Raw genomic sequence first — 54878 nt, 5'->3', positions numbered from 1 at the left:
GACGCCTCGCTCGTCGCCCCGCGCCTCGTGCGGCTGCGCGACGAAGTGGACGGCGAGATCCACGATGTCTTGTTCATCACCCTCGAGCGCGACGGCAAGGACACCGCCGTCTACGCCGTGGGCCAGCTCAAAGGGTCGGTGTTCCGCGTGGACACGCCGTTTACCGTCGTCGACCACGGGCACGACTTCACCCGCCCGCGCAACACGAACTACCGCCCCGAGGAGGCGACCGCCGACAACCTGTACGAGCGTGCCTACCTCTACGGCTTTATGACGAACACCGACCGCGCCGGCGACCCCACCGCCGAGCCGAACTGGGACGCCGAGGGCTGGGCCAACGCGCTCACCCTGCCGCGGCGCGTCACCCTCGCGGGCGGGCGCCTCTACCAGGTGCCGGCGCCGGGGCTGCCGGACGCCGTGGACACGACCGACCGCGCGCGCATGTGGGCGGGCCTGTGCGAGGTGCCGTCCGGCTCCTCCGTCGTGGTCGAGGTGCTCGACGGCGCAGGCGAGCCGGCCGCGGTGATCACCCACGACGGCGACACGCTCACCCTCGACCGGCTCGACGGCACCCCCGCCACCGCGTCGCTCAACGATGACGACGAGGACAACATCACCGTCATCGTCGACGGCTCCACGCTCGAGGTCTACGCGGGCGGCGGCAGCGTTGTCATGTCCTCGCGCATCTGGCCCGACGGCAACTGCTACGGCATCCGCGCGCGGGCGAACGACGGCGCCGCCATCCACAGCGAGTGGCGCCGCGGCTACACGGCCGGGCGCTAGGCGGCTGCGGCTACTGCCCCGCCTTGCGCATCCGGATGAGCTGGGCGCGGGCGGTAACGGTCATCTGGTCCGGGAGGGCGTCGAGACGCTGGCGCAGCACCTCCGGGTCGAGGTGGCGCGCCGAGGGGCTCATCCCCACCTGCGCGGCGATCGCCTCGCGGCCGAGCTGCATCGGGAACTCGATGAGTTCCGGCTCCCCGACCGGCTCGAGGTGTCCGCGCGCCTGCTCGACGAGGCGCTCGACCTTGTGCTCCTCCACGCCGAGGATCCCGAGCGGTTCGCGCAGCTCGTCGAGGTGGCCGTGGTCGGCGACGAGGATCACGGCCTCACCGCCGTCGACGAGCACGCGCGCGAACTCGGCCGGGTTGCGCGGCGCGAACACGACGGTGAGCGCGTGGACGGAGCCGGTGCGGATCGGCAGCTGCTCCCACACGTCGGCGACGACGGCGCCGAGGCGCGGGTGCGCCTTCGCGAGGTGCCTCGCCGCCGGGACCGAGATGTCCAGGCCCACCCCGCGCGCGCCCGCGATCGAATCGAGCGTGTGTGCAAGGTAGTACCCCGTGCCGGCGCCCGCCTCGAGGATCACCGGGTCCGCGTCGCCCGCACTGCGCTCCACAACGTCCGACACCGCGTCCGTCACGGCCTCGACGAACGGGGCGAAGTGCCCGTTGGACAGGAACGTCTCGCGGGAGTTGATCATCTCGAGCGAGTCGCCCTCGTGGATCAGGCCCTGCCCTGCCGCCAGTGTGACGTAGCCCTGCTTGGCCACGTCATAAGAATGCCCCGACCCGGAGACGAGGCGGGTGAAACCGTCCTCGCCCCGGAGCGGGGTGAGATCTGCCGGGTCGGCCAGCACGTCCACAATGTCGTTGAGCATGTGGCGATACTACCGCGTTAGGCCTCGGCGGCCTCCGTGAGCAGGCGGCCCAGCTCGCCGGCCTCCTCCTTGCTCAGCTCGACGACGAGGCGGCCGCCGCCGTCCGAGGGGATGCGCATCACAATCTTGCGGGACTCCTCCACGGCCTCCATCGGGCCAGAACCGGTACGCGGCTTCATCGCTGCCATTCGTCAACGCTCCTTCTACATCGTGCTCGGGGCACTGGGGACAATCGTCTCCTCAGATTCTACCCGCGTTTCGCCGCGGCCGAGCGAACCGCCGGCGAGCTGCTCGAGCAGCGCATCGACCTGGTCCATGCGGTAGCCGCGGTGCACGACCTCGAGCTGGATGTCGCCGAAGTTGCCCTCCTCGACGGCCCGGCGGTTGGCCTCCTTCACCTCGGCGGTCGGAGGCATGGGCGGCAGCGCCTCGCCGCGGCCGAAGATGGAGGCGAAGACCCGCACGCCGACGATGCTCAGCAGCGCGAGGACGAGGATGAGGATGATCCAGGAAAGCATGCCATAAGTTTAACGGCCCACCCACGCGGGGCGCTCGCGGACCTCCACCCCGCCCACCCCGGCGCGGGCGAGGATGGTGCGCGCGACCACGTCGGCCATGGGGCCGAGCTCGGTAAGGGGGCGGTTCCGGTGCGTACGTGGGCTCAGTTCGGCCTCGCGGATGGCGGCGGGGGTGTGGGCGCGGGCGACGTCGATAAGCAGGCCCGCCTCGACGCCGTAGCCGGCGACGAACGGGAGGCGCAGCGCGGTCGAGCGGCGGATCGCGTACTCGCCGGCGAGCGGCTGGCGCACCCACGCGAGCTCGGGGAACAGCGCGCGCAGCAGCGGCTTCGCGGTGAGCTCCGTGACGCGCCCGCCGGTGCCGGCGCGCTCGTAGGCGGCCTTGACGAGGTGCACCGCGCCATCGGCGAACGGCGCGGCGAGCGCGTCGACCCACCACGGCTCGAGCGAGGTGACGTCGGCGTCGACGAAGACCACCACGTCCCCGCGCGCCGCCTTCACACCGCGCCACAGCGCCTCCCCCTTGCCGGGCCAGGGCTCACGCGTATCGACGTCGCGCCAGCGCACCACACGCGCCCCCGCCGCCGCGGCGCGCGCCGCCGTCGCGTCGGCGGAATCCGAGTCGAGGACGATGACCTCGTCGGCGCAGGATTTCAGGCACTGCGTGACGACGTTGCCGACGGTTTCCTCCTCGTTGAGCGCCGGGATGACGACGGAGACCTTCACGCGAGCCCCCGCACCGCGCGAATTGGGGCCGCCTCGCCCTGGATCGCGGCCGTCATGCGGATGACGTCGAGCGTCGCGGCGACCTCGTGGACGCGAAACGCCGCCACGCCGCGCGCGGCGGCCCAGGCGGTGGCGGCGAGGGTGCCGGGGACGCGCTCCGCCACGTCGCGCCCGTCGAGGCCGCGGCCGACGGTCTCGCCGACGAAGTCCTTGTTCGACAGCGCCATGAGCACAGGCCAGCCGGAGGCGACGAGCTCGTCGACGCGACGCAGCAGCTCGAGGCTGTGATAGGTGTTCTTGCCGAAGTCGTGCGTCGGGTCGATGAAGATGCGCTCCTCGGGCACGCCGAGGGCCACCGCGCGCTCGGCGAGCCGGGTCGTCTCGGCGATGACGTCGGCGACCACGTCGTCGTAGTGCACACGGTGCGGGCGGGTGCGTGGGATCGCCCCGCCGGTGTGCGAGCAGACGTAGCCGACGCGGTGGGAGCCGGCGACCTCGACGAGCTCCGGGTCGTAGCCCGCCCACGTGTCGTTGACGAGGTCCGCGCCGGCGGCGATCGCGGCCTCCGCGACGGGGGCGCGCCACGTGTCCACGCTGATGGTCACGTCCGGGTGGCGCTCGCGGGCCCGCGCGATGACGGGCACGACGCGGTCGATCTCCTCCGCCGCGTCGACGGCGTCGCCCGGCCCGGCCTTGACGCCGCCGATGTCGATGATGGAGGCGCCGGCGGCGCAGGCGTCGTCGATACGCGAAAGTGCCTTGTCGACGGCGAACGTCGCGCCCTTGTCGTAGAACGAGTCGGGCGTGCGGTTAACGATCGCCATGACCTGGGGCAGCGGTCTACTCATTCTTCAGGCGCTGGTCCGTGATCACCTTGTGGGCGCGGACGATGTGGTCGACGGCCTCCTCGACGCTGTCGGTGACGAGGAAGAGCCGCTCGTCGCCTGGGGAGATGAGGCCGCGGCCGAGGAGCTGGTCCTCGATCCAGCCGACGAGGCCGGACCAGAACTCGGTGCCGATGAGCACGATCGGGAAGTTGGTCACCTTGCCCGTCTGCACCATGCAGAGCACCTCGAAGACCTCGTCCATGGTGCCGAAGCCGCCCGGCAGCGCGATGAAGGCCTGCGAGTACTTCAAAAACATCGTCTTACGTGCGAAGAAGTAGCGGAAGTTCAGGCCCAGGTCGACCCAGTCGTTGAGGCCCTGCTCGTGCGGCAGCTCGATGCCCAAGCCCACAGAAAGGCCGCCGGCGTTGTGGGCGCCGCGGTTCGGGCCCTCCATGAGCCCCGGGCCGCCGCCGGTGATCACGGCGTAGCCCGCCTCGGCGAGCGCGCGCCCGACCTCGTAGGACTGCTCGTACTCCGGGGTGCCCTCGGCGAGGCGCGCGGAGCCGAAGACGGTGACGGCCTTGGGCATGTCGGACAGCGCGTCGAAGCCGGCGACGAACTCGGACTGGATGCGCATGACGCGCCACGGGTCCTCGTGCTTCCACTCCCCGTCGGAGCTGCCGAGCGACTCGAGCAGGCGCTGGTCGTGCGTCGAGGCCTGCTGGTCCTGCCCGCGCAGGGCGAGCGGGCCCCGCAGCTTGCGGTCCCGCTCGGGGCGGGGGTTCATGATCGGGGCCAAGGGTTTACTCGCTTTCGGGGTCGGCGGCGCTGAGGTAGTCGATGAGCTGCGCGGACACCTGGCTGATCTCGTCGACCGGGCACTGCTCATCCGGTTTGTGGGCGAAGCCTGGGTCGCCGGGGCCGAAGTTGACCGCGGGCACACCAAGGCTAGAGAACCGCGCCACGTCCGTCCATCCGAACTTCGCGCGAAACTTCCCGCCCACCGCCTTGACCAGGTCGGCGGCGACGGGGTCGCCGAGCCCCGGCAGCGCGGCGGGCGCGACGTCGTCGTAGATGAGCTCCAGCCCGTCCTCGAGCGCGAGCGCCTCCTCGAGGTGCGCCTTCGCGTCCTCCACGGAGCGGTCCGGGGCGTAGCGGAAGTTCACCACCAGCCGCGCGTGGTCCGGGATCGTGTTCGTCGCCACGAAGCCCTCAAGCCCCACGACGTTGAGGCCCTCGCGGTACTCGCAGCCGTCGATGACCACGCTGCGCGGCTCGTAGGCCGCGAGCCGGGTGAGCGCCGGCGCGAGGTCGTGCGCCGCGTTGTGGCCGAGCCAGCTGCGCGCGGAGTGGGCGCGGGTGCCGTGCGCGTCGACGAAGACGCGGATGGAGCCCTGGCAGCCGGCCTCGATAATGCCGCCGGACGGCTCGCCGAGCAGCGCGATGTCGCCCGCGAGCAGCTCCGGGTGCTCGCGCTCGAGGCGGGCGAGGCCGTTGTACTTCGAGGCGACCTCCTCCGCCTCGTACGCGATGACGGTGAGGTCGTGCGCCGCCTTGCCCGGCTGCGCGAGCCGCGCGAAGGCGTGGAGGTAGCACGCCATGCCGGACTTCATGTCCACGGAGCCGCAGCCGTGCAGGATGCCGTCGGTAAGCCGGTGCGGGGTGTTGTCCGCGAGCGGCACGGTGTCGATGTGCCCCGCGAGCACCACCCGGCTCGGCAGCCCGAAGTCGGTGCGCGCGACGACGGTGTTGCCGAAGCGCTGCACCTGCGCGTGCTCGAGCCCGCGCAGCGCCTCCTCGATGGCGTCGGCGATCGCCTCCTCGTGGTGCGAAGGCGACTCGATGTCCACGAGCGCTGCGGTGAGGTCGACGGGGTCTGCGAAAAGGTCTAAGGAAGTCACACGCCGATCCTACGTTTACACTCTCAGCCATGTCTTCGGGAGCGCGCGCCGTCGGAATCGCCAACATCGCCATGGACGGCACCGTGCTGGACACCTGGTTCCCCTCCCCGGAGCTTTCGCTTGACGACGCCACCTCCGGCACCCACCGCGTCTCCGCCCACGAACTCTCGCCGAAGCTGCTCAAGCTCGTCGGCGCGGACCACGACCGGCTCGTCGAGCTCGTGCCGGTGCGCACCGTCATCGCCGACCTCGCCGCGCCGCCGGTGGACGCCCACGACGTCTACCTGCGCCTGCACCTGCTCTCGCACCGCATGGTCGAGCCGCTCACGATCAACATGTCCGGCGCGCTCGAGCACCTCGTGCCGGTGGTGTGGACGAACAAGGGCCCGTGCCTCGCCGACAACTTCGAAACCGTGCGCACGAACCTGCGGGCGCGCGGGCTCATCCACGTCTACGGCATCGACCGGCTGCCGCGGATGGTGGACTACGTCGTGCCGTCGGGTGTGACCATCGCGGAGGCCGAGCGCGTGCGGCTCGGCGCCTACCTCGCGCCGGGCACGTCGGTGATGCGGGAGGGCTACGTCTCCTACAACGCGGGCTCGCTCGGCCCGGCGCGGATCGAGGGGCGCGTCTCCTCGTCGGTCGTGCTCGGCGCGGGGACGGACCTCGCGCTGTCGTCGGCGCTCATGGCGTCGCGCGCCGGCGAGTTCGAGCGCGCCCCGATGCGGGTGGGGCGCGACTGCGTGCTGCACCCCTCGTCGGGCATCATCGGCGTCGACCTGGGCGACCGCTGCGAGATCGGCGTGAACGTCATGCTCGAGCCGGAGACCATGGTCTTCGACGTCACGGCCGGCGCCCAGGTGCCCGCCAGCGCCATCGCGGGAGAGAGCGACCTGCGCATCCAGCGCGAGCCGTTCTCCACGTCCCCCGTGGTGCGGCGCGCATAAAAACCCACGGCCAATGCCGTGCGCGGCACGCCGCCGTTTACAGTGTTCGACATGTCGACACCTGTTTCCCCTGTGGCGGACTCCACCGCGCTCGCGCGCGGGTTGAAGACGCGCCACCTCACCATGATGGGCCTCGGCTCCGCGATCGGCGCGGGGCTGTTCCTCGGCACGGGCGTGGGCATCGCCGCCGCCGGGCCCGCCGTGATCCTCGCCTACGTCGTCGCCGGCTTCATCACCGTGTGCTTCATGCAAATGCTCGCGGAGATGGTCGCCGCCCGCCCCTCCTCCGGCACGTTCTCCACCTACGCGGAGCAGGCGTTCGGCCCCTGGGCCGGCTTCGCCATCGGCTGGCTGTACTGGTTCATGATGATCATGATCATGGCCGTCGAGATCACCGGAGCCTCCGCCATCGTCGCCGCGTGGTTCGGCATCTCGCCGTGGATCCCGGCGCTCATCGCCATCGCGGTGTTCACCGTGATCAACTTCGCCGCGGTAAAGAACTTCGGCGAGTTCGAGTTCTGGTTCGCGCTGATCAAGGTCGCGGTCATCGTCGCGTTCCTCGTCATCGGCCTGGCGCTGTGGCTCGGGCTGCTGCCGGCGAGCGGGTTCGTGGGCTTGAGCAACATCCGCGAGGTCGGCTTCATGCCCAACGGCTGGTCCGGCGTCGCCACCGCCCTGCTCGCCGTCGCGTTCGCGTTCGGCGGCATCGAGCTCGTCACCGTCGCCGCCGCCGAATCCGAGAACCCGGAGGCCGGCGTACACTCCGCGATCCGCTCGATCATCTGGCGCATCTCCGTGTTCTACATTGGCTCCGTGTTGCTCATCGTTCTGCTCCTGCCGTTCGACGAGATCGGCGGCGCCGACTCCGCGGCGGACTCCCCCTTCACCGCGGTGCTCGAGATGGCGGACATCCCCGGCGCCGTCGGCATCATGGAGGTGGTCATCGTCATCGCGCTGCTCTCCGCGTGCAACACCCAGATCTACGGCTCGTCCCGGTTCCTCCAGAACCTCGCCGTGCGTGGCGACGCGCCAGCGTCCTTCGCCCCCACCGACCCCCGCGGCGTCCCGGTCCGCGCCGTGATCGTCTCGGTCATCTTCGGCTTCGTCGCCGTCGCGCTGCAGTACTGGAACCCGCCGGGGCTGCTCGCGTTCCTGCTCAACGCGGTCGGCGGCTGCCTCATCGTGCTGTGGATCGTCGTCGCGCTGTCGTTCCTGCGCATCCACCCGAAACTCGTGGCCACGGGCGAGATCACCCAGGTGCGCATGTGGGCGCCGTCCGTGCTGCCGTGGGTCATGGTCGCGCTGGCCGGCGGCGTTATCGTCCTCATGCTCGCGGACCCCGACGGGCGCTTCCAGATGTTCGCCGTCGCCGTCGTCGTCGGCGTCGCCGCGCTCGCAGGCGTGCTATGGACGCGCGGCGGTAAGCGGAAGGTGGCGCAGTGATGGCCGAAGGTGCGTCGATACGCGAGGGCGACCTGGGCACCGGCCTGAAGTCACGCCACCTCACGCTCATGGGGCTGGGCACCGCCGTCGGCGCGGGGCTGTTCCTCGGCGTCGGCGTGGGTATCCGCGCGGCTGGGCCCGCGATCCTCGTCGCGTACGCGGTTGCCGGCGCCGTCGTCATCGCGGTGATGCGCATGCTCGGCGAGATGGCGGCGGCATACCCGTCGTCCGGCAGCTTCGCCACGTACGGGCGCATGGCGTTCGGCCACTGGGCCGGGTTCCTGCTCGGGTGGCTGTACTGGTTCCTGCTCATCATGGCGTGCGGCGCGGAGCTCACCGGCGCCTCCGCGATGATGGCGTCCTGGTTCGGCGTGCCGCAGTGGATCCCGGCGCTCGCCGCGGTGGCGGTGCTCACGGCCGTCAACCTCGCGCAAGTGAAGGGCTTCGGCGAGTTCGAGTACTGGTTCGCGATGATCAAGATCGCGGTGATCGTCGGCTTCCTCATCGTCGGCGTGCTGCTGTGGGCCGGGGCGCTGCCGGCGAGCGGGTTCGTCGGGTTCGGCAACGTGCGCGAGTCCGGCTTCGCGCCGAACGGGATCGCCGGCATCGCGGCGGGTCTGCTCGCGGTGGCGTTCGCGTTCGGCGGCATCGAGGTGGTCACCATCGCCGCCGCCGAGTCCGAAAACCCCGCCGAGAACGTCAAGCGCGCGGTGAACTCGATCATCTGGCGCATCGCGCTGTTCTACGTCGGCTCCGTCACGGTGATCATCCTGCTGCTGCCGTACTCGGCGATCGACGGCGCCGACTCCGCCGCCGACTCCCCTTTCACCGCCGTGCTCGAGATGGCGAACCTCCCCGGCGCCGCAGGCTTCATGGAGGCCGTCATCGTCCTCGCGCTGCTCTCCGCGTGCAACGCGCAGATCTACGGCACCTCGCGGCTCGCATACCAGCAGGCGCTCGAGGGCGACGCGCCGCGCTGGGTGGCCGCGACGAACGCCGCCGGCACCCCGGTGAACTCGGTGCTCGTGTCGGTGTTCTTCGCCTTCGTCGCCGTCGGGCTGCAGTGGTGGAACCCGCCGGGGATGATCGATTTCATCATGTCCGCCACCGGCGGCTGCCTCATCGTCACCTGGATCATGATCACGCTGAGCTACATCCGCCTCCACCCGCGCATCCGTGCCTCCGCCGTGCGCGTGCGCGGCGCGAGCTGGGTGCCGTGGGTGACGCTCGCCGCGCTCATCGGGCTCACGGTGCTCATGCTTTTCGACGACGCAGCGCGCTCCCAGGTCATCTCCGTCGCCGTGCTCTCGCTCGGCCTCGTCGCGCTGTCGTTGCTCACCAAAAATCGGGGTGCCGTAAGGTAACGGGCATGCAGCACCCAACTTCCGCACATGCGCGTGGCGTCGCCACCATCACCCACGACGGCACCGTCCTCGACGTCTGGTACCCGGCCCCCAAGGTCGACGAGGCCGTGGCGGAGACGGGGACGCGTCGATTAGCTGAGCCCGACGCCCGCTTCGCCGAGCTCGTGGGCCCCGACGAGGCGCGCGGCGTGGCGCGCGTGGCGGTGGAGACGGCCATCGCGGACCTCTCCCAGCCGGCCGTCGACGCCTACGACGTGTACCTGCGCCTGCACCTGCTGTCGCACCGCCTCATCCGCCCGCACGGCGCGAACATGGACGGCGTGTTCGGGCTGCTGTCCAACGTCGTGTGGACGAACTACGGCCCGTGCGCCGTCGACGACTTCCAGATGACGCGCGGCCGCCTCGCAGCCAACGGTCCGGTTATCGTCTACTCGGTGGACAAGTTCCCGCGCATGGTGGACTACGTCGTGCCGTCCGGGGTGCGCATCGGCGACGCGGATCGGATCCGCCTCGGCGCGCACCTCGCCGAGGGCACGACCGTCATGCACGAGGGCTTCGTGAACTTCAACGCGGGCACGCTCGGCGCGTCGATGGTTGAGGGGCGCATCTCCGCGGGCGTCGTCGTCGGCGACGGCACCGACATCGGCGGCGGCGCGTCCATCATGGGCACGCTGTCCGGCGGCGGCAAGCAGGTCATTTCGCTCGGCGAGCGCTGCCTGCTCGGCGCGAACGCGGGCGTGGGCATCTCGCTTGGCGACGACTGCGTCGTCGAGGCCGGCCTCTACGTCACCGCGGGCACCAAGGTCGTGCTCTCGGAGCCGGTCGCCGCCGCGCTGGGCCGCGAGGCGGGCTCGGAGGTGAAGGCGCTCGAGCTCTCCGGCGCGAACGGCCTGCAGTTCCGCCGCAACTCGCTCACCGGCGCGGTCGAGGTCGTACCGGCGAAGGGCATCGAGCTCAACGAAGCGTTGCATGCCAACTAAGCCCTGGTGGCCGCTGCCCTGCGCGGAGCTCACGGACGGCGCGCTGACGCTGCTGCCGTGGCCGCGCGTCGCCTCGCTTCCCGGTGTTCGCGAGGACGTCTGGGCCGCGAGCACCGACCCGCGCGCGGTCGAGTTCACGACGATCCCCTCCCCCTACACCGAGGCGATGCTCGACGCCTACCTCGCCGAGCCCGGCCCAGACTGCGTGCGCTGGGCGCTCGTGGTCGGCGGGCGGTACGCGGGCAGCATCGAGCTGCGCCGCGAGACCGACGCCGCCTCGTTCGGGTATAACACCGCGCCGTGGGCGCGCGGGCGCGGCCTCATGACGCGCGCGGTACGCGCCGTGGCCGCCCACGCTTTCGCCCACGGCGCGCCGCGGCTCGTCATTCGGGCCCTGCCCGGCAACGCCGCCTCCCGCCACGTCGCCGAGGCCAACGGCTTCACCTACGCGGGCGAGCGCGGCGACAACGTCGAATACGTGAAAACGGCACGCTAAATCCCCCGCCCTGTTGGGGCGGGTTGTGGGTGTGGCGGGGGTTAGTCGAAGAGCAGCTCCATGGCGCCGGGGGTGGTCATGGGTACTTCGGCCCCGTTGGGGGCGATCCAGCGGATGCGCCCGCCGCGGGTATCAATGTGGCCGCGCCACGCGCGTTCCCGGTCGTCGTCGTTGGCCCCGTTGTGGTGGGGGCACAGTTGCACGAGGTTGTTCATGTTGGTCATGCCGCCGTGTTTCCACGCCCGCATGTGGTGGGTTTGGCACGACTCGGCGGCGTGGCGGCAGTCCGGGAACGCGCACGCGGGGCTGACCAACTTCGACAGGGTGCGCTGCTTCGTGTTCGCGAGTCGGCTCGTGCGGTAGAGGTTCACCGCCCCTGCCTGCGGGTGGAACGCCGCGACCTCGAGTGTGGCCCCGTACTCCTGCTGCAGAAACTCCGCCCCACTCATCGTCGTGCCGTCCGTGAGCGTGAGGGTGATGTCGTCCCCGGTGCCGGAGGTGATGCGCAGGTAGTCCGGGATGGGCACGAGCACGATGGGTCGGGGTGCGGCGTTCGGGACGGCAGCCCCGTCGTGGAGCAACGCGCGCAGGGCGTGGGCGAGATCCGCAGCACCGGGGATGTCGGATTCTGCCATCTTACGTAGGAGGTGTTCGAGGTCGGCGATGTCGCGCTCGTTATACGTCCAGATCATGGTGCGCATCCCGGCGACGGACTGAGTAAAGCGGCAGGCGGGTTGCGGTGCGCGCACCGGGACCTTCACCAACCGCGTGATGCGCTTGGACAGGGCCCGGTAGGACCCGCGGTGGCGCACGAGGTCTAACCGGATGTGCCAGCGTTCAGCAGCATCGGATACCACCCGCAGTTTCTTCTCGATGAGCACTAACTGGTCGAGCGGCATGCCCGCCGCAAACACGAGCGCGTCGGCCTGTTTGCGGGTGAACTTCGTCGGCCCGTAGTAGGCCTCCCATACCCGCCCCAGGTCGCGCACCCGCGTCGTGGACAGGCCGGCGGCCAGGGCGGCGTCGCGGGAGAAACCGGCGAGCACCTCGACACCCGCTTCGCAAAATTCGTTGAACAACATGGCAACGACGCTAAACGCTGCTTATCCGCAACGGCAAGACCTTGGCCGAAATGGGGATAACGTTTCCTGAGAATCCCACAACCCGCAGCTCAGCGGGCCGACTTCGGCTTCCCAAACGTCCAGAGTTTGTTGATGATAAAGTTCACCGGCATCGCGATGAACGTCGAAATCGCCTGCGCCCAGTAGGACTTCGTACGCAGGCCGGTCGAGTCGTCGAACACGGAGTCCGGTAGGCCGACGAACGTCGTCGGGTTCATCAGCAGCGTCATGAAGGTCAGCGACACCACGAACGCCAGCAGCCCGGTGGCCAAAAACGGGAAGAATCCCCGCAGCCACGACCGCGAGTGCACGCCCTTGAACGTCCACGAGCGGTTGAGCTGGTAGTTCCACGTGTTGGCGAGCAGGAACGCGAGCGTGGATAGGACGTGGTACCAGCGCACGTTCCAACGGGTGGAGCCGAGCTGCACGACCACGTCGTTCGCGTGCAGGTCGAGCCCGTGCTCGAGCGCCTTGTTGGCCAGGTAAAACACGACGAAATTGACCAGCACGCCGGAGCCGCCGACGATGCCGAACTTCACAAACTCGCGAAGCCCCCGCGCCAGGCGCACCGCGGTACTTCCGCCCGCGGGGGCCGGGGCGTGGAGCTGTGCGTCGGTGGCGTCGATGGCCGCTTCGACGGAGCTCACCTGCCGCATGGGCCGCCTCCTTGAGAAACCCAAAAGGTACAAACTTGTCACAGTGTAGTACCGCGGGTTACGCGGTCAGGCGGCGGGCCGCCTCTGCGACGTGCTCGTCGGTGGCGGTGAGCGCGATGCGGACGTGCTGGGCGCCCGCCGGGCCGTAGAAGTCGCCGGGGGCGGCGAGGATGCCGCGCTCCGCGAGCCAGGACAGCAGTTCGCGGGAACTCATCGCTTCTCGACGGCACCACAAGTACAGCCCCGCCTCCGAGCCATCCACGCTCAGACCGGCCTCGGTGAGCGTGCGCATGAGCGTGAGGCGGCGCGCGGCGTACGTGGCGCGCTGCAGTTCCTCGTGGGTGTCGTCGGCGAGCGCGACGACCATTGCGGCCTGGATCGGCCCCGGCACGATGAGCCCGGCGTGCTTGCGCACGAGCAGCAGTTCCTGCACGAGCGCCTCGTCGCCCGAGATGGTGCCCGCGCGGTAGGAGGCCATGTTCGAGGTCTTGGACAGCGAGTGCAGCGCGAGCAGGTTCGTGTTGTCGCCTCCGGTGACGTCCGGGTGCAGGATCGAGACCGGCTCGGCGGACCAGCCGAGGTAGAGGTAGCACTCGTCGGAGGCGATGATCGCGCCGGTCTCGCGGGAGAACTCAACCCAGGCGCGCAGCTGCTCGGTGGTGAGCACTCCCCCGGTCGGGTTCGACGGGGAGTTCACGAAGACCAAGGCAGCGTCGCGGGGGGCGGCCGAAGGGTCGTCGCAACGCACGACTGCGCAATCGGCCATGAGCGCGCCGACCTCGTAGGTGGGGTACGCGACCTCCGGGATGACGACGGTCTCGCCGCGCAGGCCGAGCAGCGTCGGCAGCCACGCGACGGCCTCTTTCAACCCGATGACCGGCAGCACCGAGCGCTCCGTGAGGCCGGCGATGCCGAAGCGGCGCGCGAGCGACTCGACGATGGTCGCACGCAGCTCCGGGGTGCCCGCGGTCTGCGGGTAGCCGGGGGCGGCGGCGTGCTCGGACAGCGCGAGCTGGATCGCCGGGGCGACGGGGTCGACTGGGCCGCCGACGGAGAGGTCGATGAGGCCGCCCTCGTGCGACGCCGCGCGCGCCCGCACGTCGGCGATAGTGTCCCAGGGGAAGTCCGGCAGGCGGGAGCCGAGGGGGGTTCGCGTCACCGGCCTAGTCCTGATTCTGTGGCGGCAGCGCGGCCACGAACGGGTGGTCGTAGTCCTGCTTGCCGGTCTTCGTGGCGCCGCCCGGGGAGCCGAGCTCGTCGAAGAAGCCGACGTTCGCGTCGTAGTACTCGCTCCACTCGTCCGGCGTGTCGTCCTCGTAGAAGATGGCCTCGACCGGGCAGGCCGGCTCGCAGGCGCCGCAGTCGACGCACTCGTCGGGGTGGATGTAGAGCATGCGCTTACCCTCGTAGATGCAGTCGACGGGGCACTCTTCGACGCAGCTGCGGTCCATCACATCGACACACGGTTGAGCAATCACGTAAGTCATGCGTTCCAGTATGTCACTTCGCCCGCAGCAGGGGCCAGACGCCTCCGGCGATTCCCGCGAGCGGCAGCGCAACCAGCCCCGCGGTGGGCGGCAGCAGCGCGAGGGCCACGGCGAAGCCGGCAAGCCAGGCCACAAGAGGAATGAGGGCGACGCCGGGGCGCGGCGACCACAGGCGCGCCGTCTTCGTGAGCACCACGTTGAACAGCAGCGCCACGAGAAACGACCACCACCCGAGGTAGACGGTCTCCAGCACGACCGAGACGAGCGCCCCCACCGAAAGCCACGTCAGCCCCGCGACCGCCTCGCCGCGAGAGAAGTTGTCGCGCACGACGGGTTCGCTCATCGGTCGATCCCGGCGAGCAACGTTGCGCCGTCGCCTAGCGGGAGCCCCGCGCCGAGCTTGTAGTACTCGACGCGCTGGATGGGCTGGACGATGAGGTTCGACAACGCGTAGTAGACGACGGGGCCGGCGGCGAGCGCGGCGTGGGGGTTGACGTCGCTCACGCGGCCGTCCGCGATCCAGAGCTGGGTGGCGTGGGCGCGCATCGCCTCCACCTTCGCGCTGTACGCGGCCTCGGACAGGGGCACGGCGACGTCGGCGCGCTCCACCCCGTCGAGCTCGCCGGGCTCGGGCAGGCGCCAGCCCGTGGGCGCCTCGGCGGGCAACAGGGCGCTCGTTTCCGCGGCGAGGCGCACCGCCCAGAGGATCCGGGGCACGGCGACGCGCTCGGCCGCGAGGTGCGCGATCTCGTGCGCGCGGACGTGGTCGGGGTGGCCGTAGCCGCCGTCGGGCCCGTACGTGAGCACGAGGTGCGGTCGCTCCGCCTCGTAGATCGCCGCAAGCGTCTCGACGGCGGCGTCGCCCGAGTTCACGAACGCCCTCGGGTGCCGGCTCGCCGGGGAGCCCGCCATACCGGAGTCGCGGAACCGGCCCGCCCCGCCGAGGAACTGCCCCCGCGCGCCCATCGCGGCGAGGGAGCGTTCAAGCTCCTGGATGCGGAACCCGCCGAGCTGGTCGGCTTCGTCGGCGACGAGGTGTTGGTACGGCTCGCCGATGACCTCGCCCTCCTCGCCGAGGGTGCAGGTGACCACGAGCACGTCCGCCCCGCGCTCGGTGAGGTCCGCGATGGCGCCGCCGGTGGTGATCGCCTCGTCGTCGGGGTGGGCGTGCACGGCCACCACCCGGTAGCCGGCCAAGTCTCGTGCCGTCATAGGTCCTCCTCGGAGATCAGGGTACGCCGACCCACTGTATCCCCCATCCGCCAGGTGGCAGCCGAGGACAGCCCGCCCGGCCACGCACCCGGCGGGGCGCCCGCCGCCGTGACCACGCCGGTGGACGCGGCCACGCGCGTCTCGTGCAGCACGGGTACCCACAGCGCCTGCTGCTGCTCCACGTCGTCGACGAGCGCCTGCGCCTGCGCCTGCGGGATGTCGCCGGCGAGGATGCTCGACGCGAGGGCGTCGTTGGCGGCGGTGCAGTACCCCGACAGGTTGCCGGCGCGTGCGGCATCCGGCGGGCACGCGATGCGCCCCGCAAGCGACGCCGCCGTGCCGGATTCCAGGCGCCACCCGACGAGGACATCCACGTCGCCGTCGGGCAGGCCGCGCCCGGCGATGGCGGGGACGTCGTTGGACAGCACCCGCGCCGCCACGCCGCTGCGGTTGAGCATGTCGACGAGCGACTTCGCGGCCGCGGACGCCGCCGGGTCTGCGGCGTCGGCCGCGACGCGCAACGTCTTGCCCTTCACCGCGAGCGCGCGCAGGGTGGCTAGCTCGGGCGCGCCCGTTGCCGCCGTCGTCGCTGGGGTGGAGGTGGGCGCGGGCGTCGCGACGTCGAGGTCCGCGGAGCGGCGGGCGGCGATGTGGGCGAGCGCGGGGACGTCGATAAGCGAACGCACCTCGCTGCGCGCCTCGGCGTCGAGGCCGCTCGTCGCGGAGATCGTCGCACCGAGCGTGCGCGGGCCGGTGTACGTGCGGGTTTCCAGGCCGGGGACGAGGCCGAGCACGTCGGTGGTGGAATCCTGCGGTGCGAGGTCGGCGAAGGCGAGCTGGCGCGAGCGGAGCTGGTCGGCGATCTGCGTCGTCTCGCGCGCGGTGACGAGGGTGATCACGTCGATCGTCGCCGGGTCGTCGCCCCAGTACCGGTCGTTGCGGTGCAGCGTCACCGTGCCGTGCGGGCGGTCGACGCTGCGTACCTGGTAGCGCCCGGCGGAGGCGGGCACGGTGTTGCGCAGCGCGTACGCGAAATCCCCGGCGTCGGGGGCGAGGAGGTGCGACGGGAGCAGGTGGCGGAACAGGAGGCGCCACTGCGGAAACGGCTGGGCGAAGTCGACGTCGACGACCTTACCGCCCTGCCCGCTCACCCGGATGTCCGCGATGGCGCGGTAGCCGGCGGGCTCGATCGCCCCGGCGGTGGTGGTCATCCCGCGCCAGAGGTACGTGAAGTCCGCGCCGGTGATCGGTGTGCCGTCAGACCACTGCGCCTCCGGCTTGATCACGTAGCGCACCGTGAACGCCGCCGGGGAGAGGGCCAGCTGCGAGACGCCCTCGAAGAGCGTCGGGTCCGTGGTGCCGTCGGCGCGCACGGCACTGGGCAGGACGAGGTCGGCGATGCCCTGCACCACCGCGGACTCGTCGCCGGCGAGGTGCGGGTTGAAGCCGGCGCGCACCGGATCGAGCGCGACCTGCACCTGCCGGCGCCCGGACGGCTGCTCCTCCGCGCTCGTCGTGGTCTCCTCGTTCGAGGTCGACTCGGGCGCGGCGGTGCGCTCCTCCGGCTCGATGAGCGGCGGCGGGCCGGGGTCGGCGGCGCACGCGCTGGCGAGAGCGAGCCCGAACGCGGAAAGCACCGCGGCGGTGCAGCGTCGGCTGCGCGCTCGCGGTGCTCGTCTCTGGGCCATAGCGGCTCAGACTACCCCGTGTTAGTTGTTCTTCTGCTTCGCGCGGGAGCGGGCGCGGCCGCGCTCGGTAGCGTCGAGGATGATCTTGCGCACGCGCATTGCCTCGGGGGCGACCTCGACGCACTCGTCCTCGTCGCAGAACTCGATCGCCTCATCGAGGGAGAGGGTGCGCGCCTTCTGCAGCGTCACCGTCGCGTCCGCGGTGGCGGAGCGCATGTTGGTGAGCTTCTTTTCCTTCGTGATGTTCACGTCCATGTCCTCGTCGCGCGAGTTCGCGCCGACGACCATGCCCTCGTAGGTCTCCGCGCCAGGCTCGACGAAGAACTCGCCGCGGTCCGCGAGCTGCTGCAGCGCGTACGCGGTGACCTGGCCGGAGCGGTCCGCCACGAGCGAGCCGGTCGGGCGGCCCTTGATCTCGCCGGCCCACGGGCGGTGCTCGATGGAGTACGAGTTGGCGATGCCGGCGCCGCGGGTCTCGGTGAGGAAGGTGGTGCGGAAACCGATGAGGCCGCGCGACGGCACGTCGAACTCCATGCGCACCCAGTCGCCGGAGCCGGCGTTGGACATGGAGGTCATCTGGCCCTTGCGGTTGGCCATGAGCTGGGTCACGGCGCCCTGGTGCTCGGACGGCACGTCGATGATCATGTGGTCGTACGGCTCGTAGGTCTTGCCGTCGATCTCCTTCGTCACCACCTGCGGCTTGCCCACGGTGAGCTCGAAGCCCTCGCGGCGCATCGTCTCGATGAGGACGGTGAGCGCCATCTCGCCGCGGCCCTGCACCTCCCACGCGTCCGGGCGGTCGGTGGGCAGCACCTTGATGGAGACGTTACCGATGAGCTCCTGCTCGAGGCGCGCCTTGACCATGCGGGCGGTGAGCTTGTCGCCGCCGTTGCGGCCCGCCATCGGCGAGGTGTTCACGCCGATGGTCATGGAGATGGCCGGATCGTCGACCTTGATGCGCGGCAGCGGCTCGACGTGCTCCGGGTCGCACAGCGTGTCGCCAATCATGATGTCCTCGACGCCCGAGATCGCGGCGATATCGCCGGCGACAACCTCGCCGGTCGCGGGCACGCGGTCGAGGCCCTCGGTGACGAGCAGCTCGGCGATCTTGACGTTCTTCACCTGCTGGTTGCCCTCGGCGTCGTAGTGCACCCACGCGACGTTCTGGCCCTTCTTCACGGTGCCCTTGTACACGCGGATGAGCGCGATGCGGCCGAGGAAGGACGACGAGTCGAGGTTGGTCACCTGCGCCTGGAACGGCGCGTCGATGTCCGCGGACGGCTCCGGCAGGACGTCGTAGATGACGTCGAAGAGCGGCTGGAGGTCCTCGTTGTCCGGCAGGTTGCCGTTGCCCGGGTTGTTGAAGGACGCGCGGCCGGCGCGGCCGGACGCGTAGAGCACCGGCAGCTCGAGGAGGTTCTCGGCGGCCTCGGCGGCCTCCGGGTCCTCCAGGCCGGCGCCGAGCTCGAGGAGGAGGTCCTGTGCTTCCTCGACGACCTCGTCGATGCGGGCGTCCGGGCGGTCCGTCTTGTTCACGCAGATGATGACCGGCTTCTTCGCCTCGAGCGCCTTGCCCAGGACGAAGCGGGTCTGCGGCAGCGGGCCCTCGGAGGCGTCGATAAGCAAGACGACGCCGTCGACCATGGAGAGACCGCGCTCGACCTCGCCGCCGAAGTCGGCGTGGCCCGGGGTGTCGATGACGTTGATGACCAGGTCGGCGCCGTCCTTGCCCTTGCCGGCGCGGCGGATCGCGGTGTTCTTAGCCAGAATCGTGATGCCGCGCTCGGATTCGAGCTCGCCGGAATCCATGACTCGGTCGCCGTGCTCGCCGTGGTCGCCGAACACGCCGGACTGCTCCAGCATGCCGTTGACCAGGGTGGTCTTACCGTGGTCGACGTGGGCGACGATGGCTACGTTGCGAAATTCGGGGTGCGACACGCGAGAAAATCCTTCGGATAGGCAGAAATAACGGTTAAACGATACCCCTGCCCCCGCCTCATCGCATGTTCGCGGGGCGTGGCGCTAGCCGCCGAGCGCGGTCCGGAGCTCAGCGAGGCCGTCCTCGAAGAACCGGTCCGCCTTGCCGGTTGTAAACAGCGTGCCCTCGTTGCCCCGCTCTGCGAGCTCGACCGTGGAGGTGCCGTCGCCGTTGTCGCGCGCGTCGATGGCGAGCGGCGCCTGGTAGTCCTGCGTGACGTAGACGCCGAGGAAGCGGTACTTGAACGCGCTGCCGACGGTGGCCTTGAGTTCGCCCTCGGACTTTTCCTTGAGGTCGAAGTTTTCCAGGCCGGCGAGGCGCTGCTCGATCTCGTCGAGCGAGAGGTTGGTCGTGAACGTCTGGGGTTCCATTGCGATCAGTCCTTTCGGTCGGTGTCGTCTCCGACACACCCAACCGTAGCGACGGTTCGCGCCACAATTTGGCAATTCCCGCAACGTTTCCGCACATCAATTCCCAGTTTCCGCTTGACCATGTTACTTATGTGACTAATGTTGTTGTGGTTACTGTAGTTGCTGTAGTTATTGCCGACGTACATCCCCGTACCTAAGGACCGCCGTGCCCACCACCCGATCGTGTATCCGCTCCGCAGCCGCGGCGCTTTGCGCTGCCGGAATGCTGGTGGCCGGAGGCGTCGATACGCAGCTGGCCCACGCCCAATCTTCTACCCTCGACCCGCTGGGGCGGCCGACCCCGCAAACCGTCGCGCGCGTCAACGCGTTTGCGGACCAGCCGTTCGTACCGCCGCAGGTGGCAAACGCGCTGCGCACCGGCGTGCAGTTCTACGCCGGGACCGGCGAGCTCGGCGGTCCGCCCCTGCCGGACAACGCTCCCCCGTTCACGCAGTTCTACTGGCCGACCGTCTCCAGCAACTGCATCGGCCCCGGCCTGCACTCCACCGCGTCCGCGATCGCGGTGCCCGGCCCCGCCGCCTCCCCCGCCCCCGGAGCGAAGGCCGGGCAGGCCACGTTCGTGTTCACCGCACTGGGCACGCCGGCCGCCGCGCCGGAGCAGGGCCTCATGCGCGTGTACTGGGTCAACCTGAAGAATTTCCGAACAGGTGTAACGTCGCTAGATAACAATCGTATAAACCCAACAGGACCGGCCACCCTGTCTGCGACCGCGGATACGGGCTCCGGGCGGGTCCTGGCAGTGGTTGACGGGAGTGTGCGCACCGTCGACAACACCTGCGCCTTTGCCCCGACCGCAGCTGCATTCGATGTGAGGTAACCATGACCGCTGATCTCCACCCGGTGAAGCAGGAGACCTTCGACACCACCGCGAACATCAACACGGACCCGAAGGGGTTCCTGCGCGAAGTGGACACTTTCAAGGTGACCGACTTCGGGCTGTATATGGCCCGCGGCGCGAACCACCCGCAGTTCGGCTACCTCGAAAGCTGGCTCTTGCCCGAGCTCGGGCTGCGCGCGAACATCTTCCACTACCGCGAGGGTGAGGAGCGCGAGCAGGACTTCTACTTCGACGTGGCGGACATCGACGTCGAGGACGGCGTGTGGCACACCCGCGACCTGTACGTGGACCTCGTGTCACAGACGGGCAACCCGATCGACATACTGGACATCGACGAGCTCGCCGCCGCCACCTCCGCCGGCCTCATCTCCGCGGAGGAGGCGGAGAAGGCTATCGACGTCACCCTCGCGGCCGTCGAGGGCATCACCCGCCACGGCGACGATGCGATGGAGTGGCTCCGCGCGCTCGGTATCGAGCTCACGTGGGCCGACGAGGTGGAGCTGACGCCGGCAGCGTAAACCCGTCCGTTCACTTTCCGTTCACCCACCCGCCGGAATCGACGGGTGGGTTTTTAGCTTTCCCGAAAATCATTCAAATTTTTCTGTCGTTCGACAGCTATTTGTCATGTCATTTATGAACCGCCGTGTACTGGGGATACTCAACATGGCGGAAAAATTTTGGGAAGCTTTCTCGCATAAACCGCAAAATACTTTTGAAAATTAATGTGAACTGCATGACACCTGGTGTACGTTGTGCACAACCTGATTCACGTCCTGTTCACCGAGCGCCGGGACCCATCCCGATGCTCGGCGGACCCAGTCGGTGATGCAGGAGCCGCCGGAGGCTCCCTCCGGACCCACAGCCCGCGAGAGTGTCCGATTCTTTGTGTGCGGGGGTTTGGTTTACAAGTAGTCCGCGAATCGGTCGGGGTAAGCCACGGCTAGTTGGTTGATGGCTTGTTTCCACCCGGTGGCTTTCGCTCCTTCAATATAGCCGTTGCATTCAATCTCGCGCTTCGCTTTCCTCGCTCGCTGGGCGGCGCGCTTGTCTTCGATGTTGCAGATCATCAGCCACAGCGTTTTCAGCGCCGCAGTATCGTTCGGGAATTGGCCCCGGTTACGGGTAGCTTTACGCAATTCAGCATTGAGCGACTCGATCGAATTCGTGGTGTAGAGCACCCGTCGTGCCGCCGGCGGGAACTGCAGAAACGGCACGAACCGCTCCCACGCATCACGCCAAACTTTGACCGACTGCGGGTATTTCCGGCCGAGTTCACTGGTCTCGAACGCATCCAGGCTGGCACGTGCGGTGTCTTCGTTGGCGGCCGTGTAGACCTCACGCAGCGCACGGGAAACTCCCTTGCGGTCCTGATACGACACCCACCGGTTCGCAGCCCGAATCAGGTGCACAATGCAGGTCTGCACCATCGAATTCGGCCAGGTTGCCTCGACAGCTTCCGGCAAGCCTTTGAGTCCGTCGCAGCACACGATGAACACGTCCTGGACACCGCGGTTGGCCAGATCCGCGCACACCGATGCCCAGAATGCAGCGCCTTCATTGTCCGCGATCCACAATCCCAGGATGTGCTTGATGCCGTCCATGTCGACACCAACCGCCATGTAGCAAGCCTTGTTGACCACGCGGTGGCCATCACGGATCTTCACGCGCAGCGCGTCGAGGAAGATCACCGGGTAAAACTCATCGAGCTGACGGTTCTGCCAGATCATGACCTCTTCCAAGACCGCATCGGTAATGGTGCTGATCGTATCCGGGCTCATATCCACCCCAAGGGTGGTCGCTAAATGGTGCTGAATATCGCGCACGGTCATCCCGCCGGCGTACAGCGAGACGATCATGTCGTCGAGCTCTGTGAGTCGGCGTGCACCTTTCGGCACCATCCGGGGAGTAAACGTGCCGGCACGATCCCTGGGCACAGTCACTTCCACCGGGCCGTAGCCAGAATCGACGGTCTTGGTGTACGACCCGTTGCGGTGATTGCTGCCCCGCCCGGTTTCCACCTGGGCTTTCGCCTTGCGGTCGGAATGGCCGTAACCCAAATGCGCATCCATCTCCGCCTGCAAACCAGCGTTGATCGATGCCTGCAGCAAGCCTTTGACCAGCTCGCTTGCATCATCAGCCGAGGTCGACAGTTCACTGATCAAACTGGCGAGCTCAGGATTTTCCATCAGCTTCTCGCTGATCTCGTTGACCCTCGCCGGGTCATGGTTCTTCTTCGGTGACACCGTAGTCATTATCGGTGAAACTCCTTCTCAATCAGAGCCTCACACACAAACTTCCTGACACCCTCCAGCCCGCCCTTGGGCAACCGTCGCAATGCTTTCTGCGAACGGACGACCATCGAAAGGAACCAGACCATGAGCAAGCGCCTCCGCGTTGCGGCTCTCGCCGGCCTCTCCTCACTGTCCCTCGTCCTCGCCTCCTGCTCCTCGGACGGAGACTCCGAGAACACGACCGCAGGCAACTCCGCCCAGGAGACCGCGAACTCCAAGTCGGACAACAAGTCCGGTGACCAGCTCGACATCAAGCCCGCGGGCGACTACAACCCCATGGAGCGCGACCAGATCAAGGACGGCGGCGAGCTGACACTGGCCATCACCGAGATCGCGGAGCAGCAGAACGTCTTCCACGCGAACATGAACCTGTACACGCGCACGCTGTGGACGAAATACAACCCGCAGCTCTCGCTTTACGACGGCGACGGCACCTACCACCCGAACCCCGACTACCTCACCGACGTCAAGGACGAGACCAAGGACGGCAAGACGGTGGTCACCTACACCATCAACCCGCAGGCCGTGTACAACGACGGGACCCCGATCGACTGGACCGCGTACGAGAACACCTGGAAGTTCAACAACGGCACCAACCCGGATGTGCAGGTTAACTCCACCGACGGCTACGAGCTCATCGAATCTGTCACCCGCGGCGCGGACGACAAGCAGGCTGTGGTCACGTTCAAGCAGGCTTACCCGTGGTGGGAAGGCCTGTTTGACAGCCTTGTGCCGCCGCAGGTCAAGAACGCCGACACGTTCATGAACGGTTACCTGAAGAAGGTGCACCCGGAGTGGGGCGCGGGCCCGTTCAAGGTGGAGAACGTGGACTTTGAAACCGGTACCGCCACCTTCGTGCGCAACGAGAAGTGGTGGGGCGAGCCGGCGAAGCTGGACAAGATCACCTACCGCCAGATGGAGGATCAGGCCTCCCTCAACGCCTTCCGCGCCGGCGAGATCGACGCGACCGGCGTGGGCTCGCGCGACCGCCTGGCCACCGCGAAGGAGATGGGTGACGCGATTGACATCCGCACAGCACTCAACCCGGCGACCTACCTGCTCACGATCAACTCGACCGCCCCGGGCCTGGGCGACCCGAAGGTGCGCGAGGCGATCATGACCGGCATCGACCGCGAGCAGCTCGCGGCGATCCGCTTCCAGGGCCTCGGCTACACGGAGGATCTCCCGGGCTCGTTCAACTTGTACCAGACGCAGGAAGGCTACGAGGACAACTTTGGCGAGCTCGTGAAGTACGACCCGGAGAAGGCGAAGCAGCTGCTCAAGGAGGCCGGCTACGACGAGTCGAAGCCGCTGTCTGTGCGCTTTGTCACCCTGGGCGACTCGCCGATGGTCCAGGCCACCACGACGGCGCTGCAGGCGATGCTGCGCAACATCGGCGTGGACGTGCAGGTGGAGGAACGCCCGAGCTCCGACTTCTCCAAGGTGACGTCTGAGCGCGACTTCGACCTGTTTATGTCCGGCTTCAGCTCCTCCGACCCGTTCGGCGTCGCGTACTTCGGCCAGATCTACGCCTCCGACTCCGAGCTGAACAAGTCCGGCACCGGCTCGCCGGAGATGGACAAGAAGATCGAGGAACTGCAGAAGCTGCCGACGGCGGACGAGCAGATCAAGCGCGCCAACGAGCTGGAGAAGGAGGCGCTGAAGGAGTACGGCATCATGCCTTACGCCAACGGCCCCGCCATCGTGGCCACGAAGAAGGGCTTGGCCAACTTCGGTGCGAACTCCTTCGCCGTGCTGCCGGTGGAGAACATCGGCTGGGCGAAGTAACCGCCGGAGCCGTTGACCGCGTGGAAACGCCGCAGTAGGCGCAAGCCCGCCCCGCATGAGCGCTGGGCGGGCTTGCGCAGTTCGTTTTCCCGCCCCCCTCGCTCCGCCTTCCCGCGTCACGCACCCGCCCGCGAACCCCACACCCGCTCACCCCGGAACTGAGAGACCAGATGTTTCGCTATCTGTTTAGGAAAACGCTGAGTTGGGGCCTGATCGTCTTTCTGGCCACAAACCTCACCTACTTCCTCGCCAGCTTTTTCCTCGACCCCCGCGCCAACTACTTCGGACGCCGCCCTCCACTTGCCGACGACCAAATCGACGCCCTGCTTGAACCCCTCAACCTGAGCCCGAACACCCCGATCATGGAGCGCTGGTGGAACTGGCTCACCGGCATCCTCCTCCACTGGGACTGGGGCAAATCCCCGCTCGGGGACTCCGTCAACGAGCAGGTTTCCTACCGCATCTGGGTCTCGGCACAGCTGACCCTGCTCGCCACCCTGCTCTCCATCGTCGTGGGCGTGGCGCTCGGCGTCTACACCGCGTCGCGCCAGTACAAGCGGGCGGACCGCGTGTGGCAGGGTATCTCGATCATCACCATGAACATCCACGTCGTCGTGGCCTCGATCGCGGTGGTCTGGCTCGGCCTGAAGGTTAACGAGTGGACTGGGAAGCGCATCTTCTACGTCACCGGCGCCTCGACCCCTGGCGTGCAGGGCCTTGGCAACAAGATGGTCGATTACGCTCAGCACCTCGTGCTGCCGACGCTGTCGCTGCTGATCATCTCCTACGCCGGCTACCACTTCATGCAGCGCACCCTCTTGCTGGACAACCTCAACGCGGACTACGTGCGCACGGCTCGCGCGAAGGGCCTGACCAAGTCGCAAGCGGTGCGCCGCCACGCGCTGCGCACCTCGCTCATCCCCGTGGCCACCTCCGTCGCCTTCTCCGTGCCCGGCGTCTTCACCGGCGCGGTGATGACCGAGCGCATCTTCGCATGGCAGGGCATGGGCCAGTACTTCATCCAGACGATCACGCGCAACGACGTCAACGGCGTCGTCGTCGTTGCGGCCTTCGGCGCGGCCATGACCGCGGTCTCCGCGATCCTCGCCGACCTGATCGTCGTCGCCCTCGACCCGCGCGTGCGCGTGAGCTAAGGAGCATCGACCATGGCACCGAATACCCCACGCAACGAAGCGCGCCGGCTCAAGGATCCGCGGGCGCACAGCTCCACCGAGCTTGGCATGCACGCCAACATGCCGGTCAACGATCTCACCTCGATCTCCGAAACCGGCCGCCAGGCTGACGGTGTGATGAGCAAGGAGGCGGACAAGACCGCCGCCGCGCGCCCCAAGCGTGGCGACGGCGGTTCCGCCACCCACGACACGATGCGCGCCACCCGGAAGTCGAAGATCTACCTGCGTCGCTTTATGCGCAACAAGGCAGCCGTGATCGGCCTGGTCATCTTCTTCCTGCTCGTGCTGCTCGCACTGTTTGGCAAGTTCATGACCCCCTGGAACTACCAGGAGCCCGACTTCCTCAACCTCTCCGTCGGTCCGTCCTCCGACCACTGGTTCGGCACCACCGACTCCGGCAACGACCTGTTCGCCCAAGTCGTGCACGGCCTCGGTCGCTCGCTGACCATCGCGATCCCGGCGGCCGTGGCCACCACCGCGATCTCCGCCGTGGTGGGCGCGGGCGCCGCGCTCTACGGCGGCAGTGTGGAGAAAGTCGTTCTGGCAGTGATCCACTTCCTCCTGGCCGTCCCCACGTTCCTCATCATCGCCCTGTTGGTCTCCGGCTCCGGTGGCGACTGGAAGGTGCTCACCGTCGTCCTCATCGCGTTCGGCTGGATGTACTCCGCCCGCGTGATCTGGTCGTTGTCGCTGTCCATCCGGGAGAACGACTACGTGCGTGCGGCGAAGTTTATGGGTGTCTCCCGGCCGCAAACCATCGTCCGCCACGTCATTCCGAACGTCGCATCGCTGCTGATCATCCAGCTCATGCTGGGTATCGTCTCCACCATTATGTCGGAGACGGCCCTGTCCTTCCTCGGCTTGGGCGTGAAGCTTCCGGACGTCTCGCTGGGCACGCTCCTGCAGACCGGCACGGCAACCCTCATCACCGCTCCGTGGCAGTTCTACTTCCCCGCCCTGATCCTGACCCTGCTCACCGTGTCCATGGCGTTCATCGCCGACGGGCTGCGTGACGCGCTCGACCCGAACTCGAACTCCGGAGGCTCCGCAGTATGACAACCAGCATCAATAATTCCGACACCGGCCGGTTCGACGCCGCGTCCGCTGGCGACCCGGTGCTTTCCGTCCGCGACCTGCACGTCTCCTTCCCCTCAGAGGCGGGCGCCGTGCGCGCGGTTCGGGGCGTCGACTTCGACCTCTATCCCGGCCGCACCCTCGGTATCGTCGGCGAGTCCGGCTCCGGCAAGTCCGTCACGTCGCTGGCAGTCATGGGCCTACTCCCCGAATACGCAAAGGTCACGGGCTCGGTGCGGTTTGAGGGAACGGAGCTGCTGGGCAAGACCGACGCGGAGATGTCAAAGATCCGCGGCAACGGCATCGGCATGATCTTCCAAGACCCCCTGTCGGCGCTCACCCCCGTTTACGACATCGGCACGCAGCTGGTGGAGGCCATCCAGGCCCACAACAACATCTCCAAGTCCAAGGCCATGGAGCGCGCAGCGGAGCTGCTCGACCTCGTCGGCATCCCGGAGCCGAAGAAGCGTCTGCGCTCCTTCCCCCACGAGTTCTCCGGCGGCATGCGCCAGCGCGTGGTCATCGCTATCGCCATCGCGAATAACCCCAACGTCCTCATCGCCGACGAGCCGACGACCGCACTCGACGTCACCATCCAAGCTCAGATCCTCGAGGTGATTAAGAAGGCGCAGCGCGAAACGGGCGCGGCCTGCATCATGATCACCCATGACATGGGCGTTGTCGCCGGCACCGCGGACGACGTGCTGGTCATGTACGGTGGCCGCCCGGTGGAGCGGGCGGAGGTACACCAGCTTTTCGGCAACCCGAAGATGCCGTACTCCGTTGGCCTGCTGGGGTCGACACCGCGGGTGGATCAGCCGTCGAACGAGCCGCTGACCTTCATCGACGGCAACCCGCCGATGCTGATCGACGTCGCCGACCGCTGCCAATTCGCACCCCGCTGCCCCATCGCCGTGGACGCGTGCCTGGTCCAGGAGCCGCCGCTCGTGCCTAACGACGGCGACGAGGACCACCTAGTCGCGTGCGTCCGCCACGACGAAATCGAGCACGGCGCCATCGATGGCAAGCCCCTCTTCCCCGCCCCGGTGCTGCCGGAGGACACTTTCGCAGGCATCCCCCGCGAGGAGCGCGAGGTCACCCTCGAAGTGGAGAACCTGCACCGCGAGTTCCCGCTGACCAAGGGCGCGCTGGTGAAGCGGCGCATCGGCACGGTGCAGGCGGTCAACCACATCTCCTTCGACGTGCGCGCGGGCGAGTGCATGGCTATCGTCGGCGAGTCTGGCTCCGGCAAGACGACGACCCTGCTGGAGATCATGAACCTCGAGCCGGCGGAGGACACCCGTATCGTCATCTGCGGCCAGGATGCATCGACGATGACAGCCTCGCAGCGCCGGCAGGCGCGTCGCAACATTCAGATGGTGTTCCAGGACCCGATGAGCTCGCTCAACCCTCGCATGACGGTGAAAGAAATCATCCAGGAGCCGCTCGACGCCCTCGGCTATGAGGGGGACAAGGACGCGCGCATCTCGGAGCTGATGCGCACCGTGGGCCTGGACGAGAAGCAGCTGGACCGCTTCCCCGGCCACTTCTCCGGCGGCCAGCGCCAACGCATCGGCCTCGCCCGCGCGCTCGCCACCAACCCCGCGGTGATTGTGCTGGACGAGCCCGTCTCGGCGCTGGACGTCTCCATCCAGGCCGGCGTGATCAACCTGCTGGATTCGCTCAAGCGCGAGCTGGGCTTGTCCTACCTCTTCGTCGCCCACGACCTGTCGGTGGTGCGCCACCTCTCGGACCGGGTGGCCGTGATGTACAAGGGCGACTTCGTGGAATTCGGCGACACGGACGATGTCTTCGACCGCCCGCAGCACCCGTACACCAAGGCGCTGCTGTCGGCCATTCCGGTGCCCGATCCGGACGCGGAGCGCTCCCGCAAGCGCACCGTCTACGCGCCGGAGGAGGTCACACCCGCCTGACCTCGACGTCGACGGGCAGGGCCGGCAGGAGCGCCTCCTGCGCGGCCCACATCTCCCACCACGGCGCGTAGCCCGGGTCCCGGTTGAGGGCCCGGGCTTTCCGCGTGCCGGCGTCCGCGGTCACCCGCACGGTGTCCACCTCGCCGCGTCGTCGCGCGGCACGTATCGACGCCTCCGTGACCGCCCCCACGCCCTCCACGACGAGGTCCGCGGCCGGGTCGAGCGGCACCCATTCGCTCGGCCGATCCCGCTCCCAGTCCCAACGCCAGAACCCAGGGCGCTCCGGGTGGAGCACGTCCTCGGCGACCATGCGCGCGCCCTCGGCGAGCCCGCCCCAGCCGGGGTAGAAGTCGTCGAGGTGCACCACCTGGATGCCGAGCGCCTCGCCAATCTGCGCGGCGAGGGACGTCTTGCCGGCGCCGGAGGGGCCGTCGATGAGCAGGGTGTACGTCATCGCGCCGCCCACACCGGGCGCAGGTCGCCCGTTGCCCAGGCCAGCCCGAGCGCCGCGAGCGCCACGGCGAGGCACACCGCCATGACCGCCCAGTCGGGCGCGTCGAGCTTGGATTCGCGGGCCCACGTGCGCTTGCCGGGCCCGCCAAAGCCGCGCGCCTCCATCGCGGTGGCGAGCTTGCCGGCGCGGCGCAGCGACATGACGAGCAGCCCGAACGCGAGCGAGAACCAGTACTTGACCTTGCCCTGGTCGGCGATGCCGCGCGCGCGGCGGGAGCGGCGCATCGCGTCGAGGTCGTCGCGTAGCAGGGTGAGCATGCGCAGCGCCGCGACGGTACCGATGACAAAGCGCTCCGGCAGGTGCAGCACCTGCGCGAGGCCGTCGCCTAAATCAGTCGGGTCCACGTCGGCGGAGAGCACGACCACCGGCAGCGCGATGGCGAGGACGCGCAGGATGATCGCGCCCGCGAGCGAGACGGAGAGCTCGGTGACGTTGATGAGGCCCCAGTGCAGGTACGTCTCCCCGCCGGATTGGCCGTAGAGCGCCATCGGGATGCCGGCGAGCGGGGCGACGATAAGCACCGGCAGGGACCGCTTGAAAAAGCGACCGTAGCCCATCCCGCACATGGGCACCATGAGCAGCGTAAACGCGATGACGAAGGCGGCGGAGACCCAGTCCACCGTGAACATCAGCGGGGTGGTCAGAAGCGCCAGCCCGAGGATGCGGGTGACGGGGTTGATGTTGCGCAGCAGGTTCACCTACCCCTCCCCTCCCGCGGCGATGTGCTCGACGTGGTCGCCGAGGGAGGAGATGAACGCCTCGTCGTGCGTGATGGAGACGACCGTGACGCCCTCGTCCGTGAGCTCGCGGATGAGGCCGACGAGCTCGACAAAGGTCCGGTCGTCCTGGCCGAACGTCGGCTCGTCGAGGATAAGCAGCTGCGGGGCGTTCACCAGCGCAGTCGCCACCGAGAGGCGGCGCTTCTCCCCGCCGGAGAGCGTGAACGGGTTCGCGTCGAGGAGGTGGTCGAGGCGGAGGCGGGCCGTGAGGTCGTCGATACGCTGCTGCGGCGCGCCGGACAGCGCCATCTCCTCGCGCACGGTGGCGGTGACGAACTGGTGCTCGGGCTCCTGGAACACGTAGCCGATGCGGCTGGCCAGGTGCGCGGACGACCACTCGATGGACGGTTTTGTCAGCCCCTGCGCGATGCGCTCGGAATACTCGACGCGGCCCCGCTCGGGCGGGGTGAGGCCCGCGAGCACCTGCACGAGCGTGGTCTTGCCGGAGCCGTTCTCGCCGGTGATCACGGTGGAGTACCCCTCGGGCGCGCGCACCGTGCGCGGCGGCCCGAAGCGGGTGAGCAGGTCCTGCGTAGCGACGGCCGAAGGTGCCCCCGCCGGCACCTGCCTCGCCGGCGGCAGCGCCGGGGCGTCCGGGAGTTCCTCGGCGCCGATCCGTGCGAGGCCGCCGGGGCCGAGGCGGTAGAACGTGTCCACGACGCCGGCCCAGTGCTTCGGCCGGTGCTCGACGACGATGAGCGTGGCGCCGGTGCGCCGGCACACCCGGTCCACGGCGGCGATGACCTCGTCGCGCCCGCGCGGATCCAGGTTCGCCGTGGGCTCGTCGAGGATGAGGATGTCCGCGCCCATCGCGATGACGCCGGCGAGGGCGAGGCGCTGCTTCTGCCCGCCGGACAGGTGGGCGGTGCGGTGGTCGAGCGGGATGTCGAGGCCGACGGCGTCCAGGGCTGCCTCGACGCGCGGCCAGATCTCCCCCGGCGCGACGCCGAGGTTTTCCGCGCCGAACGCGACGTCGTCGCCCACGCGGGAGAGGATCGTCTGGGCCTCGGGGTCCTGCAGCACCATGCCGACGGTGCCGTCGACGTCGAGGGTGCCGGTGCGGCTGCCGTCCTCGGAGTCGTCGACAAGACCCGCGATCACGGCGAGCAGGGTGGACTTGCCGGAGCCCGAGTCGCCGGTGACGAGGACCCGCTCGCCCGGGGCGACGTCGAGGTCAACGCCCGTGAATGCGGGCTCGCGGCGCGTCGCGTGCTGGTAGCCCAGCCCCCGCGCCCGGATGGCGGGGGCCATCTACTTCGCCCGGCCGAACCGCTCCCGGCCGGCGCCGAAGCGGTCGAGCGCGCCGGTCTGCGCCAGGGCCTTGACCAGGTAGTGGCTGAGCACGCCGGCGAGCACGGCGCCGGAGATCACGGTGCAGGTGAGGTAGATGAGGTTGAACGTGAGGCTCATCGCGAAGTTCGCGGACGTGAACAGCTCGAGCACGAACGCGCCGACGCCGGCGCCGACGCCGGCGAGCACGGCCACCGGCAGGTCGAAGCGGCGGTAGGCGAAGAGCAGGAAAATCAGCTCCGCGCCGAGGCCCTGGGCAAGGCCGGAGTAGAGCGTCTCAATGCCCCACTGGCTGCCGATGAGCGCGGACACGGACGCCGCGATGACCTCGACGAAGATGGCCGCACCCGGCTTGCGGATGATCAGCCCGCCGAGCACGCCGCCGGTGAACCAGATGCCGGAGACGAGGCCGCCGAGGCCCGGGGTGAGGGTGTCCAGCGCCTTGAAGCCCGCGTAGCCGACGCTGTTCCATACCCAGAACAGCAGGCCGCACGCCACGCCGAGGACGGCGGCGGTGACGATGTCGATGACACGCCAGGAGTTGTTTTTCGGGGTTGTCGAGGGCAAGGTCAGTCCTTCCTATCGCCGGCATTATCCGGATCAGGTGCAACGGTTCGCCGTCCGCCGGCGTCTCAGCCCCCGCCCGTGTCTTCAATGCAGTTACGCACGAGATGCTACAGCATCGGTCGCGCGGTGCCGTATCCTGAGCGGGTTCCCATCTGCGAAAGGATCCCGTATGGCCGGTGGCCTCTTTGCCCTGCTCGACGACGTTGCGCTCATCGCGCGCCAGGCCGCCGCGAGCACGGACGACGTCGCGTCGATGGCGGCCAAGACCTCGGCGAAGGCGGCGGGCGTGGTCATCGACGACACGGCCGTGACCCCGCAGTACGTCTCCGGCGTCACCCCGGCCCGCGAGCTGCCGATGATCTGGAAGATCACGAAGGGCTCGCTGCGCAACAAGCTGCTCATCATCCTGCCGGTCGCGCTGCTGCTCAACGCGTTCGCCCCGTGGGCGCTCACCCCGATCCTCATGGTCGGCGGCGCCTACCTCTCGTTTGAGGGCGCGGAGAGGATCGCCGGCAAGTTCTTCCCCTCCGAGGAGCAGCCCGCCGAGAATTCGGCGCAGGATGAGGACGCGCTGGTCAGCAGCGCGATCCGCACGGACCTCATCCTTTCCGCGGAGATCATGATCATCTCGCTCGACGAGGTGAAGGACCAGTCGGTGTGGATCGAGGCGGCGGTGCTCGTCGCGGTGGGCATCCTCATGACGCTCGGCGTCTACGGCGTCGTGGGCCTGCTGGTGAAGATCGACGACATCGGCCGCGGCATGATCGAGCGTGGCCACGCCCCGCGCCTCGGCCGCGCGCTGGTCAAGGGCATGCCGGCCGTCCTCGACGTCATCGGCGTCGTGGGCACGGTGGCGATGCTGTGGGTCGGCGGCCACCTCGTCCTGCGCGGGCTGGACGAGGTGCTCGGCTGGCACTGGCCGCACCACGTCATCGAGCGGGGCCAGGACGCCATCGGCGGCGGCGCGCTCGGCTGGCTCGTGGAGACCGGGGTGTCGCTCGTCGCGGGCCTCATCGTCGGCTTCCTCGTGTACGGCGCCGTGCAACTCGTAAGGAAGGGGCGGTAGCTATGGCAGCTAAGCAGTACCTCCTCGCCCCCTCGACGTGGGGCGCGGGCGTTGAGGTTCCCGTCGAGCACATCTCCCAGGCCGCGTTGTTCTCGGATTTCGCGGGCCGCCGGGGCACGACGTACGTAGATGTGGTGCTCGAGGCGAACCCGCTGAACACATCGTGGCGAGTGCGCCGTCGCTCCGGCGGCGACCTGCCCGGCCCGGTGCTCGGCGAAATCGCCCCCGAGTGGCGCGCGTACTTCCCCGACATCGAACGGGTGCACGCCTCCTTCTTCCAGCCCGCCACCGTCGCAGAGGTCAAGCTCGACGCGGACACCGGCCGGTTCGCGGTGTACGTCGTGCTGCCCGAGCCGCAGCTCGCGGTGCCGCGCAACAACGCGCCGGAGGACGCCGCGGTGCTACGCCCCGGCGACATGCTCGTCGTGGACACCTCCGTCGGCGAGTTCAGCGCCGCCGAGCTCGCGGAGCGCTCCCCCGGCCAGTGGTTCGTGGGGCTGCAGCGTATCGACGACACCACGGTGGCCACCCTCGACGGCAGGGTCCTCGGCTCGCTGGAGGGCGAGGACGGGGTATGGACTGACGAGTTCGAGCGCGGCGCGCTGTGGTCCCGCGCCGTCGTGCTCAACGGCATGGCGGCGCTCGACGCGGCACCGCCGGACGAGGGCGTCGACTCCCTGCCCATGCTCACCGCCGCCCCCGTGCGCCCGCAGACCCCCTGGCAGCTCATCGAGTTCCCCGACGGCGGCTGGGCGGTAACGGTCGAGCGCTCCTTCGCCACCGAGGCGAAGCCCCGCCACACGGCGCGCTACGTCTCGCTCGGCGGCGAGGCCAGGCCCGCGGAGCTCAGCGCGCCGACCGAGATGTTCGGGCGCGTCGACGAGGCGGAGGAACCGCGGGAGGAGCCGACCGCGGTCGCCGTGCCGCAGGAGCCGGAGAGATATCTCACCGAGGTGGAGAAAGTCCAGCTCAGGCGCAAAAAGAGCGGGCGGAAGCGGGGTGGGCGCCACCGCCGCTAAGCTACGCTGGATGGTGCAACGATCCGCGAACGAAGGAGTTGACATGGCAGACAAGGGACCGAACCCGTACGTGCTGGACATCGAGCAGGCGACGCTGGACAACGAGGCGTTCCGCGACACCCTGTGGACCGGGCCGAACATGCAGCTGACCGTGATGACCATCCCAGCCGGCGGCGAGATCGGCGCCGAGATCCACGGCGACCACGACCAGTTCCTCCGCCTCGAAGAAGGCGAGCTGCGCGCGAAGATCGGCCCGTCCGAGGACGACCTGGAGATCGACCAGGTGATCTCCGCAGACTGGGCGGCGTTCGTGCCGGCTGGGAAGTGGCACAACTTCGTCAACGAGTCCGACGCCCCGGCGAAGCTGTACTCCATCTACGCGCCGGCGGAGCACAAGCCGGGCACGCGCCACGAGACGAAGGAAGACGCGGACAACGACCCGAACGAGACTGACGCCGCATAACCCCCGCGTGTACCACGGCCCACGAAACATTACGGTTTCGCGGGCCGTTTTCTCATACCTTTGCTAGAGTCTTCTGCGGTTTAAGAAGTATTACCAACACCTGTCTTAGAAGGTAGACGCATGCGTTCCCGTTCTCTCCCCAAGTCCCTTCTCAGCGCCAGCGTCGTCGCCGCGCTCACCTGCACCGTTGCGGCGCCCGTGGCGCACGCAGCGAGTGGGTCGTCCGACTTTGCTGGCTTGTCGTCGCGCGGGACGTCGTCGTCAAGCGGGAGCTCCTCGTCGAAGTCGAAGTCGAAAAGCTCCACCACTCAAAAGCGGAAGTGGGTCGAGGTGAAACCGCCGAAGAAGACCGCCTCGGCCCCGGTGCGGATGCCCAACGGCACCACCGTGCAGATCATGGGCGACGTGCTCGGCCCCTACTCGGCGCACACGGGCTTCCGCAGCGGCGACCTCGGCGTCATGGCGCCGGTGGGCACGAACGGCGAGTTCGCGATGATCTTCGGCGACTCGTTCCGCGGCAACTTCGGCGACGACTGGATGAGCCCGGTGGGCGTCATCGCGAAGATGGACGAGAACGGCTACATCGAGATCGTCCGCCCGATCGACAACTCGTACCGGGTGGACGACATGATCAGCTACCACCACGTGAACAACCTCACGCTCATCCCGTCCGACGTGATCAACATCGACGGCACCCTGTACATGCAGGGCATGTGGAACCAGGGCATCGGCAACGTCTCCGGCGTGCAGATCTGGAAGTCCACGGACAACGGCGCGACCTGGACGTCCATCGCCTCCACCGGTTCCGACTTCCTCGGCGGCATGGGCCAGCTCATCAGCTGGGAAAAGGGGCCGGACGGCTACATCTACACCGTCGCCACCTCCTTCAAGCGCGCGGACCCGGTGTACCTCATGCGCTTCAAGCCGCAGGACATCGGCAACATGGGCAAGTGGCAGGTCTACAGCCCGAAGAAGGACAAGTGGGGCTCGAGCGCGGAGCCGATTCTCGACGGCGTGCGCGCCGGCGAGATGAACCTGCGCTACATCGACGGCCACTGGGTCCTCGTCATGTTCAACCAGAAAACCCTCTCCATCGAGGTTCGCATTTCCGACACCCTCGACCAGGACTGGTCCACGGTGCCGGTGGCGGTGATCGCCCAGAACGGCCCGTGGTCCGCGCGCCAGACGCCAGAGAACTGGTCCCAACCGTACGGCGGCTACATCGTCCCCGGCTCCACCATCGACAACATGGACATCGTCGTCTCCCAGTGGAAGACGGACGATAACAGCCGCTACATGTCGACGCAGTTCAACGTCAAGGGCCTGGACAAGTTCTTCGGCATCAACACGAAGAAGGAAGAGAAGCAGGAGGTGCTCAAGGTCGTCGAGCACGCCGCGACCGACACCCCCGACATGCAGGCCGAAGACGCAGCCGTCGAGGCCCGCCCCGAGGTGTTCGCTCCGGACGACAATGACGGCACCGCCCCGCTGCGCGTCGCCGCGATCGTGCTCGGCCTCGTCGCGGGCGCGGTCGCGCTCCCGCTCATCCAGCAGCAGCTGCGCGACCTGCTCCAGCTGTAGCCCGCTGATGCTCCGGGCCGCCTGCCCAGTATCATCTCCCCGGTGACGCAGACTACTCCCCGCTCGCCGTGGCCAGCCCTCTGGTCGATGATGCTGGGCTTTTTCATGATCCTGGTGGATTCCACCATCGTTTCGGTGTCCATCCCCGCCATCGCCGAGGGCCTCAACGCCTCCTACAACGAGGTGCTCTGGGTCAACAGCGCGTACCTCCTCGCGTACGCAGTGCCGCTGCTCATCACCGGCCGCCTCGGCGACCGCTTCGGCCCCCGCTCGATCTACCTCATCGGCCTCGCGCTGTTCACGTTCTCTTCGCTCGCGTGCGGCCTCGCCACCACCTCGGGCGCGCTCATCGCCGCGCGCGTGTTCCAGGGCCTCGGCGGCGCGCTGGTCACCCCGCAGACGATGTCGGTGATGATCCGGACGTTCTCCCCGAAGGAGCGCGGCAGCGCCATGGGCGTGTGGGGCGCGACCGCCGGCCTCGCCACCGTCACCGGGCCACTGTTGGGCGGGTTGCTTGTCGACGCCGCCGGTTGGCCCTGGATCTTCTACGTCAACGTCCCCCTCGGCATCGTCGGCCTGATCCTCGCGTGGATCAACATCCCCCGCCTCGAGCAGACCAACCGCCACTTCGACTGGCCCGGCGTGGTGCTCAGCGCGGCCGGCATGTTCTTCCTCGTCTTCGGTATCCAGGAGGGCCAGCACTTCGGCTGGGACTGGCACGTCTGGGCGTTCATCGCCGCCGGCCTCGTCGCGATGGCCGCGTTCTTCCGCTGGCAGGCCCGCCAGGGTGACAACGCGCTCGTCCCGCTCGGCCTGTTCGGCGACCGCAACTTCTCGCTCGCCGGGCTGACCATCTCCACCGTCGGCTTCGCCGTCTCCACCTTCGCCATCCCGTGGATGATCTACGTGCAGACCGCGGAGGAGTACTCCCCGACCCGCGCCGCGCTGCTCATCCTCCCGTCCGGCATCGTCTCCGGTGTGCTCTCGCCGTACGTGGGCAAGCTCACCAACTCCCACGACCCGAAGCCGTTCGCCATCGCCGGTCTCGCGCTCGCCTCGGCGTCGATAGGCGCCTCCGCCCTGATCACCGACCCCGGGATCGACCCGCGCTGGATGTACCTCGTCTCAGTGTTCTACGGCGTGGCCAACGCGATGATGTGGGGTCCGCTATCCATGATCGCCACCCGCAACCTGGACCGCTCGCTCGCGGGCGCGGGTTCGAGCGTGTACAACACCACGCGTCAGATCGGCGCCGTGATCGGCTCCGCGGCGATGGCCGCGATGATGTCGTCCCAGCTGGAGAGGCACCTCGGCGCGGGCCAGATGACGGGGCCGCTCCCGGCACCACTGCAGGAGCCGTTCGCCCAGGCGATGAGCAACTCGATCCTGCTGCCGTGCGTCGTGCTCGCGCTCGGCGCGCTCGCCGCCTGCTTCTTCGCGAAGACGAAGTCCTGGAACGACTAGGGGGCTACGAGATGCGGATTCGCTCCCACTCCCCGAGCTCGTCGCGCTCGTAGGCGATCCGGTCGAAGTGCATGCGGTCGTCCCAGAGGTGGAAGAACTCGTAGTGCTCGGGTTCGACCCGCCACACGTTGAACCGCTCCCCGTCCACCGCGCGTGAGGCGGTGCCTCGGACGCGGACCGCGCGGCGCATCGGCTGCCACCAGAAGTTCAGCGCCGCCGCCCAGCTCGTCTCCATCTGGCGCACCTTCGCGGTATCCGTGGCGGTGCCGAAGTGAAACCCGTCCGAATCCAGGTACAGCAGGTCGACGATGCGCGCGTCCGGCAGGCCGTCGTCGTCCACCGTCGCCACCGTCACGGCGCTCACGTCGCCGACGTTATTCTCGACCGCCTCCACGAACCAGTCCGCGAAGAGTTGGTTGGGGTCGGCGGGAAGCTTGCTCATGTCGTGCTTGCCCGGGGACGCGTGCGGCCGTTTCAGCCCGTCGAGATAGTCCTGGGACAGGTAAATCATGGACTCATCGTAACCACAGCGTTCGCCGCCGAACTGCGCTTTCGGTTGCGATATCGGCCACACAGCAGGTATCACGGTCGCATGTCCAGCCAGCGTCGACGCAAACCGCGCGCGCCGAAGCGCCGGATCGAGGGCACCTACGCCATCGACACCGGGCACGCCGCGATCGTCGCCGATCCGCTGCGCGACGGCGGCTATGTCCTCGAGGTCAACAACGTCCCCTCCTCCTACGTCGTCCCCGGTGCCCCGGAGGTGCTCGAGTACGACTACATGCGCTGGATCGCCGCCTTCATGGAGTCCGCCGAGCTGCCCCGCCCGTTCACGGCCGTGCACCTCGGCGCCGCCGGCTGCTCGCTGCCCAGCTACGTCGCGCACCGCTGGGACAGCCACAACATCGCCGTCGAACTCGACGCTGGCCTCGCAGCGCTCGTGCGCGACGCCTTCGACCCACCGGTAGAGATCGCCGTCGCGGAGGCGCGCGCCTTCACGCACGCGCTCGCCCCCGGCTCCGTCGACGTGATCGTGCGCGACGTATTCGCCGGCCCGGACACGCCGCGGGCGCTCGCCACGGTCGAGTTCTTCCACGCCGCGCACCGGGCGCTCACCCCCGGCGGCGTGTTCGTGGCCAACGTCGGCGACCGCCCCGGCCTGGCGAATGCACGCGCCCAGCTCGCCGGGCTCGCGGAGGTGTTCGCGCACACGGCGGCCGCCGCGCCGACGGGCATACTCGGCGGGCGCGAGTACGGCAACGTCGTGCTCGCCGCGAGCGACGCGCCGCTCGCGTTTTCCGGCGAGGTGCCGTGGAAACCCGGCGCCGATCTCTCCGGGGCTACGCCGGCTCTGCGCGACTGAGCGTGTCGGGGTGGTTTTGTATGGTGTGTTTAGCCGGGCGTGTAGGTAATCGCACAGATGTTGGGTGAGTGGTTTATTTTTCCCGCATATTGAGTTGCGTACCGTTTGTATGTTCGTTATAATGGAACGCAACAACAAAAAGGGGGCGGCAATGACAACGGCAACCACGGCACCAAAAACGTTCCGTAACCAGCGAGAACACGACCCAGATAGCGAAGCAGCACAACTCATCCGCGACACCTACTGGGCAATGTTCGGGCACTACTCCTACCCAGGGTTCGACATCGAAGACTTCGACGTCACGGTCACAAAACTGCAAGCCGCCACCGGGTGGTCAAAAACCCTCGTCAAACACGCCATCCTCGGACACGCCGCACTACAGGAACTCCCGAACCTGCGGGCACTCCAACGCGACACCCGCGTCATGGACATCGCCCACCTCACCGCGGTCTACACCACACTCGAAGAACTCGGACCCGACGCGGACGACGAGTTCTACGCAGTCATCGACGACATCCTCGTCGACACCTTCACCCCGAAACGCCACAACCAACTCCTCCCCCAACGCAAAACAGTCACCGACCGGATCCGCGCCGCCATCAAACGCCTCGACCCCACCCGCGCCTACGACAAACGCAAACGCACCAAGCGGGAACAAAACACCGACGACACCCTCCGCTTCGACACCTACAGCATCGACGGCACCCAGCGCTGCCGCATCGAACTGCTCACCAACGCCACGACCAGCAAACGCATCCACGTCCACGTCACCGCCATCGCACGCGAACACGGCATCAGCACGGTAGAAGCCGCCGAACAACTTCTCTCCGGCGAACTCGCAGGCGCGCAAGCACGACCCGTCATCAACGTCTACAGTCCAAAGGGCCGCGCGGAGGGCGACCCGGTGTACATCCCCGGCAGCGGGTGGACCGACCCGGAGGCGACCGCCGCCTTCGACGATTGGCTGGCCGAGTCGGAGCCCGTCGAGCGCAACCTCGACGCCGCCGCCGAGCAGGTGCTCCGGGGCTACGCCCCGAGCGAGGCGATGCGCCAGGCGGTGGGCGCCCGAAACAGGACGTGCGTCTACCCGGGCTGCAACCGCCCCGCGGAACAGTGCCAGCTCGACCACCGCATCCCCTACGAAGAAGGCGGCGAAACCGCGGTGGGCAACCTGTTCCCCCTCTGCCAACACCACCACAACATGAAGACAGACCGCCGGGCCTTCTACGTCCCCGACCCCACCACCGGCGACATCATCTGGCTCTTCGCCGACGGCACCTTCGAGATCGAATCGCCCGACAGCCTCCTGCACAGCCGATTCACACCGACGACACCCCGGTGGCGCTCCAGCCTGGCCAACGTACGCGCAAACCGGGCCCGCCTGGCGGAGTTCTACGCCAAAGGCCACACCATCCTCGACCAATTCGACACAGACCTCGACCTCACACGCGCCACCACAGCAATCCAACACCTCGAAGAGGAATACGGCAGAACATTCCCCTTCACCCCACACATGCCCTACCAAGAACCACTACCCGAAGAACCCTACGAACCACCCATCCCCGACCCCGAATACACCTACCCCGCCGAAGAACTACACCACATAGACCTCACCCAATACCTCCTCAACTACGACTTCGCACTCCAACACGGATGCGTCTACTTCCCATACGGCTTCATCGAAATCCCCGGCGAAACCACCGCCTAGCGCACCCGCGCTACTATCGGGCGAGCACAAGAAAACCTCGACGAAAGGAAGCTCCGCATGCAGAACGATCCCGCGAAGCCCGGCTACACCACCGACGGCAGCACAAACAAGCCGGTGGACCACGACGAGGACCAGCTCGCCCAGGACACGGGCTCGGCGCTCGGCACCGGCGAGACCGCTGAGGAGACGGTGGACGACACCACCAACGACGCCGAGTAGCCGTCACGCCTCCCAGCGGATCTCCGCCGGGTCTTTGTCGTCGCGCCAGCCCCGCCAGGAGGCCTGGCGCACTTTTTTGTCCGCGGTGGCGCCGGCGAGCTGTACCTCCGCGACGTACTTCGGTGTCACCCACCAGGCGTCTTTCGCGTCGGAGTCCGGCACCTCGATAGGCGGGGTCTTGCGCTCAACCCGCCGCAGCTTCGCGCCGATCTCGGCGAGCTGCGCGTTGGAGAACCCGGTGCCCACGCGCCCGGCGTACCGCAGCTCCCCGTTTTCGTCCGGCACCGCCACGAGCAGCGAGGAGATCCCGCGCTTGCCCGTGCGCACCCCGACGACGACCACCTCTTGGTGCAGCGCGCGCTTGACCTTCAACCACGCACGAGAGCGTTCCCCCGGCTCGTACGGTGAGCTCACGTCCTTGGCCACCACGCCCTCGAGTCCCAGCTCGTCCGCTGCGCGCCATGCGTGGTCGAAGGAGCCGGTGGTCGCGGGCGGGACAGCGACGTGCTCGGTTGGCGTCAGCCCCTCGAGCAGCGCCCGGCGCGCTTCCCACGGCTCGCCGGTGAGGTCACGCCCGCCGAGACGCAGCACGTCGAAGACCATGTAGCGCAGTTCCGGGTCCTCGTGACGCAGCGCCGAGAAGTTGGGCCTACCGTCGGGCCCGAGGGCGATGAGCTCGCCGTCGACGGTGCCGCCGTCGCTAAGCATGTGCTTCAGCTCGCTGGCCTGCGGGAACAGCGCGGTGTAGTCCTTGCCCCCGCGGCTGCGCAGGTGCACGGTCTCGCCGACGTCGGCGATGATGCGGTAGCCGTCCCACTTCATCTCGAACGCGAAGGTGGTGCCGTCGCGCTCCGCGAGCGCGATGTCGGCGCGCGTTGCCATGGTCGGCAGCATGGGCCCCATCTCCGGCTGCTCCCGCATCAACTTGAGCAGCCAGTTGCGCTCCTCGGTCCGGATGAGCGCGTAGCGCCGCGGCACCCCGCCGAGGCCGCCGCCGTCCCTGCCGCGCAGCACGGCGATGATCTCCCGGTCGCGCCACTTCTCAATCTCGCAGGTGCCGATGTCCCAGATCTTCACCGTCCCCGCCCCGTACTGCCCCTTCGGGATGGTGCCCTCGAACTGCGCGTATTCGATCGGGTGGTCCTCAGTCTGCACGGCGAGGCGGTTGACGCCGGTCTCCAGCGGCGGGCCCTTCGGCACCGCCCAGGAGACGAGCACGCCGTCGTGTTCGAGGCGGAAGTCCCAGTGCAGGTGGGAGGCGTCGTGCTCGCCGATGACGAAGATCGGCTCGCCGCTGCGGGGCGCGGGCGCGCTGTCGGGCACGGGCTCGCCGGTCTTCGACTTGTTGCGCATGGAGCGGTAGGTGGCCAGCTTGTCTTCGGCCAGCTCCGCGATCGGGTCGAGGCCGTCCTCGACGCGCGCGATGACCTCCTCGAACTCGAGGTGTTTCAGGTGCGGGTCCGCGATCTCGTCCCACGTCCGGGGTGCCGCGACGGTCGGGCGCTCCCGCCCGCGCAGCGAGTACGGGCAGATGGTGGTCTTTTTGCCGTTGTTCTGGCTCCAGTCCAAGAACACCTTGCCGGCGCGCTCGGCCTTCGCCATCGTCGCGGTGACCCGGTCCGGGTGCTCCTTCTCCAGCGCCAGCGCGAGCGTCTTGGCCACCTTGGTCACGGCGTCGGCGTCGCTCGCTCCGTCGAGGCCCGCGTAGAGGTGGATGCCCTTCGACCCGCTGGTTACGGGCACGCAGCGCAGGCCCATGTCCTCGAGGATCTCGCGGCATTCGAGCGCCACCTCGGCCGTCTGCGCGAGCCCGACGCCGGGGCCGGGGTCGAGGTCGAGCACGAGCCGGTCCGGGTGTTGCGGTGTGCCGTCCGCGCCGAAGCGCCACTGCGGCGTGTGCAGCTCGAGGGCGGCGACTTGGGCGAACCACGCGAGGGTGGCGGAGCCGTCGAGAAGCGGATATGCGTTGACGCTCGTGGCGTGCTGAATGGTGGCGGTGGGGATCCACTCGGGTGCGGAGTCCTCGAGGTCCTTGCGAAAGAAGCTTTGCTTATCGACGCCCTCCGGCCACCGCTTCCTGGTCACCGGCCGCCTGCGCGCCTGCGGGACGAGCACGTCGGCGACGGCGAGATAATAGCGCATGACGTCGGCTTTCGTGGTGCCCGTCGCTGGGTAAAGCACCTTGTCCAGGCTGCTCACCGTGAGCTGGCGGCCGTCGACGCGGACCTTCGTGCCGGACGCCATTTACCAGTAGCCGATCAGGTTCATCCACGCGCCGCCGACGACCATCCAGATGGCCAGCGAGACGGTGCCGGTGACCGCGGAGGTGCGCCACCACTCCGAGGTGGTGACGTAGCCGAGGCCGTAGATGGTCGGCGCCGGTCCGCCGGCGTACTGCGTGAGGTTCTGGAAGATGTTGGAGACGTAGCCCAGGATGAGCGCCGCGAACACCGGCGGAGCGCCGACGGCGATGGCGGCAGCGAGGAAGGCCGCGTACATCGCGGAGATGTGCGCCGTGGCGGAGGCGAACATGTAGTGGACGAAGAAGTAGATGATCACGAGCAGGGCGAGGGCGAGCACCCAGTTCATGCCGCCGAGACCGTTGGCGATGGAATCCGAGACCCACTTGATGAAGCCGTAGGACGACAGTGCGGACGCCATCATGTAGAGCACCGCGAACCACACCATCGTGTCCCGCCGATGAAGGCGGTCGTGGTGGCGCTGATGTCCAGCGCGAGGTCGCCGACCGTCCACAGGAGCAGCAGGGTGACAAAGGTGCCGGCGAGGACCTTCTCGCCGTAGGACATCGGGCCGAGCTCCTCGAGCTCCTCGGCGGCCATCGCCTTCGCGCGCGGGGTGTCGGTGAGCTCCGGCGGGTAGATCTTGTACAGCACCCACGGCACGACGGCGAGGGCGACGAGGCCCGGGACGATGGCGCCGACCGCCCACTTCGTCCAGGAGATGTCCACGCCCTGGTCGCTGGCCAGCGAGGCGATAAGCGGGTTGCCCGCCATGGCGGTGAGGAACATCGCGCAGGTGATGGCGTTGACGTTGACCACGCTCATGGAGAGGAAGGCGCCGGCCTTGCGGCGGGTCTCACCGGGCTCGGAGCCGTACTCGGAGGCCACCGACTTCATGATCGGGGCCATGATGCCGCCGCCGCGCGCCGTCGCCGAGGGGATCGCAGGAGACAGGACGAGGTCGCCGGCGGCGAGGCCGTAGGCGACGCCGAGCATCGTGCCGCCCACCTTGGACACGAAGAACAGGGCGATGCGGCGGCCGAAGCCGGTTTTGATGAAGCCGCGGGAGATGAGGAACGCCATGACGATGAGCCAGATCGTCGAGTTGGAAAAGCCCATGAGGGCGTACGGCGCGCCCGGGTCGCTCTTCGGCGCGGTGAGCGGCACGAGTCCGGTGAGCACGCCGGCCACCATGCCGATGATGGTTACCGCGCCCATCGGCATGGGTTTGAGGATGATACCGACGATCGTGGCGGCAAACAGGCCGAACATGCGCCACGCCTGGTCTGTCAGCGCGTCGGGGTGCGGTCCGAACCAGAACGCCAGGGTGATCAGGACGGGAATGCCGAAGCCGACCGCCATCTTCTTCCAGTGCTCACCGCCCGGCGCGTCCACGTGGGTGGGGGCCTTTGGTTCGTCGATACGCTGCTGCGCGGAGCTTGGGGCGCTCATGCTGCGAATTCCTTCCTGAGAACCGGTTATGCCGTTCACAGTAATTCGCGGCGGTACATACGTACGCACCGAACCTGGCGCCGTGTGCGCGGATTCACACCCACGTACACTCGGGTGCCATGCGCGCGATCTGGTCCGGCTCCGTCACGTTCGGCCTCGTCAACGTCCCCGTCAAGGCGTATGGGGCGACCGAGGATCACGACCTCTCCTTCCACCAAGTCCACGACAAGGACGGCGGCCGCATCCGCTACGAGCGGCGCTGCGAGGTGTGCGGGGAGAAGGTGGACTACAAGCACATCGAGAAGGCCTTCGAGGAGGACGGTGACACGGTCGTGCTCACCGACGAGGACTTCGCCTCCCTGCCCGAGGCGGACAACGACGAGATCGAGGTCGTGCAGTTCGTGCCTGCGGATCAGATCGACCCGCTCATGCTGGAGAAGTCTTACTACCTCGCCCCGGAGGGCAAGACGCCGAAGTCCTACCTGCTGCTGCGGCAGACGCTCGAGGACTCCGAGCTCATCGCCGTGGTGCGCTTCGCGCTGCGCCAGAAGACGCGCCTCGGCGTGCTGCGGGTGGTGGGCAACGTGATCGTGCTGCAGGGCATGATGTGGGCCGACGAGGTGCGCGAGCTGGACTTCGACGGCGAGTTTAAGGGCACGAAGTCCCGCGCGAAGATCTCGGACAAGGAGATGGAGCTGTCGAAGCAGCTTGTGCAGTCCTACGCCTCCGACTTCACGCCGAAGGCGTTCGAGGACGACTACCAGGCAGAACTGCGTAAGCTCATCGATGCGAAATTTGAGCAGGGCGACACCATCGACACCGAAGCCACCTTCGGGGAGAAACCCTCCGACGAGGACGGCGACGACAACGTGGTCGACCTCATGGAGGCGCTCAAGGCTTCGCTGGATAAGAGGAAGTCGGGCAAAAAGTCCGGCAAGAGCGCCTAGCAATCGTCTCCCCAGCGCATCTTGACATCAGCTTAGCCTTACCTTATTGTTCTCCTTGTTCTTGAAAATTAGCTTAGGCTAACTTGACCGAAAAGGGGAAAGTCTTGAGGCTTCCACACAGAATTGGAGTGGCCGCGGTGACGCTCGCCACCGCTTTTGGGCTCGTCGCGTGCGCGGAAGAATCCGGCACCACGGCGCAGTCGGCATCCACGGAGGTCACTGAAGCGTCGTCAAGCGCAGTGAGCTCTCAGGCTCGTACCGCAGAAGGTGCGATTACCGTGACCGACGCCGCTGGCCGTTCGCTGAAGTTCGACGAGCTGCCGGATCGCATCGTCCTCGCCGAGGGGCGCGCTGCCTACGCCACGGCCCTGCTCCAGGACAATCCCCTCGACAACATCGTTGCCTACGGCCAAGACTTGGAGAAGAACGCGGGCGCATTCCGCGACAAACTTTTCGAACTGCAGCCGGAGGCGAAGGACATGCCGATCATCGGGATGATCCAAAAGGGCGATGTCACGGTGGAGAATCTCCTCGCCCAGGACCCGGACGTGGTGATCATGACGCTGGACCAGAAGAAGGCAGTGGAGGAATCCGGTTTCATCGCCGATATGGATGCCGCAGGCATCACCTACGCGTTCATCGACTTCCGCCAGAAGCCGTTGGAGAACACCACCGTATCCATGCAGCTCCTCGGCGACCTGCTGGGGGAAAGCAAACGCGCGGAGGATTACAACGAGTTCTACACCTCCAAGGTGAAGGACATCACTGACCGTGTTGCAGCCATCGATGAACGTCCGGGCACGCTGGTGTGGACCGCCGCCGGCTACAACGAGTGCTGCGCTGTGGCGGGCGACGTCCACCTGGGAACCCTGGTCACGGCGGCCGGCGGCCACAACCTCGGCCCCGAGGTCCTCGGTCCGGAGACGAAGCAGATCACCCCGGAAAAGCTCATCGAGCTTAATCCGGAGAAGCTGATTGTCACCGGCGGCGAGTGGGCCCGCGACCCGAACAAGACGGACATGTTCCGCCACGTTGAATTGGGCTACCAGTCCTCCCCTGAGCTGGCGGAGGAGACGTGCGACGGCCCACTGCAGTTCCCCGGCCTCGACCTGCTGGACGCCCCGAAGAACGGCAATTACTTCGCGGTGTACCACCAGTTCTACGACAACCCGTTCAACGTCTTTGCCCTTGCAGCGTTTGCGAAGTGGATCCACCCGCAGGAGTTCGCAGACATCAAACCGAACCAGGATTTCGTGGACTTCCACAAGAAGTGGATGCCGTTCGACTACAGCGGCGTATTCTTCTACGACCCAGCGAATCCAGAGGAAAGCTAACGCATGAGCACCCAGGTATCCGTGGCGGTCGAACCCACCGTGGATGCTCGCCAGGCCGCGATCGAAAGCTACCGGAAACGCGGGCGCAACAAGACGCTCGCCATTATGGGGCTTGTGATTGCGGCTTTTGCGAGCTTCGTCTTCAGCGTTATCGTCGGCCCACTCAACATCGCGCCTTCCGATGTGTTCAACGCCGTGTTCCGCCCGGAACTGGTGGATGAAAAGACTCGCGTGGTCATCCAAACCCTGCGCCTGCCCTCCGCTGTAATGGCAGTGCTGTGCGGGGCCGCGCTAGGGCTTGCCGGCGGGCAGATGCAAACGATTTTGGATAACCCCCTCGCCGAGCCATTTACGCTGGGCATTTCCGCCGCCGCGGCGTTCGGTGCCGCACTATCGATCGTGATGGGTTGGACCCTCATTCCTAACCCGCAGTTCAACCTGGCGCTCACCGCGGCTATTGCGGCGCTTCTTGCCGTGGCCATCGTCGCTGGAGCTTCCGTGTGGCGCGGAGCGACCGCCGAATCCATGATCCTGCTCGGAATCGCGCTGTCGTTCTTCTTCCAGGCACTGCTGTCTCTTCTGCAGTACGGCGCCAACATCGAGGCGCTCCAGCAAATCGTGTTCTGGACCATGGGCTCAATGCAGCGAGCAAACTGGACCGCCAACATCATTCTTGCGGTGGTGCTTATCGCCGCGGTGCCGTTTTGCGTCGTTAACGCGTGGCGCCTCACCGCGCTTCGGCTTGGCGACGACCGCGCAGCCGCACTCGGAATCGACGTGAAACGCCTCCGCCTTACGACTCTGCTGGTGGCATCCTTCCTTGCCGCCGCGTCTGTGGCCTTCACCGGCATCATCGGCTTCATCGGCTTGGTCGGCCCCCACGTTGCCCGCATGCTCGTGGGCGAGGACCAAAAGTTCTTCCTCCCCGGCGCGGCTGCAGCCGGTGCGATGCTGTTGAGCTTGGCGTACGCGGTGTCGATCTCGATCATTCCGGGGCTGGCAATTCCGATCGGCATCATCACCGCGCTCGTCGGCGTGCCATTCTTCGTGTTCCTCATCTTCACTAGGTCTCGCCGAAGGGGTGCATGATGACCATCAGCGCGCAAAACCTCACCGTGAACTACGGGAGCACCACTATCCTTCACTCGTTATCCTTCGGCCCACTCGGCAGCGGGAAGGTAGTCGGGTTGATCGGCCCTAACGCGGCCGGCAAATCGACGCTAGTGAAAACGATCGCGGGTATTAAAAAGCCTTCCGACGGCACGGTGTCAGTCACTGCGGGTGGGTGTGAACTCCTTGGTAAGCAGCGCGTGGAGGCGCTGGGTTACGTGCCGCAAGATCTCCTCAGCAGTGCCACACTCACGGCATTCGAGTCGGTTATGGTCTCCGCCCGCCGCCGCGGCGATGCGTCATGGGACCCGATCGAGCACACCGCCGCGATCTTGGACCGGCTCGGCATCACGCATCTCGCGGACCGACTCGTGTCCGACATGTCCGGTGGCCAGCGCCAGCTCGTCGCCGTCGCGCAGATGCTGGTGCGTGAGCCGAGCGTCATGCTTCTCGACGAACCCACGTCCGCTCTCGACCTCCGCCACCAAATCGAGCTCCTCCAGATCATCCGCCAGGAAGTCGCCGGGACGGACCGTCTCGCGTTGGTGGCCATCCACGACCTCAACCTCGCCGCCCGATTCTGCGACGAGTTGCTGGTAATGAAAAATGGCCGCGTCCTCGCCCAGGACGAGCCGGTTGCCGTGCTCACCCCGGACCTGCTAGAGGAGGTCTACGAGGTGCGCGCGCGTGTGCTTGACGATGCCGGCGTTCCCGTCGTATGCCCGGTGTGATAGCTACATCCCGGTGATCTTCTTCAGCCGGTCGATCTGCTCCGAGGCCTGCGCTTTGGTCAAATTGGCTGGGATCTGCTCCCCCGCCTGCTTCGCCATCGCGTCGATGTAGGACTTCTGAGATTCGGTGGCCGGCTGATCGCCCGTCGCCCACTCAGAAGGATCCTTTTCCAGATTGCCGTCCTGGGTGTCGCCGGTTGCGCCAAGCATCTCCTGGTTCTGCTGGGCCGGCTGACCTGCTGCCTGCTGTTGCCCATCAACCGCGGGCTGCTCAACCGGGCCGTCAAGCTCCGGGTCGTACGGCGGGACCTGCGGCGTCGCTGCGGGATCAGTGGTGGGATCGAAGTTCTGGTTCATCGTTCGGCCTTTCTCTTCGGAAGTGACGCCATGCTACCCGAGTCAGGCCTGCGCTTACGGCCCATTCAGTCGGCTCCACATCACCACCGATCCACGCGAGCAATGAGATGGCGAGCGGGCGTTGAAACCTCACTAATGTGGCAGCCATGAGACGTCGATTAGCTCTTGCCCTTATGTTGCCCCTTGCGCTCCAGGGATGCTCTGGGGTGGGTGGCCGCGAGACAGTGCATGTCACCTCAACGCAGTGGGTGGACCCGGACACGGGCGAAGTTGTAGAGCACGCCGAGCCTGAGGCCGCAGATGACAGCAGTTGGCAATCGGAGTTTGAGTGGGTGCTGAACCACCCGGGCGACTACCCGGTGAACTCGGCCGCACAGTACACCCCGGACGGGACGTATGAGTATGCGCTGGTCGAGGCGAACGGCGGTGGCACGCCTGAGCTGCTGCTTGCAGTGAGTAGCGGCCATACGCAGCCGGTGATCGTGTTCACCATCGGCGATGACGGCAAGGCCCATGCGTCGCCCGAGGTGCTCATCATGGGCACGCCTGGCAATGGTGCCGCACGCGAGGGGGTGGCCGCGTCTGCAAGTGGGAACGGGATCTACCAGATCAGCGGATCCGCGGGCTCGCGAGAGCACCTTTCGCGGCACTTCGTGTTGGACGGCGCCTCCCTGTCGAAGGCCTCGGAGGAGACCTTCAATATCACGCAAGGATTGCCTGACCACCAGAACATTGAATGGACGCCCACAGGCGACAAGTCGGCGCTAACGGCGGGAGTTCCAGTTGGTTCTGGCTCGGGCTCTGCTTCCGGTTCAGACGGGGCATCCGGAGAGCTGCAGGCAGGCCAGGTGGAGTTCACCGGCACTGTGCGTGGATACACGGGCGAAGAGTTGATGGCGCCGCTCGGCTACGGAATGCCGAACGGCGAGGACCCGAACAGCGTGTATTACGTTCTTGACCTCGATAGCCCCCTCATGGTGCGCGGCCGCACAGCGCCGGGGTACAAGACGGAGGAGGTAAAGCGGTTCCGGCTCGGCCACGATGAAATTGGGGCGCGTGGGCACTCGTACCAGGACGGGTTGGAGTGGGCACAGTACGTCGATAAGCGAGTGCGCATTGTTGTTGATGAAGGGGACGTAAACTTCCCCACCGATACCTCAATGCCACTTGGCACGCCTGGGTTCGGGGAATCGATGACGTACACGGTGCTGGAATAACGGGAGGTTGAGTCCTAGAGGGAGGGTTCGCTGCCCGTGTCCCCTTTGGGAATCCAGATCCCCCCTTCCTCGGCAACGAGCTCCGCGCTGCCCGCCGGCGGCGGCACGCACCGCCCCGCCGCAACCTCGCGGGCCACCAGCGCGGCCACCACTGCATCAAGGCAGTCTGCGTTGCCCAGTACCGCCGCCTCGAATCCGTTCCAGTCGAGGGCGAACCGCCGCTGCAGGCCATCCATGATGGCGGCGCGCGCCTCCCGGCCGGCGCCCGCACCCCTACCCGCCGATCCCTTGTACCCGCGGTGCAGCAACCCCCACCGCTTCAGCGCCGCCGCCGGATACACCTCCGCGATCCGCCCCCCGCCCGGTCAAGCTCCGCCGCGTCCATGCCGTCGGCGCGCAACCGCGCTTCGATCGCAGCCCACCGCAACGCCGGGTACGCGATCCGCTCGGCCGCGACCGGCAGCGGCACCACGCCCGCGATCCGACGCGCTTCCAGGTCCGTGAATCGGTTCACCAGGCCGCGGCGCCATTCGGCCCCGCCCTCCTGCGGCTCCAAGGTGCGCACCGCGTGCAGGGCGATGACCTCGCGAAACGCCCGCGGCCACCCGAGCGGCACGTCGATTCCAGTGCGCTCCGAGGCGCGGATTCGGGAGGCGGTGGTGGGGTCGGAGGCGTTGAGGGAGACGTCGAGAAGCAAGAGCTCCTCCCCCGCCGCCTCAAGGGTCGCGATGCCTGTGCGGGCGGGGTCAGCGGCGAGATCGATGCCAGCGAAGATCATGTGGCCTATCTTGGCAGCCACGAACGCTAACCGGTCGCGCGCGCCGTCGCCCAGGCGTCCGGCTACGGTAATGCGCATGCGTATCTTCACCGTCGGCCACTCCAACCTCGAATTCGACGAGTTTGCTCGCATGCTTGAGGCAGCCGGCGTCAAGACGATTGTCGACGTACGCAAGTTGACGGGATCGAGGAAGTACCCCTGGTTCAACGACGATTACCTCACCCAGCACCTCCCAGAGCGCGGCATCGCCTACGGGAAGAACGAGGGGCTGGCGGGGCGGCGCAACGTGTCTAAGACCGTACCGTTCGAGGTCAATGCCAACTGGCAAAACCGCAGCTTCCACAACTACGCCGACCACGCGCTCGGTGAGGAGTTCGCAGCCGCGCTGACCGAGCTGCGCGAGCACGCAGCCGAAACACCGACCGCGATCATGTGTTCCGAGGCGGTGTGGTGGCGCTGCCACCGTCGCATCATCTCCGACCACCTCCTCGCACACGGGGACGACGTGGAGCACATTATGGGGTTGGGGGCCGGAGGAGCGTCGATAAGCAAGGCAAAGCTCAACGACGGCGCGGTAGTCGGCGAGGACCTCCTCGTGCGCTACCCGGCGCGATAGGGGTCACACGAGCGGCCAAGGGTACGGGAACTCGGATTGCGGCTCCGGCAGCCACGGCAGGCGCACGATCCGGGACGCGCGGGACTTGAGCGCCGCCACCTCTTCCGGTGAAAGCAGCTCGGCCACCCCGGCGGGCACCTCGGCCACGAGCGGCTCCACCGCTTCGACCAATTCTTCTGGGATCGGCTCGTGCGCGAAGTCCCAGATCACGGTGCGCAGCTTCGGGTCCTGGTGGAAGCATAAGCCCTGGTCGATGCCCCACACGTGGTCGCCACGGCTGGCAGACCGCTCGAGCAGCACGTGGCCCGACTTGCGGTCGGTGTTGTTCACCAGCAGGTCGAACACGGCCAGGCGGAGGAATTCGGGGTGCAGGTCGGGGCGGGTCTCGTAGAGCGGGAAGTAGTGGGAGCCATCGTTGTCCACGTAGTACTGCAGCGACCCGATGCCGAGCGGCTCGATCTCGCGCACCACCGTGGGCGGCACAACGGACCAGCCCAGCCACTCGCTGAGCAGGTACGCGGCCCGCTCCCGCTTCCACAGCCCGGGCTCGAAATCGTCGAGGTAGCGCTCCCCCAGCTCGGGCTTGAAGATGCCCCAGCAGTAGTCCTCTTGGCCGCCGTGGAGCGCCAGCGTGATGTCCACGAGCACGGTGAGGTTCGACGACTCCGCGATCTGGCCTACGAACCCCACCTCGCCGTGCTGCAGTAGGTCGATCGTGTTCATAGCTCGAGCTCCGAAATCGAGCACGGCTCCGCCGGGATCTGCTGGAACGCGCCCCAGCCCCGGCCCGTGAAGTGCGCGAGCGCTGCCTTGATCGGGTCGGCGTGGGTGAAGCAGGCCACCACCTCGCCCGGGTGCCGCGCCGCGATCCCGCGGACGCACCCCACCACGCGCTCCTGCATCTCCACGAAAGGCTCCCCGCCGGGGAACCGGAACTCTTCGGGGCGCTTCTGCACCACCTGCCACTCGGGCAACTTCGCCAGCTCGACCAAGGACTTACCGGTCCACGTGCCGAAATCGGCTTCAAGGAGGCCGTCGTCAAGCAAAAGCTCTTTTCGGAAGCGCTCGCACGTGGGCGCAGCGGTCTCCCGCGCCCGCTCGAGCGGCGATGCGTACACCGCGTCGACGCGGGCGAGTTGCTTGGCGACGCCCTCGGCTTGCCCGCGCCCCCGCTCCGAAAGGTGCAACCCCGGCGTGCGTCCGGGGAGGATTTTGCCCGTCGTCGGGGTCTCGCCGTGGCGGATGAGGTAGATGGTGGTCACGCCCGCGATAGTATGCCTTCGGGGGGCTCGCGAGCACCCCATGGATCCCGCGAGACGAAGAAGGATGCCCATGGACCAACCGAACCCGTTCGCGCGCGCACTCACGCACGCGCCCGACTACGTGCCGTCGTATTTGTCGGCGATCACGCCCGAGAGCTTTTCGCTTATCGACGACTCCTGGCGCACCATCGCCCGCACCTACGCCGGCGCCGAGGTCGAGTACACGCTGAAGATCGAAAGCGACCCGCAGAAAGACACGGTGAAGGAGGTCCGCATCGACGGCACCCCGGTGCGCGACCTGCCGATGCTGGCCGCGCGCCCCGAGACGGTGCTCGAGTGGTTCGACGCCATCGTCTACCTCGATGCGTGCGGGCGCGAGATGGACCGGCAAGATCCCCGCTGGCGCGGCGATGACCTGGAGACGGAGTTCGAGCGCATGGAGCACGGCGTGGTGATGCGCGCCGAGGAACCGGTGCGCCTCGAGGCGTTCTGCGGCCCGGGTGCGCCCCAGAAGGTGCAGGAGCACCTAGACCCCATCCTCGCAGCGAGCCCGCTCGAGGTGGAGGTGCGGCCGGTGCTCGCATGGCCCGCGGCCGCCTCCTCCGGCGGCTACGGCGAGATCCCGCTCGTGGTCGCCCCGGGCGAGCCCGACCTGTACTGCGCCCTGCCGTTCGCCGCCGACGCCAAGCCGCGCACCTGGTACACCGAGCTGGAACGCATGCAGTACGACTGCTACGCGTACGCGCACTTCGCTGACGCAAGCATGAATTTCAGTGGCGGCGCCGTCGCCAGCGGAGGCTCCACCGTCTTCCGCCTCTCCGAGCTGCCGAGCTACGTCCGCCTCGGCGAGCCCGGCCAGGCCGCGACCGCCCCGTGGTGGGCCGTTTGCTTTTCACAGCTCGACCTCGTGCTGCCCGCCTCGCCCGAGGAGGGGCTCCTCTACGTTGTGGTCGACGACAACGGCGCGAGCGTGACCATCCAGAACATGCCTCGCGGCACCTGGGCCAAGCGCCACCAGCTGCAGGAACGCTTCCAGCGCCGCTGCGGCGGGCTGGCTGACGACTCCATCCCCCACACCGACGACGAAATCGCCCGCGCAATCACCTCCGCCCTTACCGCGATCGGAGGCTCCAATGCCCAATAAGACCACCATTGACCGCGTCGATGTCCTCCCGCCCATCGACGACAACGGCGGCTGGTCCCACAAGGGATGCGCCTGGGACAACGCTCCATGCGGGGAAGCTGCGACCTACTACGTCAGCTACACCTGCCCCGAACACGGCCGCGCGCACGCCGGCGAGACGCGGCTGTTCTGTCCGCGCCACTACGCGATTTCCCTTCTGCACGCCGTCGAGGTGGCGGCGCCGCTTGCCGGGTGCGGCTTCGATGACGTGGTCTTAGGGCACGGGGCGCTCTAGGCGTACTGACCGGACACGTTGGTCAATCGTGAGGACGGCGGCTGGTTCCCGCAGGCCGTGTGGGGTCGGTGGTGGTTGTAGTAGTGCAGCCAGCCGTCCAACTCACCCCGCCGCTCAGCCTCGGAGGTGTAACAGCGGGCGTAGGCCCAGCCGTCAGCCAGGGTCCGGTGGAACCTCTCGAACTTGCCGTTGGTCTGCGGCCGATACGGACGGGTCCGCTTGTGCGTGATGCGGAGCTCGGCGCAGGTGTCGCGCCACAGATGTGAGCGGTAGGCGCCGCCGTTGTCGGACAGGACTCGTTCGACGGTGACGCCCCGCTGGTTGAACCACTCGTCGGCCCGGACCAAGATAGCGGTGGCTGTTTGGGCGGTTTCGTCGTCGTGGATCTCGGCGTAGGCGACGCAGGAGTGGTCGTCGATGACGGTGTGGACGTAGGCCTTGCCCATCAACGGGTCGCTGTACTTGTTGCGGGGCTTGTCTGGTGTGGCTGCTCGGTTCTTCTCGCCTTGCTGGCGGCCGACGTACCGCCAGCCGCAACCGTCGGGGATGTTGCCGAGCTTCTTCACGTCGACGTGCAGCATCGCCCCGGGGTGGTCGTGCTCGTAGCGGCGCACCGGCTCCCCGGTGGCCCGGTCAACGTGCGACAGCCTGTTGAGTCGGGCGTCGACCAGAATCCGGTGGACAGTCGACGGGGCGATCCCGAGCCGGCAGACCAACTGGACCGGTCCTTCCCGTAGGCGCAGCCGCAGGTCGATACAACGCCGGGCGGGCTGCGGGCTGGTTCGGTTCGGCGAGTGGCGTGGCCTGGACGATCGGTCCTGCATGGACTG

At 67.8% G+C, this 54878-nt stretch carries 57 protein-coding genes and 1 pseudogene (2 of these 58 only partly in view); 28 read left to right on the top strand and 30 right to left on the bottom strand.

What is annotated here, in order from left to right; translation table 11 throughout:
• Window positions 1–783, top strand: the 3' portion of a protein-coding gene (locus CJEDD_RS05045) for a GH32 C-terminal domain-containing protein (protein WP_273657648.1). It extends 615 nt beyond the left edge of the window; only the last 783 of its 1398 coding nucleotides appear in the window; its start codon lies off the left edge, out of view; the stop codon is at window positions 781–783.
• A 10-nt stretch (window positions 784–793) separates the two neighbouring features.
• Here CJEDD_RS05045 and CJEDD_RS05040 read toward each other — a convergent pair whose 3' ends face one another.
• The 7 genes from CJEDD_RS05040 to dapE are packed head-to-tail and all read right to left on the bottom strand — an operon-like array spanning window position 794 to window position 5632.
• Window positions 794–1660 (bottom strand): class I SAM-dependent methyltransferase, encoded by an 867-nt coding sequence (locus CJEDD_RS05040; protein WP_042406174.1) that lies wholly within the window; start codon window positions 1658–1660, stop codon window positions 794–796.
• A 17-nt stretch (window positions 1661–1677) separates the two neighbouring features.
• Window positions 1678–1848 (bottom strand): DUF3117 domain-containing protein, encoded by a 171-nt coding sequence (locus CJEDD_RS05035; RefSeq protein ID WP_070475087.1) that lies wholly within the window; start codon window positions 1846–1848, stop codon window positions 1678–1680.
• Between the two features lie 15 nt (window positions 1849–1863).
• The gene (locus tag CJEDD_RS05030) at window positions 1864–2178 is read right to left on the bottom strand and encodes a hypothetical protein (RefSeq protein ID WP_042406173.1); all 315 of its coding nucleotides are present in this window, start codon (window positions 2176–2178) and stop codon (window positions 1864–1866) included.
• A 9-nt stretch (window positions 2179–2187) separates the two neighbouring features.
• Entirely contained in the window at window positions 2188–2904 is a 717-nt protein-coding gene (locus CJEDD_RS05025; protein WP_042406171.1) for a glucosyl-3-phosphoglycerate synthase, read from the bottom strand.
• The gene (gene folP / locus CJEDD_RS05020; RefSeq protein ID WP_232297688.1) at window positions 2901–3752 is read right to left on the bottom strand and encodes a dihydropteroate synthase; all 852 of its coding nucleotides are present in this window, start codon (window positions 3750–3752) and stop codon (window positions 2901–2903) included. Before folP ends, CJEDD_RS05025 begins: the two co-directional genes overlap by 4 nt.
• Window positions 3745–4518 (bottom strand): LOG family protein, encoded by a 774-nt coding sequence (locus CJEDD_RS05015; RefSeq protein WP_042406179.1) that lies wholly within the window; start codon window positions 4516–4518, stop codon window positions 3745–3747. Before CJEDD_RS05015 ends, folP begins: the two co-directional genes overlap by 8 nt.
• 16 nt (window positions 4519–4534) lie before the next feature.
• Window positions 4535–5632, bottom strand: coding sequence for a succinyl-diaminopimelate desuccinylase (gene dapE, locus CJEDD_RS05010; protein ID WP_042406166.1), 1098 nt, complete (start codon window positions 5630–5632; stop codon window positions 4535–4537).
• Window positions 5633–5661: 29 nt separating this feature from the next.
• On the opposite strand from dapE, the gene CJEDD_RS05005 reads away from it, so the two are divergent.
• The 5 genes from CJEDD_RS05005 to CJEDD_RS04985 are packed head-to-tail and all read left to right on the top strand — an operon-like array spanning window position 5662 to window position 10862.
• Complete coding sequence (locus CJEDD_RS05005; RefSeq protein WP_042406164.1) at window positions 5662–6579, top strand: 2,3,4,5-tetrahydropyridine-2,6-dicarboxylate N-succinyltransferase; 918 nt, start codon at window positions 5662–5664, stop codon at window positions 6577–6579.
• Between the two features lie 51 nt (window positions 6580–6630).
• Entirely contained in the window at window positions 6631–8022 is a 1392-nt protein-coding gene (locus CJEDD_RS05000) for an amino acid permease (protein WP_042406162.1), read from the top strand.
• Window positions 8022–9386 carry an amino acid permease gene (locus CJEDD_RS04995; RefSeq protein WP_042406160.1) on the top strand — a complete coding sequence of 455 codons (1365 nt, stop codon included), beginning with the start codon at window positions 8022–8024 and terminating at the stop codon, window positions 9384–9386. Before CJEDD_RS05000 ends, CJEDD_RS04995 begins: the two co-directional genes overlap by 1 nt.
• 5 nt (window positions 9387–9391) lie before the next feature.
• Window positions 9392–10366 (top strand): 2,3,4,5-tetrahydropyridine-2,6-dicarboxylate N-succinyltransferase, encoded by a 975-nt coding sequence (dapD, locus tag CJEDD_RS04990; RefSeq protein ID WP_042406157.1) that lies wholly within the window; start codon window positions 9392–9394, stop codon window positions 10364–10366.
• A complete protein-coding gene (locus CJEDD_RS04985; RefSeq protein ID WP_052333750.1) occupies window positions 10356–10862 on the top strand; it encodes a GNAT family N-acetyltransferase in 507 nt (168 codons plus the stop codon). Before dapD ends, CJEDD_RS04985 begins: the two co-directional genes overlap by 11 nt.
• A gap of 41 nt (window positions 10863–10903) precedes the next feature.
• On the opposite strand, the gene CJEDD_RS04980 is transcribed toward CJEDD_RS04985, so the two are convergent.
• The 9 genes from CJEDD_RS04980 to CJEDD_RS04940 form a co-directional block, all read right to left on the bottom strand.
• Window positions 10904–11944 (bottom strand): HNH endonuclease signature motif containing protein, encoded by a 1041-nt coding sequence (locus tag CJEDD_RS04980; protein ID WP_042406154.1) that lies wholly within the window; start codon window positions 11942–11944, stop codon window positions 10904–10906.
• Between the two features lie 89 nt (window positions 11945–12033).
• On the bottom strand, window positions 12034–12639 hold the full coding sequence (locus CJEDD_RS04975; RefSeq protein WP_081764500.1) for a GtrA family protein: 606 nt from the start codon (window positions 12637–12639) through the stop codon (window positions 12034–12036).
• A 58-nt stretch (window positions 12640–12697) separates the two neighbouring features.
• Window positions 12698–13798: a succinyldiaminopimelate transaminase gene (gene dapC, locus CJEDD_RS04970; protein ID WP_042406153.1), complete on the bottom strand. Its 1101-nt coding sequence runs from the start codon at window positions 13796–13798 to the stop codon at window positions 12698–12700.
• 4 nt (window positions 13799–13802) lie between these two features.
• Window positions 13803–14126, bottom strand: a complete 324-nt coding sequence (gene fdxA, locus CJEDD_RS04965) for a ferredoxin (RefSeq protein WP_042406151.1) — start codon at window positions 14124–14126, stop codon at window positions 13803–13805.
• A gap of 13 nt (window positions 14127–14139) precedes the next feature.
• Complete coding sequence (locus CJEDD_RS04960) at window positions 14140–14469, bottom strand: hypothetical protein (RefSeq protein ID WP_042406149.1); 330 nt, start codon at window positions 14467–14469, stop codon at window positions 14140–14142.
• Complete coding sequence (gene mshB, locus CJEDD_RS04955; RefSeq protein WP_042406147.1) at window positions 14466–15338, bottom strand: N-acetyl-1-D-myo-inositol-2-amino-2-deoxy-alpha-D-glucopyranoside deacetylase; 873 nt, start codon at window positions 15336–15338, stop codon at window positions 14466–14468. Before mshB ends, CJEDD_RS04960 begins: the two co-directional genes overlap by 4 nt.
• The gene (locus CJEDD_RS04950) at window positions 15335–17026 is read right to left on the bottom strand and encodes an ABC transporter family substrate-binding protein (RefSeq protein WP_042406145.1); all 1692 of its coding nucleotides are present in this window, start codon (window positions 17024–17026) and stop codon (window positions 15335–15337) included. The genes mshB and CJEDD_RS04950 overlap by 4 nt, the downstream gene beginning before the upstream one ends.
• Window positions 17027–17047: 21 nt before the next feature.
• Window positions 17048–18964: a translational GTPase TypA gene (gene typA, locus CJEDD_RS04945; protein WP_042406143.1), complete on the bottom strand. Its 1917-nt coding sequence runs from the start codon at window positions 18962–18964 to the stop codon at window positions 17048–17050.
• A gap of 84 nt (window positions 18965–19048) precedes the next feature.
• Window positions 19049–19375, bottom strand: coding sequence for a hypothetical protein (locus CJEDD_RS04940; RefSeq protein WP_042406141.1), 327 nt, complete (start codon window positions 19373–19375; stop codon window positions 19049–19051).
• Window positions 19376–19637: 262 nt separating this feature from the next.
• Between CJEDD_RS04940 and CJEDD_RS04935 the strand changes: the two genes are divergently transcribed.
• Together CJEDD_RS04935 and CJEDD_RS04930 are read left to right on the top strand one after the other, a co-directional pair.
• Window positions 19638–20252, top strand: coding sequence for an Rv1157c family protein (locus CJEDD_RS04935; protein ID WP_232297687.1), 615 nt, complete (start codon window positions 19638–19640; stop codon window positions 20250–20252).
• A 2-nt stretch (window positions 20253–20254) separates the two neighbouring features.
• Window positions 20255–20791, top strand: a complete 537-nt coding sequence (locus CJEDD_RS04930) for a ribonuclease FAU-1 family protein (protein ID WP_042406137.1) — start codon at window positions 20255–20257, stop codon at window positions 20789–20791.
• Window positions 20792–21175: 384 nt separating this feature from the next.
• Here CJEDD_RS04930 and CJEDD_RS04925 read toward each other — a convergent pair whose 3' ends face one another.
• Window positions 21176–22525 carry an IS256 family transposase gene (locus CJEDD_RS04925; RefSeq protein ID WP_273657485.1) on the bottom strand — a complete coding sequence of 450 codons (1350 nt, stop codon included), beginning with the start codon at window positions 22523–22525 and terminating at the stop codon, window positions 21176–21178.
• A gap of 123 nt (window positions 22526–22648) precedes the next feature.
• On the opposite strand from CJEDD_RS04925, the gene CJEDD_RS04920 reads away from it, so the two are divergent.
• The 4 genes from CJEDD_RS04920 (at window position 22649) to CJEDD_RS04905 (ending at window position 28553) form a co-directional block, all read left to right on the top strand.
• Complete coding sequence (locus CJEDD_RS04920) at window positions 22649–24352, top strand: ABC transporter family substrate-binding protein (RefSeq protein WP_042410450.1); 1704 nt, start codon at window positions 22649–22651, stop codon at window positions 24350–24352.
• A gap of 170 nt (window positions 24353–24522) precedes the next feature.
• Window positions 24523–25506: an ABC transporter permease gene (locus CJEDD_RS04915; RefSeq protein WP_042410017.1), complete on the top strand. Its 984-nt coding sequence runs from the start codon at window positions 24523–24525 to the stop codon at window positions 25504–25506.
• A gap of 156 nt (window positions 25507–25662) precedes the next feature.
• Window positions 25663–26601: an ABC transporter permease gene (locus CJEDD_RS04910; protein ID WP_415857863.1), complete on the top strand. Its 939-nt coding sequence runs from the start codon at window positions 25663–25665 to the stop codon at window positions 26599–26601.
• Window positions 26598–28553: a dipeptide ABC transporter ATP-binding protein gene (locus CJEDD_RS04905; protein WP_042410021.1), complete on the top strand. Its 1956-nt coding sequence runs from the start codon at window positions 26598–26600 to the stop codon at window positions 28551–28553. The genes CJEDD_RS04910 and CJEDD_RS04905 overlap by 4 nt, the downstream gene beginning before the upstream one ends.
• On the opposite strand, the gene CJEDD_RS04900 is transcribed toward CJEDD_RS04905, so the two are convergent.
• Genes CJEDD_RS04900 through CJEDD_RS04885 form a run of 4 tightly spaced genes read right to left on the bottom strand, consistent with a single transcriptional unit; the run spans window position 28540 to window position 31703 of the window.
• Window positions 28540–29007: a nucleoside/nucleotide kinase family protein gene (locus CJEDD_RS04900; protein ID WP_042410026.1), complete on the bottom strand. Its 468-nt coding sequence runs from the start codon at window positions 29005–29007 to the stop codon at window positions 28540–28542. The two genes, CJEDD_RS04905 and CJEDD_RS04900, sit on opposite strands and share 14 nt — an antisense overlap.
• A complete protein-coding gene (locus CJEDD_RS04895; protein ID WP_273657647.1) occupies window positions 29004–29765 on the bottom strand; it encodes an energy-coupling factor transporter transmembrane component T family protein in 762 nt (253 codons plus the stop codon). The genes CJEDD_RS04900 and CJEDD_RS04895 overlap by 4 nt, the downstream gene beginning before the upstream one ends.
• A complete protein-coding gene (locus CJEDD_RS04890; RefSeq protein WP_042408939.1) occupies window positions 29766–31097 on the bottom strand; it encodes an ABC transporter ATP-binding protein in 1332 nt (443 codons plus the stop codon).
• Window positions 31098–31703: an ECF transporter S component gene (locus CJEDD_RS04885; RefSeq protein WP_232297754.1), complete on the bottom strand. Its 606-nt coding sequence runs from the start codon at window positions 31701–31703 to the stop codon at window positions 31098–31100. It lies immediately after the preceding gene.
• Window positions 31704–31872: 169 nt separating this feature from the next.
• Between CJEDD_RS04885 and CJEDD_RS04880 the strand changes: the two genes are divergently transcribed.
• From CJEDD_RS04880 to CJEDD_RS04860, 5 genes are all read left to right on the top strand, one after another.
• Window positions 31873–32769 carry a DUF808 domain-containing protein gene (locus CJEDD_RS04880; RefSeq protein ID WP_042408944.1) on the top strand — a complete coding sequence of 299 codons (897 nt, stop codon included), beginning with the start codon at window positions 31873–31875 and terminating at the stop codon, window positions 32767–32769.
• Window positions 32770–32771: 2 nt separating this feature from the next.
• Window positions 32772–33788 carry a hypothetical protein gene (locus tag CJEDD_RS04875; RefSeq protein WP_042408945.1) on the top strand — a complete coding sequence of 339 codons (1017 nt, stop codon included), beginning with the start codon at window positions 32772–32774 and terminating at the stop codon, window positions 33786–33788.
• 43 nt (window positions 33789–33831) lie between these two features.
• Entirely contained in the window at window positions 33832–34251 is a 420-nt protein-coding gene (locus tag CJEDD_RS04870; protein ID WP_042408947.1) for a cupin domain-containing protein, read from the top strand.
• Between the two features lie 120 nt (window positions 34252–34371).
• A complete protein-coding gene (locus CJEDD_RS04865) occupies window positions 34372–35832 on the top strand; it encodes a DUF4185 domain-containing protein (protein ID WP_232297755.1) in 1461 nt (486 codons plus the stop codon).
• A gap of 42 nt (window positions 35833–35874) precedes the next feature.
• Window positions 35875–37296, top strand: coding sequence for a DHA2 family efflux MFS transporter permease subunit (locus CJEDD_RS04860; RefSeq protein WP_232297756.1), 1422 nt, complete (start codon window positions 35875–35877; stop codon window positions 37294–37296).
• 4 nt (window positions 37297–37300) lie between these two features.
• Here the strand turns inward: CJEDD_RS04860 and CJEDD_RS04855 are convergent, their stop codons facing one another.
• Window positions 37301–37807 (bottom strand): pyridoxamine 5'-phosphate oxidase family protein, encoded by a 507-nt coding sequence (locus CJEDD_RS04855; RefSeq protein ID WP_042408955.1) that lies wholly within the window; start codon window positions 37805–37807, stop codon window positions 37301–37303.
• Between the two features lie 81 nt (window positions 37808–37888).
• Between CJEDD_RS04855 and CJEDD_RS04850 the strand changes: the two genes are divergently transcribed.
• The 3 genes from CJEDD_RS04850 to CJEDD_RS04840 all read left to right on the top strand — a co-directional run bounded on the left by CJEDD_RS04850 (window position 37889) and on the right by CJEDD_RS04840 (window position 40586).
• Complete coding sequence (locus tag CJEDD_RS04850) at window positions 37889–38659, top strand: spermidine synthase (RefSeq protein ID WP_042408958.1); 771 nt, start codon at window positions 37889–37891, stop codon at window positions 38657–38659.
• Window positions 38660–38810: 151 nt separating this feature from the next.
• A complete protein-coding gene (locus CJEDD_RS04845) occupies window positions 38811–40367 on the top strand; it encodes an HNH endonuclease signature motif containing protein (protein WP_273657646.1) in 1557 nt (518 codons plus the stop codon).
• 57 nt (window positions 40368–40424) lie between these two features.
• Window positions 40425–40586, top strand: a complete 162-nt coding sequence (locus CJEDD_RS04840; RefSeq protein WP_157034537.1) for a hypothetical protein — start codon at window positions 40425–40427, stop codon at window positions 40584–40586.
• A 3-nt stretch (window positions 40587–40589) separates the two neighbouring features.
• Here CJEDD_RS04840 and CJEDD_RS04835 read toward each other — a convergent pair whose 3' ends face one another.
• Together CJEDD_RS04835 and CJEDD_RS04830 are read right to left on the bottom strand one after the other, a co-directional pair.
• Window positions 40590–42830, bottom strand: a complete 2241-nt coding sequence (locus CJEDD_RS04835) for an ATP-dependent DNA ligase (protein ID WP_042409839.1) — start codon at window positions 42828–42830, stop codon at window positions 40590–40592.
• Window positions 42831–44188, bottom strand: a pseudogene (locus CJEDD_RS04830) (DASS family sodium-coupled anion symporter).
• Between the two features lie 209 nt (window positions 44189–44397).
• On the opposite strand from CJEDD_RS04830, the gene ku reads away from it, so the two are divergent.
• From ku to CJEDD_RS04810, 4 genes are all read left to right on the top strand, one after another.
• The gene (ku, locus tag CJEDD_RS04825) at window positions 44398–45225 is read left to right on the top strand and encodes a non-homologous end joining protein Ku (RefSeq protein WP_042409842.1); all 828 of its coding nucleotides are present in this window, start codon (window positions 44398–44400) and stop codon (window positions 45223–45225) included.
• A gap of 104 nt (window positions 45226–45329) precedes the next feature.
• Window positions 45330–46559 (top strand): ABC transporter substrate-binding protein, encoded by a 1230-nt coding sequence (locus CJEDD_RS04820; RefSeq protein WP_273657645.1) that lies wholly within the window; start codon window positions 45330–45332, stop codon window positions 46557–46559.
• A 3-nt stretch (window positions 46560–46562) separates the two neighbouring features.
• Complete coding sequence (locus CJEDD_RS04815; protein ID WP_042410160.1) at window positions 46563–47648, top strand: FecCD family ABC transporter permease; 1086 nt, start codon at window positions 46563–46565, stop codon at window positions 47646–47648.
• Window positions 47648–48400: an ABC transporter ATP-binding protein gene (locus CJEDD_RS04810; protein ID WP_042410162.1), complete on the top strand. Its 753-nt coding sequence runs from the start codon at window positions 47648–47650 to the stop codon at window positions 48398–48400. Before CJEDD_RS04815 ends, CJEDD_RS04810 begins: the two co-directional genes overlap by 1 nt.
• 3 nt (window positions 48401–48403) lie before the next feature.
• Here the strand turns inward: CJEDD_RS04810 and CJEDD_RS12260 are convergent, their stop codons facing one another.
• Complete coding sequence (locus tag CJEDD_RS12260) at window positions 48404–48757, bottom strand: DUF3072 domain-containing protein (RefSeq protein WP_332307897.1); 354 nt, start codon at window positions 48755–48757, stop codon at window positions 48404–48406.
• Between the two features lie 206 nt (window positions 48758–48963).
• On the opposite strand from CJEDD_RS12260, the gene CJEDD_RS04800 reads away from it, so the two are divergent.
• Window positions 48964–49974, top strand: a complete 1011-nt coding sequence (locus tag CJEDD_RS04800) for a hypothetical protein (RefSeq protein WP_157034546.1) — start codon at window positions 48964–48966, stop codon at window positions 49972–49974.
• A gap of 14 nt (window positions 49975–49988) precedes the next feature.
• Here CJEDD_RS04800 and CJEDD_RS04795 read toward each other — a convergent pair whose 3' ends face one another.
• A complete protein-coding gene (locus CJEDD_RS04795; protein WP_273657644.1) occupies window positions 49989–50315 on the bottom strand; it encodes a DUF429 domain-containing protein in 327 nt (108 codons plus the stop codon).
• Entirely contained in the window at window positions 50294–50830 is a 537-nt protein-coding gene (locus CJEDD_RS04790) for a DUF429 domain-containing protein (RefSeq protein WP_052333764.1), read from the bottom strand. Before CJEDD_RS04790 ends, CJEDD_RS04795 begins: the two co-directional genes overlap by 22 nt.
• Between CJEDD_RS04790 and CJEDD_RS04785 the strand changes: the two genes are divergently transcribed.
• Window positions 50829–51368, top strand: coding sequence for a DUF488 domain-containing protein (locus CJEDD_RS04785; RefSeq protein ID WP_042406584.1), 540 nt, complete (start codon window positions 50829–50831; stop codon window positions 51366–51368). The two genes, CJEDD_RS04790 and CJEDD_RS04785, sit on opposite strands and share 2 nt — an antisense overlap.
• Before the next feature lie 3 nt (window positions 51369–51371).
• Here CJEDD_RS04785 and CJEDD_RS04780 read toward each other — a convergent pair whose 3' ends face one another.
• Both CJEDD_RS04780 and CJEDD_RS04775 read right to left on the bottom strand, forming a co-directional pair.
• Complete coding sequence (locus tag CJEDD_RS04780; protein ID WP_042406536.1) at window positions 51372–52091, bottom strand: SCO1664 family protein; 720 nt, start codon at window positions 52089–52091, stop codon at window positions 51372–51374.
• Window positions 52088–52630 carry a histidine phosphatase family protein gene (locus CJEDD_RS04775; protein WP_332307886.1) on the bottom strand — a complete coding sequence of 181 codons (543 nt, stop codon included), beginning with the start codon at window positions 52628–52630 and terminating at the stop codon, window positions 52088–52090. Before CJEDD_RS04775 ends, CJEDD_RS04780 begins: the two co-directional genes overlap by 4 nt.
• A gap of 70 nt (window positions 52631–52700) precedes the next feature.
• On the opposite strand from CJEDD_RS04775, the gene CJEDD_RS04770 reads away from it, so the two are divergent.
• Window positions 52701–53774 carry a hypothetical protein gene (locus tag CJEDD_RS04770; RefSeq protein WP_042406539.1) on the top strand — a complete coding sequence of 358 codons (1074 nt, stop codon included), beginning with the start codon at window positions 52701–52703 and terminating at the stop codon, window positions 53772–53774.
• Window positions 53764–54048, top strand: a complete 285-nt coding sequence (locus CJEDD_RS04765) for a hypothetical protein (RefSeq protein ID WP_042406542.1) — start codon at window positions 53764–53766, stop codon at window positions 54046–54048. The genes CJEDD_RS04770 and CJEDD_RS04765 overlap by 11 nt, the downstream gene beginning before the upstream one ends.
• Here CJEDD_RS04765 and CJEDD_RS04760 read toward each other — a convergent pair.
• Window positions 54045–54878 carry the 3' portion of an IS481 family transposase gene (locus CJEDD_RS04760; RefSeq protein ID WP_042406545.1) on the bottom strand. It continues 153 nt past the right edge of the window, so the window shows 834 of its 987 coding nt (coding positions 154–987); its start codon lies beyond the right edge, outside the window; its stop codon occupies window positions 54045–54047. The two genes, CJEDD_RS04765 and CJEDD_RS04760, sit on opposite strands and share 4 nt — an antisense overlap.

Source organism: Corynebacterium jeddahense, from assembly GCF_028609865.1.
Taxonomy (GTDB): Bacteria; Actinomycetota; Actinomycetes; order Mycobacteriales; family Mycobacteriaceae; genus Corynebacterium; species Corynebacterium jeddahense.
The sequence above is the reverse complement of the archived record's forward strand: the minus strand, read 5'-3'. Positions and strand labels throughout refer to the sequence as shown.

Bases quoted from the DNA above. Each gene is read 5' to 3' on its own strand.
- CJEDD_RS05040 (WP_042406174.1), bottom strand. From the start codon at position 1,660: ATGCTCAACGACATTGTGGACGTGCTGGCCGACCCGGCAGATCTCACC.
- CJEDD_RS05035 (WP_070475087.1), bottom strand. From the start codon at position 1,848: ATGGCAGCGATGAAGCCGCGTACCGGTTCTGGCCCGATGGAGGCCGTG.
- CJEDD_RS05030 (WP_042406173.1), bottom strand. From the start codon at position 2,178: ATGCTTTCCTGGATCATCCTCATCCTCGTCCTCGCGCTGCTGAGCATC.
- folP (WP_232297688.1), bottom strand. From the start codon at position 3,752: ATGAGTAGACCGCTGCCCCAGGTCATGGCGATCGTTAACCGCACGCCC.
- CJEDD_RS05015 (WP_042406179.1), bottom strand. From the start codon at position 4,518: ATGAACCCCCGCCCCGAGCGGGACCGCAAGCTGCGGGGCCCGCTCGCC.
- CJEDD_RS05005 (WP_042406164.1), top strand. From the start codon at position 5,662: ATGTCTTCGGGAGCGCGCGCCGTCGGAATCGCCAACATCGCCATGGAC.
- CJEDD_RS05000 (WP_042406162.1), top strand. From the start codon at position 6,631: ATGTCGACACCTGTTTCCCCTGTGGCGGACTCCACCGCGCTCGCGCGC.
- CJEDD_RS04995 (WP_042406160.1), top strand. From the start codon at position 8,022: ATGGCCGAAGGTGCGTCGATACGCGAGGGCGACCTGGGCACCGGCCTG.
- dapD (WP_042406157.1), top strand. From the start codon at position 9,392: ATGCAGCACCCAACTTCCGCACATGCGCGTGGCGTCGCCACCATCACC.
- CJEDD_RS04985 (WP_052333750.1), top strand. From the start codon at position 10,356: ATGCCAACTAAGCCCTGGTGGCCGCTGCCCTGCGCGGAGCTCACGGAC.
- CJEDD_RS04980 (WP_042406154.1), bottom strand. From the start codon at position 11,944: ATGTTGTTCAACGAATTTTGCGAAGCGGGTGTCGAGGTGCTCGCCGGT.
- CJEDD_RS04975 (WP_081764500.1), bottom strand. From the start codon at position 12,639: ATGCGGCAGGTGAGCTCCGTCGAAGCGGCCATCGACGCCACCGACGCA.
- fdxA (WP_042406151.1), bottom strand. From the start codon at position 14,126: ATGACTTACGTGATTGCTCAACCGTGTGTCGATGTGATGGACCGCAGC.
- CJEDD_RS04960 (WP_042406149.1), bottom strand. From the start codon at position 14,469: ATGAGCGAACCCGTCGTGCGCGACAACTTCTCTCGCGGCGAGGCGGTC.
- mshB (WP_042406147.1), bottom strand. From the start codon at position 15,338: ATGACGGCACGAGACTTGGCCGGCTACCGGGTGGTGGCCGTGCACGCC.
- CJEDD_RS04950 (WP_042406145.1), bottom strand. From the start codon at position 17,026: ATGGCCCAGAGACGAGCACCGCGAGCGCGCAGCCGACGCTGCACCGCC.
- CJEDD_RS04940 (WP_042406141.1), bottom strand. From the start codon at position 19,375: ATGGAACCCCAGACGTTCACGACCAACCTCTCGCTCGACGAGATCGAG.
- CJEDD_RS04935 (WP_232297687.1), top strand. From the start codon at position 19,638: ATGCTGGTGGCCGGAGGCGTCGATACGCAGCTGGCCCACGCCCAATCT.
- CJEDD_RS04930 (WP_042406137.1), top strand. From the start codon at position 20,255: ATGACCGCTGATCTCCACCCGGTGAAGCAGGAGACCTTCGACACCACC.
- CJEDD_RS04925 (WP_273657485.1), bottom strand. From the start codon at position 22,525: ATGACTACGGTGTCACCGAAGAAGAACCATGACCCGGCGAGGGTCAAC.
- CJEDD_RS04920 (WP_042410450.1), top strand. From the start codon at position 22,649: ATGAGCAAGCGCCTCCGCGTTGCGGCTCTCGCCGGCCTCTCCTCACTG.
- CJEDD_RS04915 (WP_042410017.1), top strand. From the start codon at position 24,523: ATGTTTCGCTATCTGTTTAGGAAAACGCTGAGTTGGGGCCTGATCGTC.
- CJEDD_RS04910 (WP_415857863.1), top strand. From the start codon at position 25,663: ATGAGCAAGGAGGCGGACAAGACCGCCGCCGCGCGCCCCAAGCGTGGC.
- CJEDD_RS04905 (WP_042410021.1), top strand. From the start codon at position 26,598: ATGACAACCAGCATCAATAATTCCGACACCGGCCGGTTCGACGCCGCG.
- CJEDD_RS04900 (WP_042410026.1), bottom strand. From the start codon at position 29,007: ATGACGTACACCCTGCTCATCGACGGCCCCTCCGGCGCCGGCAAGACG.
- CJEDD_RS04890 (WP_042408939.1), bottom strand. From the start codon at position 31,097: ATGGCCCCCGCCATCCGGGCGCGGGGGCTGGGCTACCAGCACGCGACG.
- CJEDD_RS04880 (WP_042408944.1), top strand. From the start codon at position 31,873: ATGGCCGGTGGCCTCTTTGCCCTGCTCGACGACGTTGCGCTCATCGCG.
- CJEDD_RS04875 (WP_042408945.1), top strand. From the start codon at position 32,772: ATGGCAGCTAAGCAGTACCTCCTCGCCCCCTCGACGTGGGGCGCGGGC.
- CJEDD_RS04870 (WP_042408947.1), top strand. From the start codon at position 33,832: ATGGCAGACAAGGGACCGAACCCGTACGTGCTGGACATCGAGCAGGCG.
- CJEDD_RS04865 (WP_232297755.1), top strand. From the start codon at position 34,372: ATGCGTTCCCGTTCTCTCCCCAAGTCCCTTCTCAGCGCCAGCGTCGTC.
- CJEDD_RS04855 (WP_042408955.1), bottom strand. From the start codon at position 37,807: ATGATTTACCTGTCCCAGGACTATCTCGACGGGCTGAAACGGCCGCAC.
- CJEDD_RS04850 (WP_042408958.1), top strand. From the start codon at position 37,889: ATGTCCAGCCAGCGTCGACGCAAACCGCGCGCGCCGAAGCGCCGGATC.
- CJEDD_RS04845 (WP_273657646.1), top strand. From the start codon at position 38,811: ATGACAACGGCAACCACGGCACCAAAAACGTTCCGTAACCAGCGAGAA.
- CJEDD_RS04840 (WP_157034537.1), top strand. From the start codon at position 40,425: ATGCAGAACGATCCCGCGAAGCCCGGCTACACCACCGACGGCAGCACA.
- CJEDD_RS04835 (WP_042409839.1), bottom strand. From the start codon at position 42,830: ATGGCGTCCGGCACGAAGGTCCGCGTCGACGGCCGCCAGCTCACGGTG.
- ku (WP_042409842.1), top strand. From the start codon at position 44,398: ATGCGCGCGATCTGGTCCGGCTCCGTCACGTTCGGCCTCGTCAACGTC.
- CJEDD_RS04815 (WP_042410160.1), top strand. From the start codon at position 46,563: ATGAGCACCCAGGTATCCGTGGCGGTCGAACCCACCGTGGATGCTCGC.
- CJEDD_RS04810 (WP_042410162.1), top strand. From the start codon at position 47,648: ATGACCATCAGCGCGCAAAACCTCACCGTGAACTACGGGAGCACCACT.
- CJEDD_RS12260 (WP_332307897.1), bottom strand. From the start codon at position 48,757: ATGAACCAGAACTTCGATCCCACCACTGATCCCGCAGCGACGCCGCAG.
- CJEDD_RS04785 (WP_042406584.1), top strand. From the start codon at position 50,829: ATGCGTATCTTCACCGTCGGCCACTCCAACCTCGAATTCGACGAGTTT.
- CJEDD_RS04790 (WP_052333764.1), bottom strand. From the start codon at position 50,830: ATGCGCATTACCGTAGCCGGACGCCTGGGCGACGGCGCGCGCGACCGG.
- CJEDD_RS04780 (WP_042406536.1), bottom strand. From the start codon at position 52,091: ATGAACACGATCGACCTACTGCAGCACGGCGAGGTGGGGTTCGTAGGC.
- CJEDD_RS04770 (WP_042406539.1), top strand. From the start codon at position 52,701: ATGGACCAACCGAACCCGTTCGCGCGCGCACTCACGCACGCGCCCGAC.
- CJEDD_RS04765 (WP_042406542.1), top strand. From the start codon at position 53,764: ATGCCCAATAAGACCACCATTGACCGCGTCGATGTCCTCCCGCCCATC.